At 66.7% G+C, this 57671-nt stretch carries 47 protein-coding genes and 1 pseudogene (2 of these 48 running past the window's edge); 19 read left to right on the plus strand and 29 right to left on the minus strand.

What is annotated here, in order from left to right:
- Together AC5Y46_RS10985 and AC5Y46_RS10990 are read left to right on the plus strand one after the other, a co-directional pair.
- Positions 1 to 625: the 3' portion of an LLM class F420-dependent oxidoreductase gene (locus AC5Y46_RS10985; RefSeq protein ID WP_499940937.1), read on the plus strand. The gene continues 392 nt to the left of window position 1, outside the view; the window shows 625 of its 1017 coding nt (coding positions 393-1017); its start codon lies beyond the left edge, outside the window; its stop codon occupies positions 623 to 625.
- Between the two features lie 14 nt (positions 626 to 639).
- Positions 640 to 1860, plus strand: coding sequence for a cytochrome P450 (locus AC5Y46_RS10990; protein WP_499941383.1), 1221 nt, complete (start codon positions 640 to 642; stop codon positions 1858 to 1860).
- Position 1861: 1 nt separating this feature from the next.
- Here AC5Y46_RS10990 and AC5Y46_RS10995 read toward each other — a convergent pair whose 3' ends face one another.
- The gene (locus AC5Y46_RS10995; protein ID WP_499940935.1) at positions 1862 to 2254 is read right to left on the minus strand and encodes a nuclear transport factor 2 family protein; all 393 of its coding nucleotides are present in this window, start codon (positions 2252 to 2254) and stop codon (positions 1862 to 1864) included.
- A 157-nt stretch (positions 2255 to 2411) separates the two neighbouring features.
- Here AC5Y46_RS10995 and AC5Y46_RS11000 point away from each other — a divergent pair, with 157 nt between their 5' ends.
- Both AC5Y46_RS11000 and AC5Y46_RS11005 read left to right on the plus strand, forming a co-directional pair.
- Positions 2412 to 3242 carry an SDR family NAD(P)-dependent oxidoreductase gene (locus AC5Y46_RS11000; protein WP_499940933.1) on the plus strand — a complete coding sequence of 277 codons (831 nt, stop codon included), beginning with the start codon at positions 2412 to 2414 and terminating at the stop codon, positions 3240 to 3242.
- The gene (locus AC5Y46_RS11005) at positions 3242 to 4030 is read left to right on the plus strand and encodes an SDR family NAD(P)-dependent oxidoreductase (protein ID WP_499941381.1); all 789 of its coding nucleotides are present in this window, start codon (positions 3242 to 3244) and stop codon (positions 4028 to 4030) included. The genes AC5Y46_RS11000 and AC5Y46_RS11005 overlap by 1 nt, the downstream gene beginning before the upstream one ends.
- A 75-nt stretch (positions 4031 to 4105) precedes the next feature.
- Here AC5Y46_RS11005 and AC5Y46_RS11010 read toward each other — a convergent pair whose 3' ends face one another.
- Both AC5Y46_RS11010 and AC5Y46_RS11015 read right to left on the minus strand, forming a co-directional pair.
- Positions 4106 to 5263 (minus strand): Zn-dependent alcohol dehydrogenase, encoded by a 1158-nt coding sequence (locus AC5Y46_RS11010; RefSeq protein ID WP_499940931.1) that lies wholly within the window; start codon positions 5261 to 5263, stop codon positions 4106 to 4108.
- Positions 5260 to 6486: a cytochrome P450 gene (locus AC5Y46_RS11015; protein ID WP_499940930.1), complete on the minus strand. Its 1227-nt coding sequence runs from the start codon at positions 6484 to 6486 to the stop codon at positions 5260 to 5262. The genes AC5Y46_RS11010 and AC5Y46_RS11015 overlap by 4 nt, the downstream gene beginning before the upstream one ends.
- A 123-nt stretch (positions 6487 to 6609) precedes the next feature.
- On the opposite strand from AC5Y46_RS11015, the gene AC5Y46_RS11020 reads away from it, so the two are divergent.
- From AC5Y46_RS11020 to AC5Y46_RS11035, 4 genes are all read left to right on the plus strand, one after another.
- Positions 6610 to 6966, plus strand: a complete 357-nt coding sequence (locus tag AC5Y46_RS11020) for a Rieske (2Fe-2S) protein (RefSeq protein ID WP_499990997.1) — start codon at positions 6610 to 6612, stop codon at positions 6964 to 6966.
- Positions 6963 to 8015, plus strand: a complete 1053-nt coding sequence (locus AC5Y46_RS11025; RefSeq protein ID WP_499990999.1) for an amidohydrolase family protein — start codon at positions 6963 to 6965, stop codon at positions 8013 to 8015. The genes AC5Y46_RS11020 and AC5Y46_RS11025 overlap by 4 nt, the downstream gene beginning before the upstream one ends.
- Entirely contained in the window at positions 8012 to 9178 is a 1167-nt protein-coding gene (locus AC5Y46_RS11030) for an amidohydrolase family protein (RefSeq protein ID WP_499991000.1), read from the plus strand. The genes AC5Y46_RS11025 and AC5Y46_RS11030 overlap by 4 nt, the downstream gene beginning before the upstream one ends.
- Positions 9179 to 9283: 105 nt before the next feature.
- The gene (locus AC5Y46_RS11035) at positions 9284 to 10246 is read left to right on the plus strand and encodes an alpha/beta hydrolase (RefSeq protein ID WP_499991001.1); all 963 of its coding nucleotides are present in this window, start codon (positions 9284 to 9286) and stop codon (positions 10244 to 10246) included.
- A 109-nt stretch (positions 10247 to 10355) separates the two neighbouring features.
- Here the strand turns inward: AC5Y46_RS11035 and AC5Y46_RS11040 are convergent, their stop codons facing one another.
- Both AC5Y46_RS11040 and AC5Y46_RS11045 read right to left on the minus strand, forming a co-directional pair.
- Positions 10356 to 10940: an Rv1363c family protein gene (locus AC5Y46_RS11040; RefSeq protein WP_499991063.1), complete on the minus strand. Its 585-nt coding sequence runs from the start codon at positions 10938 to 10940 to the stop codon at positions 10356 to 10358.
- Between the two features lie 542 nt (positions 10941 to 11482).
- The gene (locus AC5Y46_RS11045; RefSeq protein ID WP_499940922.1) at positions 11483 to 12334 is read right to left on the minus strand and encodes an Rv1363c family protein; all 852 of its coding nucleotides are present in this window, start codon (positions 12332 to 12334) and stop codon (positions 11483 to 11485) included.
- A gap of 184 nt (positions 12335 to 12518) precedes the next feature.
- Between AC5Y46_RS11045 and AC5Y46_RS11050 the strand changes: the two genes are divergently transcribed.
- The gene (locus tag AC5Y46_RS11050) at positions 12519 to 13649 is read left to right on the plus strand and encodes an acyl-CoA dehydrogenase family protein (protein WP_499940920.1); all 1131 of its coding nucleotides are present in this window, start codon (positions 12519 to 12521) and stop codon (positions 13647 to 13649) included.
- Positions 13646 to 14881, plus strand: coding sequence for an acyl-CoA dehydrogenase family protein (locus AC5Y46_RS11055; protein ID WP_499940918.1), 1236 nt, complete (start codon positions 13646 to 13648; stop codon positions 14879 to 14881). Before AC5Y46_RS11050 ends, AC5Y46_RS11055 begins: the two co-directional genes overlap by 4 nt.
- Positions 14882 to 14884: 3 nt before the next feature.
- On the opposite strand, the gene AC5Y46_RS11060 is transcribed toward AC5Y46_RS11055, so the two are convergent.
- The 4 genes from AC5Y46_RS11060 to AC5Y46_RS11075 form a co-directional block, all read right to left on the minus strand.
- Positions 14885 to 16849, minus strand: a complete 1965-nt coding sequence (locus tag AC5Y46_RS11060) for a SpoIIE family protein phosphatase (RefSeq protein ID WP_499940916.1) — start codon at positions 16847 to 16849, stop codon at positions 14885 to 14887.
- A 128-nt stretch (positions 16850 to 16977) separates the two neighbouring features.
- Positions 16978 to 17403: an anti-sigma factor antagonist gene (locus tag AC5Y46_RS11065; protein WP_499940915.1), complete on the minus strand. Its 426-nt coding sequence runs from the start codon at positions 17401 to 17403 to the stop codon at positions 16978 to 16980.
- Positions 17404 to 17582: 179 nt separating this feature from the next.
- Entirely contained in the window at positions 17583 to 18611 is a 1029-nt protein-coding gene (locus AC5Y46_RS11070; protein ID WP_499940914.1) for a hotdog fold thioesterase, read from the minus strand.
- Between the two features lie 225 nt (positions 18612 to 18836).
- Complete coding sequence (locus tag AC5Y46_RS11075) at positions 18837 to 19154, minus strand: WhiB family transcriptional regulator (RefSeq protein WP_499940912.1); 318 nt, start codon at positions 19152 to 19154, stop codon at positions 18837 to 18839.
- Between the two features lie 347 nt (positions 19155 to 19501).
- Here AC5Y46_RS11075 and AC5Y46_RS11080 point away from each other — a divergent pair, with 347 nt between their 5' ends.
- Positions 19502 to 20638, plus strand: a complete 1137-nt coding sequence (locus tag AC5Y46_RS11080; protein ID WP_499940911.1) for an FHA domain-containing protein — start codon at positions 19502 to 19504, stop codon at positions 20636 to 20638.
- 4 nt (positions 20639 to 20642) lie between these two features.
- On the opposite strand, the gene AC5Y46_RS11085 is transcribed toward AC5Y46_RS11080, so the two are convergent.
- Both AC5Y46_RS11085 and eccE read right to left on the minus strand, forming a co-directional pair.
- Positions 20643 to 21404 (minus strand): DUF5336 domain-containing protein, encoded by a 762-nt coding sequence (locus AC5Y46_RS11085; protein ID WP_499940910.1) that lies wholly within the window; start codon positions 21402 to 21404, stop codon positions 20643 to 20645.
- An 89-nt stretch (positions 21405 to 21493) separates the two neighbouring features.
- Positions 21494 to 23203: a type VII secretion protein EccE gene (gene eccE / locus AC5Y46_RS11090; RefSeq protein ID WP_499940908.1), complete on the minus strand. Its 1710-nt coding sequence runs from the start codon at positions 23201 to 23203 to the stop codon at positions 21494 to 21496.
- A gap of 108 nt (positions 23204 to 23311) precedes the next feature.
- On the opposite strand from eccE, the gene eccB reads away from it, so the two are divergent.
- Positions 23312 to 24814 (plus strand): type VII secretion protein EccB, encoded by a 1503-nt coding sequence (eccB, locus tag AC5Y46_RS11095; protein ID WP_499991006.1) that lies wholly within the window; start codon positions 23312 to 23314, stop codon positions 24812 to 24814.
- A gap of 29 nt (positions 24815 to 24843) precedes the next feature.
- On the opposite strand, the gene eccD (AC5Y46_RS11100) is transcribed toward eccB, so the two are convergent.
- Positions 24844 to 26340 carry a type VII secretion integral membrane protein EccD gene (gene eccD / locus AC5Y46_RS11100; protein WP_499940905.1) on the minus strand — a complete coding sequence of 499 codons (1497 nt, stop codon included), beginning with the start codon at positions 26338 to 26340 and terminating at the stop codon, positions 24844 to 24846.
- Between the two features lie 92 nt (positions 26341 to 26432).
- On the opposite strand from eccD (AC5Y46_RS11100), the gene eccCa reads away from it, so the two are divergent.
- From eccCa to AC5Y46_RS11120, 4 genes and pseudogenes are all read left to right on the plus strand, one after another.
- Complete coding sequence (eccCa, locus tag AC5Y46_RS11105; RefSeq protein WP_499940904.1) at positions 26433 to 30476, plus strand: type VII secretion protein EccCa; 4044 nt, start codon at positions 26433 to 26435, stop codon at positions 30474 to 30476.
- Positions 30473 to 31948: a type VII secretion integral membrane protein EccD gene (gene eccD, locus AC5Y46_RS11110; protein WP_499940902.1), complete on the plus strand. Its 1476-nt coding sequence runs from the start codon at positions 30473 to 30475 to the stop codon at positions 31946 to 31948. Before eccCa ends, eccD (AC5Y46_RS11110) begins: the two co-directional genes overlap by 4 nt.
- Complete coding sequence (gene mycP, locus AC5Y46_RS11115; protein ID WP_499940901.1) at positions 31948 to 33354, plus strand: type VII secretion-associated serine protease mycosin; 1407 nt, start codon at positions 31948 to 31950, stop codon at positions 33352 to 33354. Before eccD (AC5Y46_RS11110) ends, mycP begins: the two co-directional genes overlap by 1 nt.
- A gap of 1073 nt (positions 33355 to 34427) precedes the next feature.
- Positions 34428 to 35837, plus strand: a pseudogene (locus tag AC5Y46_RS11120) (MinD/ParA family ATP-binding protein); the annotation flags it as partial.
- Positions 35838 to 35872: 35 nt separating this feature from the next.
- On the opposite strand, the gene AC5Y46_RS11125 reads toward AC5Y46_RS11120, so the two are convergent.
- From AC5Y46_RS11125 to AC5Y46_RS11150, 6 genes are all read right to left on the minus strand, one after another.
- Positions 35873 to 37510, minus strand: a complete 1638-nt coding sequence (locus tag AC5Y46_RS11125) for a hypothetical protein (protein WP_499940900.1) — start codon at positions 37508 to 37510, stop codon at positions 35873 to 35875.
- Between the two features lie 99 nt (positions 37511 to 37609).
- A complete protein-coding gene (locus AC5Y46_RS11130) occupies positions 37610 to 43558 on the minus strand; it encodes a DUF8616 domain-containing protein (protein WP_499991013.1) in 5949 nt (1982 codons plus the stop codon).
- Positions 43559 to 43621: 63 nt separating this feature from the next.
- Complete coding sequence (locus AC5Y46_RS11135) at positions 43622 to 43903, minus strand: hypothetical protein (RefSeq protein ID WP_499940899.1); 282 nt, start codon at positions 43901 to 43903, stop codon at positions 43622 to 43624.
- Between the two features lie 81 nt (positions 43904 to 43984).
- The gene (locus AC5Y46_RS11140) at positions 43985 to 45031 is read right to left on the minus strand and encodes a hypothetical protein (protein ID WP_499940897.1); all 1047 of its coding nucleotides are present in this window, start codon (positions 45029 to 45031) and stop codon (positions 43985 to 43987) included.
- 35 nt (positions 45032 to 45066) lie between these two features.
- Positions 45067 to 46584: a hypothetical protein gene (locus AC5Y46_RS11145; protein WP_499940896.1), complete on the minus strand. Its 1518-nt coding sequence runs from the start codon at positions 46582 to 46584 to the stop codon at positions 45067 to 45069.
- A gap of 8 nt (positions 46585 to 46592) precedes the next feature.
- A complete protein-coding gene (locus AC5Y46_RS11150; RefSeq protein ID WP_499940894.1) occupies positions 46593 to 47126 on the minus strand; it encodes a YbaB/EbfC family nucleoid-associated protein in 534 nt (177 codons plus the stop codon).
- 107 nt (positions 47127 to 47233) lie between these two features.
- Between AC5Y46_RS11150 and AC5Y46_RS11155 the strand changes: the two genes are divergently transcribed.
- The 3 genes from AC5Y46_RS11155 to AC5Y46_RS11165 all read left to right on the plus strand — a co-directional run bounded on the left by AC5Y46_RS11155 (position 47234) and on the right by AC5Y46_RS11165 (position 50076).
- Positions 47234 to 48076, plus strand: coding sequence for a hypothetical protein (locus tag AC5Y46_RS11155; protein ID WP_499940893.1), 843 nt, complete (start codon positions 47234 to 47236; stop codon positions 48074 to 48076).
- Positions 48077 to 48086: 10 nt separating this feature from the next.
- Positions 48087 to 48581: a hypothetical protein gene (locus AC5Y46_RS11160; protein WP_499940891.1), complete on the plus strand. Its 495-nt coding sequence runs from the start codon at positions 48087 to 48089 to the stop codon at positions 48579 to 48581.
- 112 nt (positions 48582 to 48693) lie between these two features.
- A complete protein-coding gene (locus AC5Y46_RS11165; RefSeq protein WP_499940890.1) occupies positions 48694 to 50076 on the plus strand; it encodes a 9-bladed beta-propeller domain-containing protein in 1383 nt (460 codons plus the stop codon).
- A 6-nt stretch (positions 50077 to 50082) separates the two neighbouring features.
- Here AC5Y46_RS11165 and AC5Y46_RS11170 read toward each other — a convergent pair whose 3' ends face one another.
- From AC5Y46_RS11170 to AC5Y46_RS11220, 11 genes are all read right to left on the minus strand, one after another.
- Positions 50083 to 50823: an ESX secretion-associated protein EspG gene (locus tag AC5Y46_RS11170; RefSeq protein ID WP_499940888.1), complete on the minus strand. Its 741-nt coding sequence runs from the start codon at positions 50821 to 50823 to the stop codon at positions 50083 to 50085.
- A gap of 56 nt (positions 50824 to 50879) precedes the next feature.
- Positions 50880 to 51725, minus strand: coding sequence for a hypothetical protein (locus AC5Y46_RS11175; protein WP_499940887.1), 846 nt, complete (start codon positions 51723 to 51725; stop codon positions 50880 to 50882).
- Positions 51726 to 52268: 543 nt separating this feature from the next.
- Complete coding sequence (locus AC5Y46_RS11180; protein WP_499940885.1) at positions 52269 to 52628, minus strand: hypothetical protein; 360 nt, start codon at positions 52626 to 52628, stop codon at positions 52269 to 52271.
- Positions 52629 to 52741: 113 nt separating this feature from the next.
- Complete coding sequence (locus AC5Y46_RS11185; RefSeq protein ID WP_499991017.1) at positions 52742 to 53032, minus strand: hypothetical protein; 291 nt, start codon at positions 53030 to 53032, stop codon at positions 52742 to 52744.
- Positions 53033 to 53061: 29 nt separating this feature from the next.
- The gene (locus AC5Y46_RS11190; RefSeq protein WP_499940882.1) at positions 53062 to 53352 is read right to left on the minus strand and encodes a hypothetical protein; all 291 of its coding nucleotides are present in this window, start codon (positions 53350 to 53352) and stop codon (positions 53062 to 53064) included.
- A 78-nt stretch (positions 53353 to 53430) separates the two neighbouring features.
- On the minus strand, positions 53431 to 53733 hold the full coding sequence (locus AC5Y46_RS11195) for a hypothetical protein (protein ID WP_499940881.1): 303 nt from the start codon (positions 53731 to 53733) through the stop codon (positions 53431 to 53433).
- 17 nt (positions 53734 to 53750) lie between these two features.
- Positions 53751 to 53978, minus strand: a complete 228-nt coding sequence (locus tag AC5Y46_RS11200) for a WXG100 family type VII secretion target (RefSeq protein WP_499940879.1) — start codon at positions 53976 to 53978, stop codon at positions 53751 to 53753.
- Positions 53979 to 54086: 108 nt separating this feature from the next.
- A complete protein-coding gene (locus AC5Y46_RS11205; protein WP_499940878.1) occupies positions 54087 to 54905 on the minus strand; it encodes an ESX secretion-associated protein EspG in 819 nt (272 codons plus the stop codon).
- The gene (locus AC5Y46_RS11210; protein WP_499940877.1) at positions 54902 to 55975 is read right to left on the minus strand and encodes a PPE domain-containing protein; all 1074 of its coding nucleotides are present in this window, start codon (positions 55973 to 55975) and stop codon (positions 54902 to 54904) included. The genes AC5Y46_RS11205 and AC5Y46_RS11210 overlap by 4 nt, the downstream gene beginning before the upstream one ends.
- 67 nt (positions 55976 to 56042) lie before the next feature.
- Entirely contained in the window at positions 56043 to 56327 is a 285-nt protein-coding gene (locus AC5Y46_RS11215; protein ID WP_499991026.1) for a PE domain-containing protein, read from the minus strand.
- 14 nt (positions 56328 to 56341) lie between these two features.
- Positions 56342 to 57671 carry the 3' portion of a hypothetical protein gene (locus AC5Y46_RS11220; protein ID WP_499940873.1) on the minus strand. 53 nt of this gene lie beyond the right edge of the window, so 1330 of the gene's 1383 nt are visible here — the last part of the coding sequence; its start codon lies beyond the right edge, outside the window; its stop codon occupies positions 56342 to 56344.

Here is a 57671-nt window from a genome sequence, read left to right on the forward strand (position 1 = left end):
GGGTGGCGAGCGGCTGCAGTTCGAAGGCGAGTTCTACACGCACAAGCTGATGACGCCGATGTTCACCCCGGAGCCGATGCCGCACCCGCCGCCGAGGATTTTCCTGGCGGCGGTCGGGGAGGCGATGACCGAAATGTGCGGCGAGGTCGCAGACGGTCACGTCGGTCACCCGATGGTGTCGAAGCGGTACCTCGCGGAGGTGACGTTGCCGGTGCTGCAGCGCGGTCTGCAGCGCTCGGGCCGAGACCGCGCCGACATCGAGGTCGCCGCCGAAGTGATGGTGGCGACCGGCACAAACGAAGAGGAGTTGGCCACCGCAATCTCGGCCGCCCGCAAGCAGATTGCGTTCTACGGGTCCACACCGGCGTATCGCCCGGTTCTGGACCTGCACGGCTGGGGCGACCTGCACACCGAGCTACACCGGATGTCCAAGCAGGGCGAATGGGACGCGATGGCCTCGCTGGTCGACGACGAGATCCTCAACACTCTGGCAGTGGTGGGGCCGGTCGACGAGATCGCCGCCGCCCTGCGCAGCCGCTGCGATGGCCTCGCCGATCGGGTGTGGCCGATCTTCTATGCCGCTTCCCAGGACTGTATCAACGCCGCACTGAAGGAATTTCGCTGATGAGCACACCGGTAATGGACGAGGCCGCCAAGCTGCTGGCCGATCCGCAAACCTACACCGACGAGCGCCGTCTGCATGCCGCGCTGACGCACCTGCGTGCCGACGCCCCGGTCTCGTGGGTGGACGTCGAGAACTACCGGCCGTTCTGGGCTATCACCAAACACACCGACATCATGGACATCGAACGCGACAACACGCTGTTCACCAACTGGCCGCGGCCGGTCCTGACCACCGCCGCCGGTGACGACCAGCAGGCCGCCATCGGCGTCAAGACGCTGATCCACCTCGACGACCCGCAGCACCGTGACGTGCGGGCGATCGGCGCGAACTGGTTCCGTCCAAAAGCCATGCGGGCGTTGAAGGTTCGTGTCGATGAGCTGGCCAAGATCTACGTCGACAAGATGGCCGAGGTGGGTCCAGAGTGCGATTTCGTCCAAGAGGTCGCGGTCAACTATCCGCTCTACGTCATCATGTCGTTGTTGGGCATCCCGGAGTCCGACTTCCCGCGCATGCTCAAGCTGACCCAGGAACTGTTCGGCAGCGACGACACCGAGTTCAAGCGCGGCACCACCGTGGAAGACCAACTGCCGGTGCTGCTGGACATGTTCGGCTACTTCAACGACGTGACCGCCGCGCGTCGCGAACAGCCGACCGAGGATCTCGCATCGGCGATCGCCAACGCCCGCATCAACGGTGAGCCGCTGTCGGACATCGAGACGGTGTCCTACTACCTGATCGTGGCGACCGCGGGGCACGACACCACCAGCGCCACCATCTCCGGTGGCCTGCACGCGCTGACCGAGCATCCCGACCAGCTGCAGCGGCTACGCGACGACCTGTCCCTGCTGCCGCAGGCGACCGAGGAGATGATCCGCTGGGTCACCCCGGTCAAACAGTTCATGCGCACCGCCGCACGGGACACCGAAGTGCGGGGTGTCCCGATCGCCGCGGGCGAGTCGGTGCTGCTCTCCTACGTCTCGGGCAACCGCGACGAAGAGGTCTTCGACGACCCGTTCCGCTTCGACGTCGGCCGCGAGCCGAACAAGCACGTGGCGTTCGGCTACGGCGTGCACTTCTGCATGGGCGCTGCGCTGGCACGTATGGAAGTCAGCAGCTTTTTCAACGAACTGTTGCCCAGGCTGAAATCGATTGAGCTGACCGGTGATCCGCAATATGTCGCGACCACCTTCGTCGGCGGCCTGAAACACCTGCCGGTGCGTTACTCGCTTCGGTGAGCTATCCGAACAGCACCGTGCTGATCAGGTGAGTGTCGCAGTACTCCCGCCAATGGGCGACCTTGCCGTCGGCGAATCGGAACAGCCAGGAGTAGACATTGGCGTACTTCTTGCCGCTGTGCGCCGTGGCATTCGACTCGCCGAAGACGACTACGGAGTCGCCTTCGCTGACCGCGTGCTCGAAGGCGAAGTGCAGACCGTCCCTGGTGAAACTCGGGATGCTGCCGACGAAGTTGAGGAATTGTTCCCTGTCGAAATCGCTCGGCATCGGATCGCCAGAGGGCAAGTCGATCGGAGCGCGACGCATCGACCTGAAGGTGAAATCGTCGCTGATCATTGTCTCCACTGCGGCAGTATCACCATGCTCGGCTGCCCGCAGGAGATCTTGTGCCATCCGGCTACGCTGCTCGTTCGTCACGCGCTCCCTTTCGGTGCGAGGTGTGGCCTCGTCATTGTCACGCGCCGCACGCCCCGACGCCAGACTCAATACACCCGAGCGGTAAAAAGGTGTGGCCCAAGTCATAGACTCCCCACGGGAGGACAGCAGCCTAATGACCCCGAGGACGATCATCATCACCGGTGCCAGCGACGGCATCGGCGCCGCTGCTGCGCGCCGGTTGCGCCAACTCGGCGACAACATCGTCGTGGTCGGCCGGTCGCAGAGCAAGACCCAGGCCGTGGCCGCCGAGCTGGACGCAGACCATTTCGTCGTCGACTTCGCCGACCTGGCGCAAGCGCGGGCGCTGGCGGACAAGATCCGCTCCGACTACCCCAGGATCGACGTGCTGATCAACAACGCGGGCTGCATGGGCACCAAGATCCACATCACGCCGGACGGCTACGAACATACCTACCAAGTCAACTATCTGTCCCCGTTCCTGCTGACCACTCAGCTGATGGATGTGCTCGTCGACTCCCGCGCCACCGTCGTCAACACCACCAGCTCGTCGCATCTGCTGATACTGCGCGCCACCGTCGCCGATCTGGAGAACACGGCGCGGCGCCGTCCCAGCACCGCCTACGCACTGTCTAAGCTGGCGATCGTGTTGTTCACCAAGGAATTACACCGCCGGTACCACGGCCGCGGACTATCCGTCGCAACGGTCCACCCCGGCTACGTCAACTCCAACTTCGGTCCGGCCTCGGGATCGAAGACGCTGGCCTTCTCCAAGCGGTACCTGCCGACCGAGCGCTACACCGCCAGCTCGGAAGAAGGCGCCGAACAACTGATCTGGCTGGCCTCGACCCAACCCGGTGTGGCGTGGACGCCGGGGGAATATTATTCGCGGCATAAGGTCGCCAGGACCAACCGGCTGGCGAAGAATCCGCGGCTGGCCGGCGAGCTGTGGGACAGCACGCTGGCCAGGATCGCGACCTCGTGATGCAGGGCGCGAAGACGACCGCCCTGGTGACCGGCGGCGGGTCCGGGATCGGGCGCGAGGCGGCGACACTATTGCGCGAAGCCGGACACGACGTCGTCGTCTGGGACGTGTCCGGTGGTGACATCGCTTGTGACATCAGCGATTACGATGCGGTGCTGGCGGCGATGGAGCAGACCGTGCGCGAGCACGGTGTGCCCACCCGGGTCGTGGCGTCGGCCGGCGTCGGATCGTCGGGTCTGCTGCTGGAGTTGCCGCCCGCGGAATGGCAGAAGGTGCTCTCGGTCAACCTCACCGGCACCTGGTACACGATCCGCGCGGCCGCCCGGGCCATGATCGACGCCGAACTCGAAGGTTCGATCGTCGTGGTCTCCAGCATCAGCGGCACGGTGGCCGACCGGGACATGGGCGCCTACTGCGTGTCGAAGGCCGGCCTGGACATGCTGGTCAAGGTGGCGGCGGTGGAGTGGGGGATCCACGGTATCCGGGTCAACGCCGTCGGGCCCGGTGTCACGCGCACCCCCATGCTGCCCGACGCCGAAAAGTGGCCGGCCTGGGTCGAGGGCATGTCCAAACGAACGGCGTTGCGGCGCTTGGGGGATCCCGGCGACGTGGCCGAGGCTATCGTCGGCACCCTCGAAATGTCCTGGGTGACAGGACAAGTGATCCACGCCGACGGCGGGCTGTCACTGCACAGCCCGATCGACGCCTACGGGCAGGTCGAGAAGCTGATGCGGTTGAAGAAGCTACGCGAGCTGCATGCGGCAAAGCAGCAGGCCCAGGAGTCTTAGCCCCGAGAGTGAATTTCACGACGCACCGCCCGCGTGTCGCGTCGTCAGATTCACGGTCGGCGGTAAGGGTTTGGGTCAGACGATCCCGTAGTCGATGACACCGCGAACGATTTCGCCGTTGAGCAGGTCGGCGTAGGCCTGGTTGATGTCGTCTAAGGCGTACCGGCGGGTGATCATCTCGTCGAGCTGCAGCTGCCCGGTCTGGTAGAGCCGGGCCAACCGTGCGATGTCGGCCTTGGCGTTGCAGGAGCCGAAGATGGTGCCCGCCAACGTTTTGTTCATCAGGATGAAGTCCTGCAGGTTGATCTTGACCGATTGTTGCAGCTGCGAAGTCATGCCGGTCAGCACGCACGTCCCGCCCTTGCGGGTGAGTTGCACCGCGTCGCGGACATCGTCGGCGGTGATCAGTGACGGCGAGACCACTACGGAGTCGGCCATCACCCCGTAGGTGAGATCGCGCACCAGGTCCAGCGCCTCGGCGATCGAGGCGACGCTGTGCGTGGCGCCGAACCGCAACGCCGACTTCTGTTTGAACTCCACCGGATCGACGGCGACGATGTGCGCGGCGCCGTTGATCCCTGCTCCCTGGATTGCGCCGGTGCCGATGCCCCCGGCACCGATCACGACCACCACGTCCCCGCCGCGCACCCCGGCCCGGTTGGCGGCCGACCCGTAGCCGGTCGGAATGGCGCAGGACAGCAGCGCGCTGGGGACCAGCGGCAGCTGCGGCTCCAGCTTGATCAGCGAATTCACCGACACCACAGTGTGTTCGGCGAATGTGCCGACCTTGGCCAGATGGCCGAGCGGCCGGCCGTCGGCGGTGTGGTGACGGAAGGTGCCGTCGGTCGGCATCCCCGGGACCATGGTGCCCATGCCCTGGTCGCAGATGTACTCCATACCCGAGGCGCACCACCGGCATTGTCCGCATACCGCGACGAACGTCGTCACTACATGGTCGCCGACCGCGAAATCGGTTACCCCGGGCCCGATCTCACGCACCACGCCCGAGCCTTCGTGCCCGCCGATCATCGGGAACATGGTGGGCAGGCCCAACGCTTTCAGCACCTCGTTGGGTGCGGACATGTCGCCTTTGAGGATGTGGTCGTCGGAGTGGCACAGCCCGGCGGCCGCCAGCTGGACCAGCACCTCGCCGGCGCGGGGTGCGTCGAGTTCGAACTCCTCGACCGACCACGGCCCGCCGACGTCGTGCAGGATCGCCGCGCGGCTTCTCATGCGACCGGCCGGAATGTGACGGGAAGTTTGTTGGGGGAACGGAAGGTGAGGCCGACGATCTTGGACTCCACCCCGGTGCCGTCGTCTTCGACGAACCTCAGATCCTGGACGCGGTCGAACAGGCTGTTGAGCATGACCCGCGTCTCCAGTCGGGCGAGGTGCATGCCCAGGCACATGTGGATGCCGCCGGCGAAGGCGATGTGTGCCTGCCGGGGGCGCCGGATGTCGAAGGTATTGGGGTCGGTCCAACGCGTTTCGTCGCGGTTGGCCGAGCCCATACACATGTCGATCTGCGCGTCGGCGGGAATTGTCTTGCCGCCCAACTCGACTTCGCGTGTGGTGGTCCGCGTGACCATGGTCAACGGCGTCTCGTAACGCAGGCCCTCTTCCATCGCCATCGGGATCAGCGACCGGTCTTGATAGGCCATCGACAACTGCTCGGGGTGGGTCAGCAGGCAGTACAACAGGTTGCTTGAAGAGCGGTAAGTGGTTTCCAGTCCGGCGGGCAACAGCAGGCGCAGGAACGCGATGACGGCCTCGTCGGTCAGCTTCTCGCCGTCGATCTCGGCGGCGACCAGATCACCGATGATGTCATTGGTGGGCTTGCGGCGCCGCTGTTCGACCTGGTTGAGGAAGTAGCCGTGCAACTCGGCTGCGGCGGTCAGGCCGGCCATGATGTCGGTCGGGATCGAGATCAGATCCAGCGACAGCCGGCGGAACATGTCGAGATCTTCCGGCGGCAACCCGAGCAGCGAGGAGATGATGCGGGTGGGGAACTCGAAGGTCAGCGCCTTGACCAAGTCCGCCTCGCCGTGCTCCTTGATCTCGTCCACCAGCTGGTCGCAGACCGGCCCGATCACCGACGGCTCCCAGCGCTCCAGCGCTGTCGACCGGAACGCCTTGGCCACCAGGTTGCGATGGTCGTGGTGCTCCCGGCCACCCATCGCCAAGATGGTGTGGCCCATCACCAAGCCGATGGTCTCGTCGTACTTGGCTGAGGTGAACGTCTGGTCGTCGCGGAAGGCGTGGAAGACGTCGTCGTAGCCGAACAGGACCCACTCGTCGCTCGGCTTGAGTTCGTCGGGCAGCTGCTCGAGGTCCGAAAGGCCGCCGTGCCAGACGGGGTCGGTGCGCCGCATGTATTCGAAGAACGGGTACGGGCTGGTTTCACCGGTGAGGTCCAAGGCGACGGGCGCGCCGTTTTGGTCGGTGCTGAGCGTCATCAGGCGCTCCTCTCTGAGCAACCGAGTTAGCCCTTGCACATGGGCCGAAAGCGGAATGTCGCTATCATAATATAAATAGCAATCTAATCAACGAGCCGACCGATGACGAGGCGGTGATGCCCGGTGCAACGCCGTTTCGTGTGCTCGCTGGCCGAACTACCGCCCGGCGCGATGAAGCTCGTCGACGCCGGCAAGTTCGGCGTCGGCGTCTACAACGTGGACGGTTCGTTGTATGCGATCGTGAATTACTGCTCGCACGAAGGTGCCCCGCTGTGTCTGGGTCCGGTCGGCGGGACCAACGAACCCGCTCCCGGGGAACCCGGCGGCCTGCGCCGGGTGCGGGAGGGCCAGATTGTCCGATGCCCTTGGCACAATTGGGAATTCGACATCACCACCGGCCGCAACGTCGCCGACCCGAGTCGCCGTGTGCGCACCTATCAGGTCGATGTCACCGACGGGGAAGTGTATTTGACCGCATGACGAACCCGATCATCGATGCGAACGTCCAGCCGCACTTCCGCTACAACGCCGAGATCCGGCGTTATCTCCCGGCCGCCCACAAATTGCGCTCCATCCCCGACGTCGAGCAGCAGTGGTATCAGGCGCCCGGCGGCGACTACCGCGCCGACCTGTACGGCGACGGGTATCCGGGATCGGACCCCGACACCGTCGCGCGGCACCTGTTCGACGAAGCCGGCGCGAGCTACGCGATCCTGAACCCGCTGACCCGGGGCAACATTGCCGATTACCTGCTCAACAGTCGGATCTGCGCCGCAGTCAACGACTGGCTGCTGGATCGGTGGCTGGGGTCCGACACGCGTTTTCGCGGCACCATCCGGGTCAATCCGGAGGACCCCCGCGGCGCGGTCGCCGAGATCGAACGGCTGGCCGATCACCCGAAGCTGGTTCAGGTCGGCGTCCCGATGCAGTCACGCGAGCCGTACGGCAAGCCGATGTTCGAACCGATCTGGGAGGCCGCGACGGCGCATGGGCTGCCGGTGGCGGTGCATGTCAACGGCGGCAACGGCGTCGACCATCCGCCCACCTTCGCCGGGCACGCGCACACCTATCCCGGTTACGCAGCGTTCATGCCGCTGAACTATTTCGTGCACCTGGCCACGCTGATCGTCGAGGGTGTCTTCGGCCGCCATCCCGGGCTGAAGTTCGTCTTCGCCGACGGCGGATACGACATCCTCACCCCGCTGATGTGGCGGCTGGACACGTTCTGGTTGTCCATGCGCGACCAGACGCCGTGGGTGGACCGCTATCCCAGCGAATACCTTCCCGACCATGTCCGGTTCTGCACGTCGGCGTTCGACGGCGCCCCCGACGTCGGCCAGGCGCAGCGCTGGATGGACTTCTCTGGCAAGGCCGACCTGGTGATGTACGGATCGGGTTATCCGCACTGGTCGACGGCGCCGGCGGCTCAGACGGTCGACGGACTGGATCCTGAGCAGCGCGCGAAGTTGTTGTGGCGCAACGCCAGTGAGCTCTACGGGTTGGCAGTGAGTGAAGGAAGCGCATTATGACCGTCGTCGAACCTCTCGATGCCCGCGCGGACCAGCAAGAAATCGCCGTCACCGTCGTCGACACCGACGTGCACCCGTTGCCCGTGTCCGCCGACGTGCTCAAGTCCTATGCGCCGACCGAATGGGTGGACAAGATCTGGCCGACCGGCAACGCCGTCAGCCCGATCCCGCATTTCTACGACACGCCGGACTCCTACAAGACCTTCTCGTTGCGGATGGACGCCGCGCCGCCCACCGGGGGAGTTGCCGGCAGCGATCCGGACTTCGCCGCCCAGCAGCTGCTGGTCGACGCCGGCGTCAGCATCGCCTCGCTGGAGCCGATGTGTGACGCGCAGTTGCCGCAGGCCGAGCACGTGCTGAAGTCGACCTACAACGACTGGCTCGCCGACGTCTGGTTGGACAAGGGCAACGCGCACGGCCGCTGGCGCGGGTCCATCAGCGTCAGCGCGCAGACACCCGAGCAGGCCGCGCGGGAGATCGAACGGTGGGCGGGTAACCCGTTCATGTCCCAGGTGCTGATGACGCCTCAGACCCGCGGAATCCCTTTCGGCACTCCACATTTCGACCCGTTGTACGAGGCGGCGGCGCGCAATGGGCTGCCGGTGGCCACGCATTTGATGGGGCAGACGCCGTTCGAGTTGATCCCGCTGTACCCGGTCGGCAATCCCGCGCACTGGCACGACTTCTTCGCGTCCTGGCCGCTGCTGTACGTGTCGCACCTGATGAGCCTGGTGTTCGACGGCGCGTTCGACCGTCATCCGGACCTGCGGGTGGTGTTCATCGAGGGCGGCTTCACCTGGGCGATGCCGGTGATGTCGCGGATGGACCGAATCTGGGAGGCCCGTCGTGGCGACTTGCCGCAGGTGCGTCGGCGCCCGTCGGAGTATGTGCGCGAACACGTTCGGTTCACCACACAGCCTCTCGAGGACGCCGACACCGTGCAGTTCCGCGAGTACCTGGAAATGATGGACCTCGGCGACAACCTGATGTTCTCGACGGACTACCCGCATTGGAGCTACGACTCCCCGGCGTATGCGATCAACCGGTTTCCGCGTGATCAGCGGGATCGGATCATGCGCGGCAACGCGACCGCCCTCTACGGGTTGCCGTCAACCGTGAAAGCACTGCCGGGCGAGCAGGGGGGCGTTTCGCCGAGCGTGTAACCACTGTCAAATTCGTGCGGATTTTTCGCAGCAGTTACACGCTGGGCGACGATGTTTCGGTGACCGGCGGCGAGTGCTCGACCGGCGCAGGTCTACCTTGAGGGCATGACGCAGACGAATGTCACGCGCCCGCAGGGACTGGGCCGCATCGACCCGGCACTCCGAGACGCCGCCGAGAGGTTGGGCGTTGTCGAGTTCAGCGCCGACAGCCTGCCGGCCGAGCGCGCGCGGTTCGACCGGGAGGCCGCCGAGCGCGCCGCCGCCGTCGACACCACCGGGGTCAACGTCGAAGCCCGATCCATTCCCGGCCCGGACGGCGGCCAGCTCGACATCCGCCTGTATCGGGGCGCCGACACGTCGTCTGCGCTGCCGCTGGTGATCTATGCCCACGGCGGCGCTTTCGTGACCGGCAATCTGGACACCGACCACGCGCATTGCGTCGAGTTGGCCCGCGACTCCGGCACTTTGGTGGTGTCGGTCGACTACCGGCTGGCGCCGGAGCATCCGGCCCCGGCGGGGGTGCAGGACGTGGAAGCCGCGTTGTACTACGCGGTCGGGCAAGCCGAGGAGTTGAACGCCGACGCCACCCGGCTGGCGGTGATGGGCCGCGACGCAGGTGCTGCCCTGGTGGCCAGCGTGGCCCAACGGACGTTCGATGACGAGGGACCCAAGATCCTGGTGCAGATCCTGCACCAGCCGATGCTCGATTCCGATGCGACGCCGTCGCGGCGGGAGTTCCAGCGCACGCCCGGCCTCAACGGTCAGGCGGTGAGCCGGGCGTGGAGTCACTACCTGGGTCACGCTTCGGCCAACGGTCAGCACGTGCCCTCGCACCGGGCGAACTTGGAGGGACTGCCGCCGACGTTCGTCAGTTGCGCCGACGTCGACCCGTGCCGCGACGAAGCGATCGACTACGCGAACCGGCTGCTGCACGCTTATGTCCCCACCGGGCTGCACGTGATCGCAGCGACGTTCAACGGGTTCGACTCGGCAGTGCCCGATTGGGTTGTCTCGCAAGAGAACCGGGCGCTGCACGCGCAGTCGCTGCGGCGTGCGTTCGCTGTGTGAGAGACCTGACGGTGGCGATCCGCTGCGTCGCGCCGGCGCGCGGCCGGCGATCGTCACGGGATCTGATGGTGGCGACCCGCTGCGCCCGGCTGCGCCGCGCCGGCGATCGTCACTCAACCGGAGTGAACTTGGTGATCATCCACTTGCCGTCGAGCAGGTTCAGGGTCACCAGCACACTGCGGGGGGCTACCGACGGTTGTTCCGGATTCTCCTTGCTGGTGGTGCTTTGGTCGGCGAAGACCAGCACGATCGCCGAGGTGGGATGCAACTCCTGCACCGCCGCGCGCTTGACCTGAGTGGTGGTCTTGATCGACTTCTGCTTGGCGGCCGGCGTCACGACCTGCGAGGTGAACTGGTCGTAAAAGGACAGGAAATCCCCGGACAGATGCGACCTGGCATTGGCAAAGTCCTTGTCCAGCGAATCGGACGAATATGACAGCACCGCAACCGTTCCCTCCGAGGCCGCGTTGATCGCCGCTCGGGCCACGCTCTGGCTGGTCTGCTGATCTGGGCGGTAGTACTGGAAATACAGCCACGCCGTCATGGCAGCCGAAGCGAGCAGTAGCAGGACCAAGATCACCGGGATGGGTTTGACGGTGATCTGCCGGCGCCAGATGTCGCGCCACCAGTTCCGCTTGGGCGTGACTTCGCCGTCGGCATCTTCGGCGTCGGTCTCGGATGGTGGCACGACCACCACCTCGGTGGGCTCCTCGAGCCCGCTGTAGACGGTGTCGTCGTCCGCGACCGCGAAGGCGTCGTCGTCCGCGACGAACTCGTCGTCCGCGACGAAGTCGTCGTCCCCGACCGTGCCGTGGTCCCCGACCCTGCCGTCGTCCGCGACCCTGCCGTCGTCCGCGCCAAAGCCGGCGTCCCCGACGAAACCGGCGTCCCCGACGAAGCCGGCGTCCCCGACGAAACCGTCGTCCCCGACCCTGCCGTCGTCCCCGACGAAACCGTCCCCGCCCAAATCCTCGTCCCCGACCGCGTCATCGTCCGCGACGGTGCCGCCGGATTCAGCGTCGCCCGCCGCCTCGTCGACCTCACGCTGCGCTTCGGCGCTCTTGGCGAGGGCGACCGCGAACGTGGCGTAGTTGGAGCGCGCCGCGTCGGTGTCAGCGGCGTCGAGCCGCGCGGGTTCCTCGTCCGTCGCGGTGTCATCCACCACGGCTTCGGGGTCTGCGACGGATTCCTTTGGCGCGTCTTCGTCGGTCAGATCGACGTCGCGCACATCGTCGCTCACGGTACGAACTCAACTTTCGACACTTTGTACTGGCCGTCCTCCTCGGTCACGGTAACCCGCATGCGCCACGCGCGCGGTTCGTTCTTGCCGCCGCTGGAATTGGTGACCCGCGAGCTCACCGAGATCAGTACCTGCGCGGAGTGACCATCCATCGACTCGATGGCCGCCGCGTTCACGGTTCCCTCGGTGACCACCTTGGACTGTTCGACCACTTTCGTGAAATCGGCTGCGCGCTGCTGGAAGTCGTCCCGGAACTCACCAGTCGAATTGTCGATGACACGCTGCACATCCTGCTTGGCGCGGTTGAAGTCCAGCGAGGTCATGTACACCACACCTTGTTTGGCGCCGGCGATGAAAGCCGCTTCCCGCTGCTGCTTTTCGGTGCTCTCGTGGTGCCGCCACGCGAACACCCCGCTGAGCACCCACAACCCGAGGATCAGCAACACCGCCACGGCGGTGGCGATGGTGGACAGCTTCGGCACTCGCAACGACCTTCGCAGCCGCTCGCGCCGGGACGGCGGGGCAGCTGCGACGGGTTCGGATTCGTCGTAATTCTCCGACTCGTCGTACTCGTCGGGTTCGTATTCCTCGGTTTCGTCGTACTCCTCGGACTCGTCGTAGTCCTCGTAGTAGTCGTCGTCTTCGTCGTCGAACTCGTCGTCCTCGTCGAACTCGTCGGTTTCGTCGTCCATGGCGCCCAGCGCCTTGCGGCGCAACCGCGCCGCGCGGGCCTTCGCGCGTGCCGCGGCGGCCAACAGTTCGGCCTCGGCAGCTTCGGCTTCTGCCTCCTCGGCCAGCGCCAGCGCATCGGCTTTCGCGGTCACCGCAGCGTCGTCTGTCTCAGCCATCTCGGCTACCGCTCGTCATTATCGACTGAACTCCGGTATCTCTTACGGTATTGCCCATTGCTAACATCGGAGTCGCCAGCAAACCCCGACGAGGACCGATCAGGCGGATGACCCACCACTCCGACTTTCCCCCCGACTTCCCTCGCAGCAGCGAAGGAATGCCCGGGAAAGTCCGGCCGGCATCATGACCGCTGTCGACTCTCCCGAAAAGATACTCTTCACCACCACCACCCAAGCATTTCTGTCCAAACAGGCGTCCCTGCGTCACGTCCGCGACCTGCACGGCACCGGTGAATCGTTCCACCCGGAGTGGTGGCGGCGGGCCGCTGAACTGGGGTGGACGGGATTGCTGGTACCCGAGGAGCTGGGCGGCGGCAGCGCCTCGGGGGACGGGTTCACCGATCTGGCCTCGGTCGCCGAGATGCTCGGCAAGACGGTGGCGCCCGGGCCGTTGTACCCGGTCAGCACCGTGCTCGCCGGACTGGTCGGGTCGACCGATCGGGATTCCCACGCGGAGTTGATCGACTCGGTGGTCTCCGGTGAGACGGTGGCGTCCTGGGCGGTGGCCGAGCCGGGCCGCGGTTGGGCGCCGCTGGATCCGACCGTCACCTGCACTGCCGTAGCCGACGGGTACCGGATCGACGGCGTCAAGGACCGAGTCGAAGCGGGCGCCCAGAGCGCGGTGCTGCTGGTGGTGGCGCGAGACGGCTCGGACGAGGTGCGACAGTTCCTGGTCCGGACCGACGCCCCCGGCGTGCGGATCGTCCCGCAGCAGTCCATCGACCTGGTCAAGCAGTACGCGCGGGTGGAGTTCGACGGTGTGGTCGTCAACGGTGCCGCCGTCGTCGGCAGCGCCGCCGAGACTCCCGCGCTGATCGAGCGGCAGAGCCAGATCGCGCAAGTGCTGCAATGCGCCGAAGTGGTCGGAATCCTGCAGACGGTCTTCGATTTCACCGTCCAGTGGGCACTGGACCGGCATTCGTTCGGTCGTCCGCTGGCCTCCTACCAGGCACTCAAACACGGGTTCGCCGACATGAAGATGTGGCTCGAAGCGTGCCGCGCGACCACCGCCGCCGCCGTCGCCGACGTCGCCGCGCAGGCACCCGACGCCGGACTTTCGGCCAGCATCGCCAAGTCCTACGTGGGCGAACTCGCCGGGCAGATCGTGCAGCGTTGTGTGCAGATGCACGGCGGCATCGGCGTCACCTGGGAGCACGACCTGCACCTCTATCTGCGACGAGTTACGTTGTACCGCAACATGTTCGGCACCCCGGAGGAGCACAACATCCGGGTGTATCGGATGGCAAGCCGATGACCAACGCCGAGTCCGTCGCCGAATTCGCAGCCCGCGCCCGGGCGTGGCTGGCCGAGAACATGCCCAGCATCGATCCGGAAGTGCCGCCGGCCGCGCCGCGCGACGACGAGCGGTCCTGGCAGCGCGCCCGGGAATTGCAGAAACGGTTGTGGGACGGCGGATTCGCGGGCATCTGCTTTCCGCGTGAATACGGCGGTCTGGGCCTGGACTACGAATACCAGCGGGCGTTCGACGTGGAGTCCTACGCCTACGAAATGCCGTTGATCCTCAACGTGCCGACGTTCACCATCTGTTGCGCCACCCTGCTCGACACCGGCAGCGAGGAACAGAAGAAACAGCACATTGCCGCCGCGTTGCGCGGCGAGGAGATCCTGGTGCAGCTGTTGTCCGAACCCAGCGGTGGATCGGATCTGGCCGGGGTCATCACCCGCGCCGAACGACACGGCGACCGGTGGGTGATCAACGGCGCCAAGACCTGGAGCACCAGCGCGTTCGCCGCGGACTACGGGCTGTGTCTGGCCCGCACCGATTGGGATGTGCCCAAGCATGACGGTCTGACCATGTTCCTGGTGCCGATCAACCACCCGGGGATCACCCTGCGCCGCATCGTCCAGGTCAACGGTGGTGCGGAATTCTGCGAGGAGTTCCTCGATGGGGTGGACGTCGGCGACGACGCGGTGGTTGGCGAGGTGAACGACGGGTGGGCGGTCGCGTCACGGCAGCTCTACCACGAACGCCGCGCAGTCGGACAGGGCTCGGAGTTCGCCAGCGGCTCCGGGCACGAAGGCGGGCACACCACGCCGGTGGACTACGTCGACCTCGCGGCCCGGACCGGTCAGGCCGACGACGAACGCATCCAGGAGATGGCCGGCCGGGCACTGGTGCACCGCGCCGTGGCCGAGCAACTCATCGAGCACGTGTCCCGCAATGTCCGCGACGGCGGACTACCGCCCGCCGCCGGCAGCCTCATCCGGCTCTTCCACGCCGAGCACGTGATGTTGGAGATGGACATCGCGCTGGCGATCGCCGGCTCGGCCGGTGTGGTGGGGGAGTTCGGCGAAGGGCTGCAGACCGGCATCCGCTACCTGTCGCGGCAGTCGGTCGCCATCGGCGGCGGCACCACCGAGATGGCGCGCAACGTCATCGGCGAGCGGGTGCTCAACTTCCCGCGGGAGTACGCCGCCGACCGTGGGGTGCCCTTCAATCAGGTCCGGCACGGCAGCGCCCGGTAGGGCTCAGTCTTCGACCAGCACGCCTTCGGCGTCGCCCCCGCTGACCGGGATCTGAACCAGCGACAAGACGTGGTGTGCCGGGCTTCCCGGCGGAGCCACCAGCACGCAGTCACCGCCCTGTTTGCGAGCCCGTTCCCGAGCGGCCGCCAGCGCGCTGACCCCCGCCGAGCCGAGGTGGGTGACGGCGCTCAAATCGATGGTCAAAGACGCTATGCCGGAACGGCTTTCGACGGCGATCTGGCGGTCCAGGGTGGAAGCGGTATGCGCATCGACTTCGCCCCGTACGACGATGCGACCACCGTCGGACACCAGCGAGACGAATTCGCTGTCCACCGCACGCTGGTAGGAGACCCGGCTGACCACTGAGTCGCTCACGAAGTTGGCCGGACGGAAAAGGTGGTGGCTGAGCGTGGCGGTGGTGCCGCCGGGCCCATGGGTGACATGTGAATCGGTCACCAGCGCCTCGGCCATCGCCAAGCCGCGCCCGCGGCCGCGTTCGCCTTCGCGGTGATCCTTCCAGATGCCGCGGTCCATCACGACGGCCCGGAGCTGGCCGTCGCCGCCCAGTTCGGCGGTGACGACGATGCCGTCGGGAACCTCGGTGCGGTAACCGTGTTCGACCGCGTTCTCCACGAATTCGGAGATCGCATGCACCACGTCGGAGATGTCGTCGGCTACAGCGCCGATCTCCTTGAGCCACTCCCGCAGTCGGGCTCGGATCCCGCGCGCGGCATGGATGTTGGCATCGGCTGTGATGTGCAGCGGCGGGGTCGCGGCTCGGCGCTGCGCGGCGAGCAACGTGACGTCGTCTTTGTAACCGGTGGAGCGAAGGAGCAATTCGAGTGTCTCCGAACAAAGCCGGTCGATGGGCCGCGCGGGCGCATCGATCACGAAGCCGCCGGTGCCCGCCGCGATGCTGGCCGTCAGGTCGGCGAATTCCGTGGTGCTGGCTCCCAGTGGCCGCCCCGGACGTTCGATCAGGCCGTCGCTGTACAGCAGCACCGCGTGGCCGACGTCCAACGACTCGATGCGCGTCGGGAATCCGGTGCCGCTGCCCAACGGGGCACCCCCGGAAGGTTCCAGATACCGCGAGCCCCCCTCGGCCGTCACCACCAGCGGGGGCGGATGGCCGGCGGTGCAGTACTGGAATTCACCGGTACCGAGATCCAGCGAACCGATGCAGACGGTGGCCGACTTCGAACCCGGGACCTGCTCGTGGAACCGGTCCACCGCCTCGAGTGACTCGGTGATCGGTAGCCCCGCGGTGAGTTGCATCCGCAGTGCGGTGCGCAGTTGGGACATCACCGCCGCGGCCTCGACGCCATGGCCGACCACGTCGCCGACCACCAGTACCAGGCGATCGCCGAGCGCCAACGCGTCGAACCAGTCGCCGCCGGCGGCGGTGTCCTCGGCGGCCACCAGATATTCGGCGGCGACGTCGGCGCCGGGGATTATCGGCACCGACCGCGCCAACAGTGCCTGCTGCATGACGGTCGCCGAGTCGCGGACGTTGCGGTAGCGCTCCGACAGTTCCTCGACCTTCGCCTCGGCCGCCTGGCGCGCCTCGACCCGGGCGGTGACATCGTCGAAGAGCAGCTGGACGCCTTCGATCTGACCGGACAGGTCCCGGCGCGGTGTGACGACGAAGTCGAAGAAGCGCTCCTCGACCCCGGAGCCCTGCAGGTCGACCTGCAATCGCCACTCGGCGCCGGACTGCGGCACGCCCGAGTGGTACACCCGGTCGAACATGCCGAAGATCTGCTGGCCCTCCAGCTCCGGATAGACCTCTCGCGCAGGCTTGCCCACGAAGCTCATTGCCGGATTGAAGGCGCGAAAGGCCGCATTGGCTGCGATGAAACGGTGGTCAGGACCCTCCAAGCCGACCACCATCGCGGGAATGTTCTCGAAGATGCGTCGCACGTCCGCAGCCGTGCCCACCGTGTTGTCCCAGTCCTTATCGGCCGACATATTGGCCGTACCTCCCGCGGACCGATGTAGCAGATCCTGACGATGGCGTCAGGCAACAACAATCAGATTAGCAATCACGGGCTTTGTTCCAGGCACCAAATTTCTCGCCGCACCAACGGCCTGGCGTGTCACGCCACCGTCATCGCGGCTTCCGTCGTGGGGTGGACCGGCAACACACTGCCGAACGAGCACGCGTCGACGATGCGGGCGACGCCGGGGTTGCTGCTGACCATGCGCAGCGTGATGCCGCGGTGACGCAGACGTTCGGCTTCGTCGGCCAAGACGGTGAACGCGCAACAGCCCATGAACTCGAGGCTGGTGACGTCGACGACCAGCAACCCGGCGTGGCTGGCGACGGCGGATGCCTCGGTGACCAGACCGCGCCAGGTGTGTTCGTTGGAGGCGTCGACTTCGCCCCCGGCGCGGATCAGCACCGCCGAACCCGTGCGCACGGTCGTCGCCTTCAGCGCACTGTTGGGCTCGCCGAGTTCAGAAGCCAACCGGTTGCTGAGTGGCACCGGGATGGAAGACGATTCGGACGGACCCACGTTCATAGCACACCCCCAAGAGTGGTGGACCGCGCCGGTGAAACCCCCCGAATGGAATGTCCGCTGCGCGCCGGAAAAATAGCGATGCCTTTTGTATAGCAAAAGGCTCCGCCGGGGGAGGCGAAATGCCCAAATCCGGTTGAGGTCTTCGGGATTACCCTGGCTCGGCTGAATTCAAACCTGACTCAGGCCGTGGTCTCCTCGGCGTCGGTGGGACGGCCGATGATGGCGAAGTTCACGGTTGCGGTTGCGGCGAGGTCGCTGTCGCTGTCACCGAAGATGTCGATCTGCATCACCATCGAGCGACGGCCGGCGCGCAGCACCGTGGGCACGGCGCGTGCCGAGCCGTGCCGGATCGGGCGCAGATAGCGGATGACCAGGTCAGAGGTCGTCATCGCGGTGCCGGGCTGCAGGTACTCCATCCCCAGCTGTCCGCCGGCCACGTCGGCCAGCGTGGCGATCAAGCCGCCCTGCAGCGCGCCGTTGGTGTTGACCACCTGCGGACTCACCGGCATCGACATGGCGAACTCGCCGCCGGGGCCGGCCGTCGGGCGCAGGCCGATTCGGGCGAACAGTTCGCCGAGCGTGGGCGCGACCGCGTCGCCAGCGGTGTCCCGGATCCCCAGCGCTCGGCTGCAGAAGTCGTAGAGCTGTCCGGCGTCGATGGGAGTGCCGTTGAGTTCGGTACCGAGCCAGCGCAATCGCAGGGCGCCGATGATCGTCTGCATGACGATCGCCGACGCCGCACCGACGTCGATTGCGGCGTCGAACAGCCCTTCGGTGATGCCTTGGCCGACGATGTCGCGGATCAGCCGGTGCAGCGGGGACAGTACCCGGGCATATTCGCGCGGCCGGGTCTCGGCCAAGTGCTGGTTGTAGAGACTCAGCGCCCTATTGAGACTGTCCTGGGTGCTGGATTCCGGCTGCGCGGTGACCCGGTCGATGACCAGCTTGAGTGCCGCGGTGCTGTCGAGTCCGGCGGTCTCGGCGCGCCACATTTGCGCGGCCTGAGCCATGGTTCGGTCGAACAGCGCCAGCAGCAGTTCGTCCTTGCTGGCGAAGTGTTGATAGAACGCGCGCAGTGAGGTCTTCGACCGGGCAACGACTTCCTGGACGGTGAAGTCGGTGCGTCCGGTTTCCCCCAGGATCTCGACCGCGGTCTTGATGAAGCGGTCGGCGCGGGTGACGTCAGCTTGCTCGCCGGGGCCGGCCATCGGCGGTCTCCTCTTCGAAGGCGTTGCAACAACGTTCTGGCAATTCCGAGAATGACATTACCGCGTGTTGCTCCGCGAGCCGCCATCAGAGCTGCCCCGCGTCATCGCCGCGGTGTGCGCAGCACCGCCGCTGAAGCACAGCGGTGGGCGTGTCTTATTTTCGTTCCGAAGACCGTTGTCGCACAACAAATTACGCCGAAGCAGTGCTGTGCGGCCCAAATCACCTCAGTTGCGGGAGCCGCGCGGCCGACCGCGTCGACGTGGGCGAACGTGGTAGCCGCCTTGTTCGGCCAACGCACGCAGCCGGCGCAGGGCGAAGTCCCGCGGACGTCCAGACTCCGGGATCGCCACGCCCGCCCATAGCCCTTCGACGTTCGGGTCCTGGCAGGCTTCGCGCGCGCACAGAAACCGGCGTGGGCAGGCCAGGCAGAGCGCTTTTGCCTCCTCGTCCGGTTCGCAGGTCGTCCACCGATCCGGATCGACGCTGCACACCGGCACGTATTCATCCAACGGCGTGGACGACGGCATCACTGCTGCGGTCATCGCTTTCCTCCCGACTTCTGTCGCAAACCCACCGATGCGACGACTTTAACCACAAGTCGCGCGGGACTGCAACAAATAAAACGTAGCAGCTACATTTTTTGCTGAAATCGGCCTAGTATTTTACGTGTGTACTACAAGACATCTGTGGCAGTCGCTCGTGCGGAAGCGTAACCGGAAGCCGGAGATCGCGCGCGCAAACCGCATAGGAAGAGTGAAATGCCGCCTTTCTGAGGGTCGGACACGGGTGTGTAGCAGGAAAGATGTAGCATCTAGCCACGCAGTGCTGGAGGAAGGCTGTAGCGACGATGCCCGTTGATGCGGGAGGTCCGAGCCGGGGGAGTGGCGCAGTGATACCTGACCGGACCGCGCCCGCATCGGCGCTGGTGGTCCGCCTCGGCGACGACGAGCACGTGTTGGACCCGGCGGACGGCGTGGCCGTCATCGGCCGGGACCCTTCGGCCACCATCCGACTCCCCGACGACCGGGTATCCCGCTGGCACGTGCGGCTGGAGCCGCACCAGGACGGCTGGCAGGCCATCGACACCAGCACCAACGGCATGTACGTCGACGGCGTGCGCCGCAGTTCCGTGCTGGTCACCGATGCCGTCACCGTTCACCTGGCCAACCCCGAGGGCTTTCCGGTGACGCTGAGGCCAGGCCCGGCGCCGGACCTCTCCGCGGCTGTCACCGGGGTGATCGACCTGCCCGAGGCCGACGAGGACGAGTGGTGGGGAACCGATGCCGATCCAGGGGTTGCGCGGGCGGGGCAGGCGGTCGCCGCGCGCCGCAACGAACTGGAGATCACCCAGCGCGGTCTGGCCAAAGACAAGGTCATCAACGCCGGGACGCTGATCGCCTTCGAGAAAGGCCGCAGTTGGCCGCGGCGCGCGACCCTGGCCAAGTTGGAAAAAGCTCTGCAGTGGAGTCCGGGCACCATCGCCCGTATCCGCAGCGGGTCTGCCGTGCTGCCGATCCCGGCTGCCGTCACCGCCCCCGACAGGATTCCATCGGTCGGCGAGCAGACCACCGAGGCGCTCAGCGACACCGTCCGGGCGCCGCTGATGGCCGAAGCCGTCGAACTGGCCATGCACGCCATCAGCACCGCCACATCCGAGCTGCCTGACCCCGGCGACCCCGCGTTCACCCCCAAGGTCACCAAGATCCTCGCCGACCTGCGCAAACTCGAGAAAGTCGCCGCCAACGCGGCGCGCAACGCCAAAGGCACCCCGTCGGTGGTGCTGGCACTGAGCACCGTGCGCCGGGCCTACAACGACGTGATGGCCCGCGCCGCCCGCTCGCCGAACGCCACGCTGGGTCAGCGGTTGTACGGCGCCCGGCACGGCGCGGAACTCAGTCTGGATGAAGCGGCCGCCGCTGCCGGGCTACCGGCATCGGTCCTGGCCGACGCCGAGGCGGAACGGCCCGTCCCCGAGGACGTCGCCGCGGCGTTGAACACGCTGATCGGCCAGCTTTCGATCAGCTGACCGGTTACTGCTGGGTGCCTCGGTATCCGGTCTCGAAGGCGACGGTCTGCTGTTGAGCGGGAGTCGGGGAGTGCCCGACGTTCGGCATGCCCGACGGCGGCGCGCTGGAACCCCGAGACGACGCATCGGCCGGCGCGGATGACGGTTCGCCGACGAACTCCGCATAGCTGGCGCTTTGCGCGGCGCGTCGCGGTTCCCTCGCGGAGACCTGCGCTGCCGCCTGGGCGTGCGCGGTCCCCTGCTCGTACTGGGTCTCGCTCGGCTCGTCCTGCGCGTACTGGTTGTAATACTGGGCTGCGGCCTGCGCGTACTGCTCGGCGTAAGCCGCATACCAAGCATGTTGCGCGTCCGTTTGCGTGGGCGCGTGCCGCAACGCGGCCACCGCGACGGCGGTCTGCGCGGCGTTGAGCACCACCAGAATCCACAGCGCCCAACCCGGCTCGACCCCGTCGGGGAGGACGATCCCGCGCGACAGGGCGTCCAAGAACCCGACCGCGGCCAGCGCGGCGACGAGCTTGGCGGCCGGAGTCTGCCGCGGGAAAAGGCCGAATGCCGCCAGCAGACCCGCCAGCACCGGGAACCGGACATCCCAGTCGATCCCCGCGACACCGAGCATCGGCCCGAAACTGACCAGGTAGGAGCACAGACCCAGCAGCGCGACCGCCAGCATCAGATGGCGGTGCGAGACCTTTTCGCCGGAGTCCGGCTCGGCAACCCACTGCGAATAGTCGCCGTAGGCGCTCGATTGCTCCGATGGGTAACCCATGATCACTCCTTTGCACCGCCCCGGTCGGGGTGACCGGGATTCACGCTAGCGCACCGCCGGACCGCAAATCGGAACCGTCGTGCGCGGTTTCAGTCCGAAACGGCGAAAGATCCCTTCAGATAACGCATCTCCTCGTCGGTGGCGACCATGGTGACCACCGACGAGCCCGCCCGGGTGCTCACCTTGACTGTGTCGGTGTCGAGGTCGAGCAGTTGCAACGCCACGTCGGCGTTGGCCGTGACCGCGGATTCGGGCGGGGACACCACGATCGCGGTCACCCCGACCCGCACCGGCTGCTCGGCCACGCCGTCGAACATCTCGACCGAGTAGTTGCGGTCGGCTCCGGCCTGCAGCGAACCCCGATTGAAGTCGGTGACCCACAGCAGGTCGTGGTCTTCGACCTCGTCGACCATCGTGCGCCATTTCGCCGGCCGCCGGCTGTGCACCAGCACATGCGCGCCCAACGCCAGCGACCGCAACACCACCTGCTGGGCCAGGTGCAGCGTGCCGGCGATCTCCACTCGGCGGATCTCCGGACCGAACAGCGCCAGCGCCACCGCGCGACCGTGCTCGTCGGCACCGATCACCTGTCCGCATCCGGACGCCGGTACACACAGCGAGGCAAAGTCCACGTCGGGATCGCCGGTCGAGTAGGCCCAGTTGCGGACCGGCCGCGCCGGTGGCGGCACCGGCAGACTCGCCGCCAGTGCCGAATACTGCTTTCCCCGCAGCGGAGTCAGGCCACGCAGCTGGATCCGGGCGCGGCCGTGGGTGTCGAACCGCGCCAGTCCGCGGATCGCGACGGGGCCGCGCGGATGGTCGCGGCGCAGCGACAGGCTCATGGTGGTGGAGTAGCTGGGGATGGTCCACAGCAGCCCGAGTCCCGCCGTCGTCAGCATGCTCGGCTTGATCGCGAAGCTGCGCAGCCGGAACCGGCCTTCCCGGCAGGTGCGCCAGGTCTCTTCGACGGTGACCAGATCCACCCCGTCGGTCAATTGATTGGTGGCCTGCCCGATCTCGGCGGCGGTCAGCACCCGGGTCCGCAAACCGCCCTCCGTCAGGCGGTTGGCCACCCGCCGCGTCGCGGTGGTGGCGGCCCGCAAGATCCCGTCCCGCCCGCCGCCGCGCCGGCGCACCGCGTCCGCGCACCGGGACGGGTCGAACCGGATCACGATCCACACGTAGCGGTGGGCGATCGCGGGCAGCGGTCCCAGCACGGCGTCGTACACGGCGGCCACCTGGCTACGTCCCTGCGAGCGCGAACCCTGGCTGAGCACGTCGATGGAATCCAGGGTGATGTCGAACTGTTGCAGGCTTTCGACCAGCGCCAGCACCGGCACGGTTTCGCCGGACAGCGTGCTGCCCGGCTCCATGATGGTCATGGCTTGCGGATTCTCTTCGATTTTCAGCAACGACATCAAAGTGCTTCCGTCCCAACGGAAGCCGATCAGGGACCCGTCGGGTATAGGCACATCGAAGGGTTCGGCCGGCGTCATCTTTCGGGATCTGACCCTTCGTTGCCGCCAGAATCCGGAGCGTGCCGCGATCAACCGCGGCAGGGTCGTGCCGCGGAATCGCAGTACCAGGATCAGCGCCACTGCGAAGCCGGCCAGGCTGCCCTGCCAGCCGGCGAATCCGAGCATCGGCGCCGTCACCGTCCCGGCGGCGACCAGCAGTTGCAGCACCAACAGGTCGGGCAGCGGCAACAGACGCTGGGCGCCGATGTCGATCGTCGACCGCAGTCCGTTCGGTTCCGATGACGCATCCGTGCTCGGACGCGTCGCTGCAGGGCGCGGCACAGTCGGATCCTATCCAGTGCGCTGCGCGAAAATTCGCGCGCATTTGGCTGGTGACGGCGTTATAGGCTACCGAGGCTCGGTGCTTGCCCGACTCTGATGGGGGTGGTTATGCCCGCGCAAGTGACGACACGCGCGCAGGTCAACGGCTATCGGTTCCTGATTCGCCGACTCGAGCATGCGTTGATTCGTGCCGACTCGCGGATGATCCACGACCCGATGCGGGGACAGATCCGATCGCTGTTGGTCGGGCTGGTGATCGCGGTGCTCATCACCGGTGCCGCCGGTGTGCTCGCCTTCTTCAAGCCGTCACCCAACATCGGGAACGCGCAGATCCTGCTCAGCAACAACGGCGGCTTGTATGTCCGCATCGGTGATCGCCTGCATCCGGTGCTCAATCTGGCCTCGGCGCGGCTGATCACCGGCAAGCCCGATGCCGCCAAGACGGTCAGTGACAAATGGCTCAATCAGCTGCCCCGGGGTCCGATGGTCGGAATCATCGGCGCTCCCAACAACATTCACGGCGGCGCCGATATGCGCATGTCGCTGTGGACGGTGTGCGACGCTGTCACGACCCCGGATGTGTCCAAGAACATCGGGCTGGCCAGCGTGCAGACCACGGTCATCGCCGGTGACCTCACCCTCGACGACGACATCCGCCGGGCATCGCCCGCACAGATGTTGCTGGTCCGTTCGGGTGACGCGGTCTATCTGATCTTCGACGGGGTGCGCGCGGTCATCGATCCCACGGACGCGGTCGTCGTCAACGCGCTGCATCTGCAGAATGCGCAAGTGCGGCCCATCTCGGTCGCGTTGCTCAACACCTTCCCGCTGGTCCCGCCGATCCGGTCGGTGACGATTGCGGGGGCGGGCCGTGTCCTGGCCGGCTTGGCGGCCTATCCGGTGGGTTCGATCGTGAAGACCGTCGACTCGCGCGGCGAGCAGCTCTACGTGGTGCTGCCCGACGGGTTGCAGCCGGTGTCGCCGGCGGCCGCCGACATCATCCGGTACAGCAATCCCAATGACGCTGCGGCACAGGGCAATCGCGAGGTGTCACCGGCGGTCGTCAGCCAGGTTCCGATCGTGCACACGCTGCCGGTGGACCACTACCCGAGCGTGTCGCCGCAGATCGTCGACGACGAGCCCGACCGGGTCGTGTGCATGGCGTGGGAACGCGGGAACTCCGCCGCGCAAGCCACCGTGCGCGTGCTGGTCGGGCACCGGCTTCCGATTCCGGACGGGGCCCAGCCGGTCGCGCTGGCCAGCGGCGACGGCAACGGTCCCGGCGTCGACGGCGTCTACGTCAAACCGGGCACCGGTGAGTACGTCCAGGCCACCGGCGGTGACGCGGACAGCCGGGCGATGGGTCAGCTGTTCTACATCTCTGATGCCGGCGTGCGCTACCACATCAAGGATCTGCCGACCGCGGCGGCGCTCGGTGTCACCGGCGTGCACGATCCCCGCCTCGACGCCGACGTGCCTCAGTTCGCGCCGTGGCCGGTCGTGGCGTTGCTGCCCGCCGGACCGGAGCTGTCCCAAGAGGCGGCGCTGGTGGCGCATGACGGGATGGGCGCCGACCCGCGCGGATCCAAGGTCGAACAGCCGAAGTCCTGAAACAAGCGGAGGGCTGGGCCGTGCGCCGCTCAGAGCCGCAGTTCGCGAAATACCGCGTACAACCGCACGATCCAGCAGCACAGCGGAAACACCATCACGATGGCGAGGAACTCCAGAAGCTCGACCTGGCGACGCATCACCGGGGAGAACTCCAACCTGGGCGCGACGATGCCGCAGGCGACAGCCAACACCATCAGCAGTATCAGCGCCAGCGTCGCGTCGAGCTCCCAATTGTCCAGGCCGACGGCCGTCTTGACGATGGTGAGCAACCCGATGGTCAGCCCGGCCCCGATCAGCGTGGCGGATTGCACCAGATCGTGGTGGCTGCGTCCGCGCAGGCACAGCACGGTTGCCACGGTGGCTGCGAATAACGTGCCCTGCCAATAGAATCCGCCGCTGACGTCGACCGCCAGGTAGCAGCCGACGGTGGCGGTGATCGCCGCGGCGGTCAGGATGCCGGTCAGGTACTGGCTGGCCCGGCGGACCCGCACGATCATGCCCTCCTCGGTCGGGATGACCTGTTTGCCGACGGCGTTGACGCCCTCCACCGTGGTCCCGCCCTGGGTTTCGATGTCGTCGAGCGGTTCCCCGGCCGTCGGCACCCGCGGCACCGGCAGCTTGGCCAGCAGGATCGTCACCCGGGGGGAGAGGTAGACGACGATCACCGACACCGTTGCCAACACCGCACCGATCGCGCGAGGCGGCGGGTTCCACAGCAGGGCAACCGCACTGGCCGTACCGCCGATCACCGCCAGCGCGATCACCGCCGTGTGCAGCGCGCGCCCGCGGCCGGTCACCAGCAACACCAGCAGCGACGCCAGCCCGGTCAGCGCGAACGCCATCGGCAGCGACTTCGTGCCGAAGCCGTCCGGCACCACGTACAGCGCGCCGCCGAACAACAACGGAGTCGCTACCGCCGCAACCCATTCCGACCGTCGTGCCCCGGCCGAGCGGTGCGCGATCACGCACGCCGCGAGCACTGCCAGCGTCCCGATGCCGAGCGCGGTGGCAGGCACGTAGATCTCGGCCGCATGCCGCGGCAGCAGAAAGGCGACGGCGACCGCAGCGGCCAGGCCCACGCCGAAACACGCGATCTGCCGCGCGTCACGGTGCAGCCAGCCCAGGACCGGGGACCGCGACCGGTCATGGTCGTCCTGCACGTCGTCGAAAAGCATCGGCCGGGCCGGGTGGTCGATCTCCCGGATGCTCAGCAGCTCCCCGTCGTAGACGTTGGCGTCGCTCAACGATCTGGCGGGGTCGATCGGGTCGTCACCGAGGCGGGCCAACGTCCACTTTCCCTCGGAGGTGTCGAAGACGACCTGCTCGAGTCCGGCGCCCGCAGCGGGGTGCGTCGCGATTTGCTCGTTGGCGATGTCGATGACGTCGTCGATGAAGGCGGAGATGCTGGTATTGGCCGGCAATCCGAAGTCCAACCGCAGGTTACCGACCACCAGCGTGACCCGGCTGAGCGTGGGTTCGGACTCTGATTCGGCGTCTAATTCCGAGAGCGACGGCGGTAGAGTCATCGCTGTCGGCCTCCTGCGTGTTGTGGCATTTCGCTGGTGACAATACCCAGGGGCGCCTTGAGAATTTGTCACGAGTTTCGGGGAATGACTATTTGAGTACGCAGGGTTTCGTGCGCCGAACGCGGCTGTCGCCGCCGCGCATGCCGGGCGGTGAAGTGAATCTGCAGGCGCCGCCCGAGGTGCCGCGGGTGATCCCCGGCAACCTCCTGATGAAGTTGCTGCCGTTCGTGATGATCGTCGCGGTCGTCGGGATGATCGCGCTGATGGTGACCGTCGGAGGCCGGGATCTGGCCCGCAATCCGATGTTCCTGATCTTCCCGATGATGATGATCATGTCGATGGCCGGCATGTTCATGGGCGGCGGCGGTCGTAGCGGCAAAGCGGCCGCCGAACTCAACGAGGAGCGCAAGGACTACTTCAGCTACCTGGCCAACCTGCGCGACGACGCCGAGGAGACCGGCGAGGGGCAACGCACCGCGCTGGAGTGGAGCCATCCGGACCCGCGGGCGCTGGCCGATGTGGTGGGCAGCCGTCGGATGTGGGAGCGCCGAACCACCGACAACGACTGGTGCCATGTGCGGGTGGGCATCGGCACCCACCGGTTGGCCACCCGGTTGCTGGCGCCCGAGACCGGCCCGCCGGAGGACCTGGAGCCGGTGTCGACGGTGGCGTTGCGGCGGTTCGTCAAAACCCATTCCGTGGTGCACGCCCTGCCCACCGCGGTGTCGCTGCGGGCGTTTCCCGCCATCACCTTCGAGGGCGACCGGAAGTTGGCCCGCCAACTGGTGCGGTCGATGGTGCTGGAGTTGTGTGCGTTCCACGGTCCCGACCAGGTCCAGGTCGCGGTGGTGACCGCCAACCCCGACAGCGAGAACTGGAGCTGGGCCAAATGGTTGCCGCACGCCCAGCATGCCACCGCCCGCGACGGCATGGGACCGCTGCGCATGCTGTTTCCGAGTCTGGAGCTGCTGGAACGTTCGCTGGCCACCGACCTGGGCGAGCGGGGACGGTTCACCCGCAACGCCGAGCCGACCAAGGGTCTCAAACAACTGGTGGTCGTCATCGACGACGGCTACATCACCGGAACCGAGCGGCTGGTCACCGACGCCGGTCTGGACAGCGTGGTGTTGTTGGATCTCAACGCTTCTGCGGCGCCCGCCAACCGACGAGGGTTGGCGCTGGTGGTGGAGAGCGACTCCGACGGTGAGCACGTGGGTGCCCGCACCGCTGTCGGTGTCGAGCGCTTCGCCACACCCGACACCATCACCGTCGCCGAGGCTGAGGCGACCGCGCGCCGCATCGGCCGCTACCGGCTGGCCAGCGCCGCGCACATCGTCAACCTGGAAGCCGACGCGCGGGCCACCGATCCGGGACTGATGTCGCTGCTGAAAATCTCCGACGCCGCCGAGATCGTGCCCGAGCAGGTGTGGCGCCGACGCTCGCCGCGGGAACGGTTACGGGTCCCGATCGGCTACACACCCAACGGTCAGCCGCTCGAACTCGACATCAAAGAGTCCGCCGAATCGGGCATGGGCCCGCACGGATTGTGCATCGGGGCCACCGGCTCGGGGAAGTCGGAATTCCTGCGCACGCTGGTGTTGTCGATGATCACCTCGCACTCACCCGAGGTGCTGAACATGGTGTTGGTCGACTTCAAAGGTGGCGCAACGTTTCTCGGACTGGAGGGGGTGCCGCACATCGCGGCGATCATCACCAACCTCGAGGACGAGCTGGTCCTGGTCGACCGGATGCGCGACGCATTGGCCGGTGAGCTGAACCGCCGGCAGGAGCTGCTGCGCGCGGCCGGCAACTTCCCCAACGTCAACGAATACGAACGCGCCCGGGCCAACGGCGCCGAACTCGACCCACTGCCTGCGCTGTTCATCATCGTCGATGAGTTCTCCGAATTACTTTCGCAGAAACCCGATTTCGCTGAACTGTTCGTGATGATCGGCCGATTGGGCCGGTCGCTGCATGTGCACCTGCTGCTGGCGTCGCAGCGTCTCGAGGAAGGCAAGATCCGCGGGCTGGAGTCCCACCTGTCCTACCGCATCGGCTTGAAGACTTTCTCGGCCGGTGAGTCGCGCAGCGTGCTCGGTGTTCCAGACGCTTACCACCTGCCCAGCGTTCCCGGCTCGGCCTTCCTGAAATGCGATGCCTCCGAGCCGATCCGGTTCAACACCTGCTATGTGTCCGGAGAGTACGTGCGTCCCCGACGGACCGCGCAGAGCGGCAGAGGGCGCCAACTGGGGGCGCTGGCGCCCAAATTGTTCACCGCCACGCCGGTCAAGAAGGACGCCGTGTCGGTCGGTCCGGTGCCCGGACCGGACGCGGAGCCCGGTGCTTCGTCCGCTCCGATCTCCTCCCCGACCAAGACCACATTGCTCGATGTCGTGGTGTCGCGCCTTCGGGGACACGGCCGACCGGCCCACGAGGTGTGGTTGCCCCCGCTCGACGAGAGCCCGGCGGTGAATCTGCTACTGCCGAACGCGAATTGGCCGGCGCCGGAGAATCTCGACGGCAGGCTGTGGCTGCCGATGGGGGTGGTGGACCGGCCCTACGACCAGCGCCGCGACGTGCTGATGGTCGATTTGTCCGGAGCGCAGGGCAACGTGGCCGTGGTCGGTGGTCCCCAGTCGGGCAAGTCGACCACGCTGCGCACGCTGATCATGTCGGCGGCCGCGACCCACACCCCCGAGCAGGTGCAGTTCTTCTGCCTGGACTTCGGCGGCGGGACGTTGACCAGCCTGGTCAATCTGCCGCACGTGGGCGGGGTGGCGGGCCGGATGGACGCCGACGGTATCCGGCGCACCGTGGCCGAGGTCGCCGGGGTGCTGCGGGCCCGCGAAGTCCGGTTCCGGGATCTGGGCATCGAGTCGATGCGTGACTTCCGCGCCCGCAAGGCGCATCTGGCGACGCTGCCACCCGAGGTCGCCGCGCAGGATCCGTTGAGTCAGGACAAGTTCGGTGACCTGTTCTTGGTGATCGATGGCTGGGCGTCCATCCGCAGCGACTTCGAGATGCTCGAGCCGACTTTGAATTCCCTTGCCATTCAGGGGCTTTCGTATGGTGTGCATCTGGTCATCTCGGCGTCGCGCTGGATGGAGGTGCGTGCTGCGGTCAAGGACATGCTGGGTACCAGGGTCGAGCTGAAGCTGGGCGATTCATTGGACAGCGACGTGGGACGCAAATTCAACGAGCTGATCCCGGTCGGCCGGCCGGGCCGGGGCATCAGTCACGAGCGGCTGCAGATCCTGATCGCGCTACCTCGGCTGGATTCCAGTTCGGGGGTCGAGGATCTGCCCGAAGGTGTCGCGGCCTCGGTCAACGCGATGCGCGCGCACTACGGCAGGCGACAGGCGCCCCGGGTGCGCATGCTGCCGCACAACGTGGATCGTGACGCGGTGGTACGAGCGGCGGGATCGGCCCGGATGCTGAGTCGGGCACGCGTGGCCATCGGCATCAACGAATCCGAATTGCGGCCCGTGGTACTGGATTTCGATACCCAGCCGCATCTGGTCGTGTTCGGCGAGGCGGAATGCGGCAAGACCGGTCTGCTGCGCAACATCGCCACCGGGCTGATGGAGAACGCGACGGCCGATCAGTGCAAGATCATCCTGATCGACTACCGCCGCTCGATGTTGGGCGTGGTGGACAATGACTATCTGGGGGGATATGCCACGGCGTCACAGTCGTGCACCGAGTTGCTGACCGCGCTCGCCGCCAGTTTGCGAGATCGGTTGCCGCCCACCGACATCACCCAGCAGCAGCTCAAGGAACGATCGTGGTGGTCGGGACCGGACATCTTCGTGATGATCGACGACTACGACCTCGTGGCGACCGGATCGATGAGCAGCCCGCTGAGCCCGCTGGTCGAATTCCTGCCGCAGGCACGCGATATCGGCCTTCGAGTCGTCGTAGCGCGCCGCATCGGTGGCGCCGGGCGCGCCATGATGGACCAGTTCATCGGTCGGCTCAAAGACCTGTCGTGCAACGCGTTGGTGATGAGCGGCACCAAAGACGAAGGTTCACTGTTCGGCTACAAGCCCACCGAACTGCCACCGGGACGCGGGATGCTGGTCTCGCGGACCGTCGAAAGCGGCATCATCCAACTGGCCAGAATGCCCGAGCTGTGACCGGCGTCAGCGAACTCAGACAGTTCCGCGTGATATCGGCTGCACCCGAACACGTCCGGGTCTCGGTGTTCGGAGGACACACGCAACTGGATATCGCACTTCCGCTGGATGTCCCGCTGTCGGGCTTCGTCCCGGAACTGGCGCGCCTGGTCGATTCCCGGGACACCGAGCAGGACGGTGCAGGCACGGCCAAGGATGAGCGCCGGAACTTCTGGGTCCTCAGCCGACTCGACGGCGAATCGGTCCTGGCGCCGGACCGCACGCTGCGCGAGGCCGGCGTGACGAACGGCGAACTGCTGCGACTCAGCTCGCAGCGGGCCTTGTCGCCGCCCGTCCGCTACGACGACGTGGTGGACGCGGTCGGACGGCTGAACAAGTCGGCCCACGCGGCCTGGAGCGCGGCATCGGCGCGCTGGATGGCGTTCGCCGGAGTCCACCTCGCCGCCCTTGCCGTCACCTATTGCGTGGTCGGACGACCCGACGCGGCCAACCACTATGTGCTCGTGGCCCTGGCCGGGACGGTGGCGTTGACGCTGGTCGGCGGTGCGGCCCTGGCGCACCGCTCCTACGGACTCGACGATGTGGCCGCCGCACTCGGGTGGGCGGCGATCCCGATCACGGCCGGCATCGCGTTTGCGGTGTTGGGGCGGTTCGGCTCGTACGGGTTGGCCGGCGCCTGCGGCGCGGTGCTGGTGCTGTCCGTCGTCTATTACCGGGTGGTCGGAACGGGACGCTGGGCGTATCTGGCCAGTGCCCTGTTGTTCGGGCTGGTCGGTGCCGGCCTGATGGCCCGGGGCCTGCATGCGCGCGCCGAGGTCGTCTTTGTGACGGCGACGGTGGCGGCGGTGCTGGCCTGCCTGGTCGTGCAGCGGTTGACGGCGCGGTTGAGCAGATTTCCGACACCGCGGGTTGCCGTCGAAACCAGCCGGGAGGACTGGGATTTCAAGAATCCGTTCGAACCGTCGACACCGGTCGACGGTGGCGATTCGGAAACGACGATGCCGACGGCCGAAGCGGTGTGGACCAAGGCGAAGTCGGCGGCCATCACGCGCGCGGGGTTGCTGACCGGATTGGCCGGCGCCGCCGCCGTGTATGTGACGTTGTTGCTGCACGCTGCGCCGGTGGACTGGCCGGCGGTCGCGTTCGGGTTAGCCGCTGCGTTGGTGCTGGCCTTGCACGGCAGGACCTTCCGCACCTGGGTCGAACGCGCCGCGCTGGCGGTGCCGGCCGTCACGATCCTGGTGGTCACCGGCGAAACCGCGCAGCACGGGCCGCCGCCGATGCCGGTGGTCGCCCTCGGCGTGCTGCTGGCGGTGGCGATCGGTGCCGCGTTGGCCGGGTTGCGGGTGTCTGGTGACGGGTCGCCGTCTCGAACGACGACATTGCTCGCTTATCTGCAGTACCTGGCGGTTGCATCGCTGATCCCGCTGGCGCTGTGGGTGGTGGGCCTCTACCAGCGGCTGGGCTTCTGATGAAGCGCGTCGGCGCGGTGCTGGGCGCTTTGCTGGTGCTCTCGGCAATGAATCCCGCGGTTGCCCAGGCGATACAGCCGCCCGTGGTGCAACCGGGGCCGCCGCCTGACGGGCCGCTCGGGCCGCCCGAGACGACGGAACTCAAAGCGATCTGCGGTGTGCCGACCGGGGTCTTGCCGCAATCGGATTTCAGCCTCCAGCCCGGCGCCGAGGCGATGCTCGACTTCACCGCCGCGTGGCGGTTCTCACGTGGTGCGGGACAGACGGTCGCCGTGATCGACACCGGCGTCAACCGGCACCCGCGATTGCCGCTGCTGCAGGGGGGCGGCGACTACGTCTCGAACACCGACGGCCTGCAGGATTGCGACGCCCACGGAACGCTGGTGGCCGGGATCATCGCCGCCCAGCCCAGCCCCGCCGACGGCTTCGCGGGGGTGGCACCCGAGGCGACCATCCTCTCGATCCGGCAGAACAGCACCGTGTACGGCCCGAAAGAGGGCGGCTCAGCGCAGACCAACGATCCCAACGCCACGTCGCCGGGATACGGCAACACCCTGACTCTGGCGTACGCCGTCACCCGCGCGGTCAACCTGGGCGCCACCGTGATCAATCTATCCGAGGTGGCCTGCACCCCGGTCGGCGGCGGTCTCGACGACGCGGCGCTGGGGCGCGCGGTTCGGTATGCCTTCGAGCGCAACGTGGTGGTGGTGGCCGCGGCCGGCAACTTCAGCAATCAGGGACTCTGCAAGACCCAGAACGCGATGCCTGACCCGAACATGCCGCTGCGCAGCGGTTGGGATTCGGTGCGGACCATCGCCAGCCCGGCATGGTTCAGCGACTACGTGTTGACCGTCGGGGCGTTGACGACGTCGGGTGAACCCGCCGATTTCAGCCTGCGCGGGCCGTGGGTGGGCGTCGCGGCGCCGGGCGAAAGGATCGAGTCGCTGGACTCCAACGGGCCCGGACTGATCAACGCGGTCTTGGGCCAGCAGGGTCTGTCGCCGATCAACGGCACGAGTTTCGCCGCGCCGTTCGTCTCCGGGGTGGCGGCCCTGATCCGGTCCCGCTACCCCGAACTGAGCGCCGCTCAGGTGATCGATCTGATCAAACGCACCGCGCATACGCCCGGCGCGGGTCCCAACGAAGCCACCGGCTACGGGGTGATCGACCCGGTCGCGGCGCTGACCTACCGTCTTCCCGCGTCCGGCCAACTGCCCAATCCCGAACGGGCGACACCCATCGCCGGTCGGCCACCGCGCGACCCGGGCAGTCACCGCGCCCAGATCATCGTGCTGTCGGTCACCGCAGGCGCGGTGGCGTTGGCCGGGGTGGCGTGCGCGCTGGCAGTGGCCCGCCGACGTCGCGAAGCACGGACGGATCCCGAACCGGTCGACGCGGTGCATTAGGCATGTCATCGGCCGGCATCGCGGTTCGTGCGTCGCGCGGATGTCTGGCAGCGTCCAACTGAGAATTAACCGTTTGACGCTACGTACGATTGACTACGGCGTGTCGCGTATTCACCAAATGGAAAGGGGGGACGACAGTGGCTGACCGAACGCCGAAGCAGAAGCCGGCGGCCGAAGAGCGTGGGTCACTGGCGCAGCCTCCCTGGCTGACCGGTGAAACGACGCAGCAGCGGCGTGTTCCCCCCGGCCGTGGCAAACAGGACGACGACGGCGAGCAGTCCACCAGGTCCCGCACGCGGCGCAAACCCAAGGAACCTGTTCGCGAACAGGAACCGGACCCGGTTTCACGTACCGAACCGCATGCCGCGCCGCCGCCAGACCCCGAAGACGTTGTACCGCCGCGGCCCGCGCGGGTCTCGGTCCGACGGAACCGTTTCGGCGCCGAGGAGGATTCCGGCTTACCCACGCCGCCGGTCGCGGACGACGCCGACGTGGCGGCGCCCCAGTCAGGTGCGTCGGGTCGGCATTCTGTGGAAGCGCGGATAGCCGATCCACCCGACTCCCCGGCCTTCCAAGCGTCCAATCTCCCGGCCGCGTCCGAGCTTTCGAGGCACGCGGCGCCCGGCCCCGCGTCGCCGAGACCCGAGTCTGAGCCGGAAAATCCGGCGGAAGCTGAACCTTCCGTTGATGTTTCGACTCAGACAGTTTTTGCGCGCGAGGCAGCCCCCGAATCGCTGGTTGAACCCGAGCCACCTGGTTCGAGTCCGGAGTCTTCGGCGCCCGACCGGCCGACAGCTGACGAGGCCACAGCGGGCGAACTCGACGAGATCGAATCGAGGGCGGCGGCGCTCCTCGAACAGATGCAGGCCAAGCGGGCACAGGTAGCGCAGACGGCGCGAGACCCCGAGATCGAAGAGGCAGTCGACCCGCAGCCGGACGTCGTTGTCGAAGATTGGCTGTCGACCGACGTCGAGGTAACCGAAGTTGCGGCGCCTCAAGATGATTGGCTCACCGAAGTCCATGAGCCGTCCGCAGTGGACCACGTGCAGGCCGCCGGCCACGGCGCGACCGTCGCGGAGCCCAAGGAGTGGCGATGGAACGACCTGCTGGATGATGTGGCCACGTCGGCGGAGCCGGTCGGTCAGCATCAACTTGCCGAGCCGACCGCTCAGACCGGACCGGAGTCGGACCACGCACAAGAATCGTCGCCGGAGCTTCGTGGCCCGACGGTGCCACCGCGACAGGTGGCGGGTCCGGGCACGCTGCCGGGGACCGAAGACACCCATGGGGCTCCCCAGCAACCGCCGCCCGCCTCCCCGACCCAGCTCGGACCGGCCGGTCCGCGGGTGCGGCGCGGTGGCGCACCGCCGTTCCCCCCGCCGCCACCACCCCCGCCGGGGCCGTTCCCGCCTCCGCCGTGGTGGCCCGGACCGCCGCCCGGGCGGCGCGTACCCCGCACGCAGCAGTCACCGGCCAACCGACCGCCGCGTCCCGGAGCGCCGCCGGCCCCACTGGGCCCGCCTCCGAACTATCAGCCGTTCCAGGTGCCGCCGCCCATCGACGAGGCCGAGGTGGCCAACCTGGACCGGTTCGCGCCGCCGTCGGGCTGGCGGCGTGCGGTGCACAAGGCGACCGCGGGACATCTCAACCCCGGAGCGTCCCGCAAGGAGCGTCGGCACGAGCATCTGCTGGCCGAGATCCGGCAGCCGATCGTCGGTGACTTCCGCATTGCGGTGTTGTCGATCAAGGGCGGAGTGGGTAAGACCACCACCACATTTGGGTTGGGTTCGGCCTTGGCGACGGTGCGACATGACCGGGTTATCGCCGTGGACGCCAATCCCGACCGCGGCACGCTGGGCGAACGAGTCGGCGACGTCTCGACCCGCTCGACCGTGCGCGACCTGCTCGCGGATCCTGACATCAACCGCTACGCCGACGTCCGAAACCACACCTTGATGGCCACCAGTCGACTGGAAGTGCTTGCCAGCGAACAGGATCCGGCTGTTTCGGAGATCTTCGGCGCGGACGACTATCGGCGTACCGTCGACATCCTTCGGCATTTCTACAACATCATCCTGACCGACTGCGGAACCGGCATCATGCATTCGGCGATGTCGGCGGTGTTGGACTTGGCGCACACTATCGTGCTGGTCAGCTCACCGGCCATCGACGCCGCGCGCAGCGCCTCGGCCACGTTGGATTGGCTGATGCAGCACGGACATTCGGGCCTGGTTCGGGAAGCCCACGTGGTGCTCAGTGCTTCTCGGCCCGGATCGGCGGCACTCAAGCTGGACAAGGTGTACGAGCATTTTCAAACGCGCTGCCGCTCAATTCATTTGATACCGTTCGACCCGCACCTGGCCGAGGGTGCCGACGTCGACTTCGACCGGCTGCGCCCTGCGACCAGGCAGGCGTACCTGGAACTGGCCGGGTCGGTGTCGGAGAACTTCGGACGGTTGCGCGGCGCCCGCGAAAAGGTTTAAGCACCAGCCCCTTTGAGGACACTCATCCGGCAGGCCTAGTCGAAGATGTCGGTCCCGGTGTCGTGTGCGGGTGGTGGGTCGACGGCGGGGTGGCGTTGGCGGAATTGTGCGGAAAGCTGACTGCTGACTTGTGCGGTGGGTGCGGTGGCGGGTGCGGTGAGGATGTGGTTGTCGTCGGCGACGTAGTAGTGGGTGTCGACGGGTTGGGTTGTGGTCATTTGCCAGCCGTCGCGCAACCGCGTGGGGCGAAGATCTGCGGCGGGGTAGGACGGGTCGTGGACGCTCAGATAGTCACCGACGATGGTTAGTGCCTGTGCGGGGGGCAGATAGGGGCTCTCAGCCGGGGACGGGAAGTAGAAGATCTCGTCGGCGGTGGGGACGGCGTAGCCGGCGCCGGTGAGGTCGCGCACCGGCTTCAGCGAGCCGTCCACCAGGTGGTAGGGCACGACGGCCATGGTCAGCCGGGCGGCTTCGAGGATGTCGATGGTCGCCCAGATATCGCCGGGGCCGAGTATTTCAACGTTGGGGAAATGCCCCAGCTCGTCGCGTGTCGGAGCGGGCGGTTCGGGCGCCTCGGCATTTTGCCGGCGACCGCCGTCGAGGCTCAGTCGTAGCGTTGGTCCGTCGATCCGCCGGATTGAGTACGGGTTGCCTTTGTAAGAGCACGCGGTGATTACCTTGTAGAACGCATCCACTTCCGATTCCGGTATCGCCTTGTAGGCAGTGGACTGTACGAAGGAGCGGCTCGAATCCTTGGGCTCGAATCCGGGTGGGATCGATTGTCCCGGGGAGACGATCAATTTGACCCGCGAGGCATTGATATCGCAGCGGAATATTCGCCCCTGGTAGTTGCAGTACAGATCGCGGGGCAGCAACTGTGTGCCGTCCAGACGTAGCGGGTGCTGTGGTGTGGGGGCAGCAGGGCTGCCGAATACTTCGTCGGTGACGGCGCTGACTTGCGCGGCCGTGACCTGGCGAGGTGCGAAGTCCTGTTCCCGCAGATAGTCGAGGAACTGTGTTCCCGGACTGAGGTGGTAGTGGCGCACGAAGTAGGTGACGGCGTCGTCCCAGCGCCAAATCCCGTCGGTGCGTTGGGTCAGGGGCACCTGTGCTGCGGTGTTGTCCGACCACGGATCAGGAATCCGGGCGGTGGTGCGGGCCACCACCGCTCCGGCGTCGAGGTAGTCGGCGACGCGCAGCGCGTCCTGTGCGGACAGCCGGGGTCGCGACTCGTCGGGGGCGATGCCGGAGGGGCTGCCCGGTTCGGGCCGCCATACCGACAGTGCGCGGGTTCCTTCACGAGGGCGTAGTCCCGCTGCCTTCCTGCCGGCCGGAGTGAGGTTCAACCACGTCTGATATTCCCAGGCGTCCGGGTCCGCCCATTGGCCGACGATCCGGTCGGCCAGCTGCTGCATCACCGAGTCCAGCCCGCCCGGCCATACCAGGAACCCAGAGTCGTCTGGTCCCGGGATATCACCGAGTTCTACCAGGCCGTCTTCAAGTAACGAGCGGATAGTGGTCAGCATCAGTTGCTGCCGCTCGGCCGGTGCGGCCGGGAGCCCGCGGCGGTCGAGTTGGCCACGCACGTCCGCCATCGATACCCAGTCCGCCTGGCCGAGTGCCAGGATGTCGCCGCGTAGCAGGGCTTGTGGCGTCGCCGCCGGTTCGGTCATTGCTTCGTGCTCCCATCGTGCTCGCCTGCCACCATTTCAGTGCTCGCAGACTTCGCGCCGGTTTCCCCGACGATCCTCAGCGACCTGCTGCGACGCAAGTCAACCGCCACGGCCCTCGATCTCCTGCCACTGTGTTTGCCGCCCCGCAGGTCCGGTTGCGGTCGACGGCGCACAATCGGCGGGCTCGGCGTCGCCCCGTGCCGTTTTCGGCCCAGGAACGTTCGGCTCGGCGCCCAACTCGCGATTGATATGCACCTTCCAATGTTCGGTGCCGGTGGGGCCGTGCAGATCAATGTCGAGCGCCGGCTTGCCCGTCGAGCCCGCCGCGCGGCGTTCGCCGACTTTGCTGCCGTCGGGGAGTTCAGTCCACGTGCCCTTGGCTGGGTCTCCATAACGGTTGCGGCCCTCGGTACCGCCCTGAGTCATCCACGTCACGAGTTGCTCCAGGCCATCGAGGGAGCGCACCAGGCGGATACCCTCTCGCGATCCCTCGGGCAGTTGGTCGAGTACGCCCCGGATGTCGGTGGCGCTCGGTCCGGACATCGCTGGAGCTGGTGGGACGGGAGGGGTTTCCGGGGACTCCTCGGGCTGATGATCTCCGTCGACGGTCTGTGCCGCCTGATTGCTCTTGTCGGACTGGGTGTCCCGAGGATGGTGAGGGGGTGAACCTTCGCTCTCCCCTTGGCGGCTGGATTCGTGATGGCGTGTGAGACCGTGTTCGACGCCGACATCTCCACGCAGTCGGCGGGGTAGGTCCGCGTTGCGGTCGCCCAGCGGATGGTCGGTGACCGACCCGTCGGGTACAAATCGGTTCCACTGACCGTCGGGCGGAATGCGCGGTGTCAGTTCGCCATTCGGGCCGCGTTCGAAACCGGTCAGCACCGGTTCCCGCCCATCGGGGAACGTCCACACCGGGCGGTCGGGAGCCGTTACGGGCACACCAAGTTCACGGGCCAGGTCAGCGGCGAAGGGGTGCGTGCCAGCACCGGTGTCGCACGACAGCAGCCGGATCGGTGTCTGCCCGTCCCAGCCGGTTTCGGTCCGCACTACGTCGGCGAATTGGCGCGCCGACATCCGATGCTCGACACCAGCGCCGTCCCGGACCGCTACTGCGTGTGCATCCCCGTGCACGTCGATGGTGAATTCGCCGGCAATAGCGGGCACGTCCCCGGCGGCCGAGCGCATGGTGGCATCTGTTGGGTCGAAGAAGGCCACGCCGGCCTCGGTACGTAACACCGAATCTTCGAACATCCGGGCTGCGACCGCAGGATCCCTGCCGGGCTCGATCGGCGGGCCGGTAGCAGGCGGATCACCGTCGGACTCGCCGCCACGGTGCACCGGCCCAACAGATCCGTCCGGCGGGTCCGGATGCGTGCCATGTTGCGGGGAATCCGGGAACACCCACTCGCCGCCCCTATGCGGAGGCCAGCCGTCCACACCATGGTCACCGAGTTCTTTGGCCGACACCCAAGTCGGTTCGCCCCCGAATTCCTGGAGCCGCGCAACTGTGTGCTTTGACCCGTCCGGGTCGATCCGGATCAATTCCGCTCCGGGCTGCCATTTCCCGTCGATCAGTTGGTATTCGGGGTTGAGACCATGTCCGAAACCTGTATAGCCAGTGCCGGTGTGCGGGGGATCGCCGCCACGAAGATCCTTAGTGTGCGGATCAACGATGCCGAGGTGCGTCGTGATCCGTCCGTTCGGCACAAAAAACTCACCATCCTTGTTGACGCGCCCCTCGATCACGTAAGCGTGATCGGTAGTGGTGAACACCTCGTACGGCGACCACTCTCCGTAGTCCAGCCGCAGCCCGCGCAACAGATCCGACGGCGTGCGCAACCCGGCGGTATCCGACGCCACCGACACACAACCACCGGCATCATCGGCCTTGTACGGCCCGCCGCCGCCATACTCCGAACCCGGATTCGCGACCTGGTCCAGAATCGATTTCACCGCCGATTCGCCGATCACCTTCTGGATCACGTCCGAGGGCCCCGGATGGGGATGGGCCATCCGCGCCTCGTACATCATTTGCAGATGTTCGGTGCTGAACGTGGCGACCAGTTCGTCGCGGCCCACCACCGCCGCACGTTCCTGCATCGCCATGAAGTCATCGAGGCTGACTCCGTAACGCTCCAGCACCGGCATGACCGCATCGACCGGGTCCGGTCGCGCGGGGAGTACATCGGGGGGTGCGGCCTCCCCATCAAGGCGCGGATCGAGGTCCGGGAAGACACCGTCGTGGTCGGGAAGTCGTTGCCCGATCGCGTCAGCAGACTCGATGCGGAAGTTCGGCTCCGCGTGCGGTGTGCGCTCGAAGGGGTGCGTCGGCGTTCCGTCCGGATTGAACGTGACGATCTTGCGTCCGGCCACGCTTGCGTCCTCGGGCAGGTGCGGCACGACGGTCACGGCACCGTTGTCGAATACCCGCACCCCGTCGGGATGGGGCTCGACGATGGTCAGGTGCGCACCGGGGTGCCCGGGGGGCAGGGCGGCAAGGTCGTAATAGTCGACGACCCACACCGACTTTCTCTGCCGCAGAGCGTCATTGATGTCTGCGGTGGTCGCGTCGCGGAGCAAGCCGCCGAGCGCTCTTTCCAATTCCGCCGACGGCACACCCCGTCCGTTGTGGTCGCCGATCTCGCCGATCCGGGCGTCCGGGTGGTGTTGGGAGAACCACTCGGCACCCTGGCGCACGCATTCGCCGGGACCCGGGTACCCGGTCGCCGGTTCAGCAGGCCGTGACGCCGCCGGATCGCCGGTGAACCGGTGCTGCGGGTCGTGGGGCGCTTCCAGGGTGAGCTTGTCGGCGTTGTTGGTGACGATCTTGCCGAGGTTGTCCAGTGACTCGCTGACCCGGACGTGGGGATCTTCGCGCAAGGACACGGGTCTGCCGTCCGGGCCGATTACCTCGGAGGCGAACATGTTGGTGTGCGAGCTGATGGCGCCCGGCAGCTCGGGTGCCTGGAATTCCGCCCGTACCCGCACCCCTCCCCAGAGCGGGTCGGCAGGATCGATGCCCAACCCGAACCGGCCGAGGATCTGTCCCGCCGCCGGATTCGCGAAACTGTTGAGCGCCAAGCTGATCCGGTCCAATGCCCGGCCGGCCCCCTCGAACACCGGGCCGAGCACCGGAATCCGGCCGAACTGGTGCAGCGGGCCGCCGTGGATCGGTAGGTCCGCGATCCTGCCGTATATCGGATAGCCGCGCTGCGGTGAGCTGCCGAATTTCGTGACGATGTCGCGGCTGGAGGATGCGACATAGACCCGCTCTCCGATGCCGAAGTCACGCGCATGCGCCAGTGGCCCGGCGCCCGGCGATCCGGCCAGGGTCACCGAGTGGACGTAATCGCCCAGCCGACCGCCCGTGCCGGCGAACGCTGTGGTCGTCGATCCGTAGGAGTGCCCGATCAGATGGATAGTGGGATTGCTGCCGAAGGAAGCGTGCAACGCGGCGACATCGTGAGCGAGCCGGTGCCCACCGGCTTCGGCGAAGGACGGAGTGATGGTCTGCCCGAGGATGCGCATCCCGGAGGGGGCGTCGTAACCCAGATAGGCCACCGTCAGCCGGGGCGCGTCCGGTTTGAGCTCCGTCGCCCGGATGTGCAGGTTCTCGGCGTCTTTCACGATGCCGTCGAAGGTCAGGGCTGTGCTCCGGATCCCGGGTGTGTAGACCGCGATGTCGCTGGGCGCGCGCAAGTCGCCGATGGCCATGACGACCTCGCCGTCGCCGCCGAACTCGCGCGGGTTGAACCGCAACAGGTGCCTCGGCCCGGCGCCCGGTTCCGGGTCGTACCGTTCGTGCCAGATGCGGTCCACCGCCCGCGTTTCGGCGTCCACCCGAAGGGCGCGCACAGCCTCAGCTGGCATTGCGCGCCGGCTGGTATCCGGCAGGTTCTCGAAGTCCTGCAATCTCGGCCGCGGGTGGTTCTCGGGATCGCGCAGATGCGCATCCATCTTCTGGGCCCAGTCGCGAATCGTCTCCGGACGGCATTCCGGATGTTGCTGCGCAAAGCGCTCCAGCAGGTTGTGCTCGACCAACTTCGCATGCACGTCCGGCGGCAGGCCGCCCTTGAGGTCACCGAGTTCGCTGTGACGGCCCGGCTGCATCTCGTGAGCGACGATCGCCTCGCGCATCGCCGGGTCGAGGTCATTCCAGCGTTGCAGCCGTTGAGCATTCTGTTCATGGATGGCCTGCGTCCAAGCTTTGCTGTTCTTCTCCAGCGGGGCCAACGCGTCGGCGGAGTCGCCTTTGAGGTACTCGATCGTGCGCGCGACGTCCTCGGGGCGCGACGAGTTCCAGGACGAAACCTCTTGTGGGACAGGATGATCGGCGTCAAGCCAGCTACCGGACTCGGGCGCGCCGGCCTTGTCCAGCCGCTCGGGCCCGGGCCGGGACGGATCCGCCGGTGCACCGATGCGGGGGTCGTCGACCGGTCGCGCGCCCGGGCGTTCACCACCGACCCCGTCTCCGGCCGACGACTGCTGGGGTGCGCGGGTCTCGGGTGGAGCGGCCGAATCGTGGTGGGCCGGCCGCAGCGAGTCGCCGGCTCCGCGGGTCACCGCTGGGTCTGCCGACCGCGGGGCGCCGGCCTCGCCGGGGGAGCGAGCCGTACTCGGGTCCGCGGTGGGCACGGTGGCGCGGGACTCGGCGACGTGGGCCACGGGAAGGCCGTTGTGCCCACTCGCCGAGGCGCCTACCGAGGTTGGGTTCGAAGACAAGGAGGCGCCGCGCGGTGACGCCGGCTCAGACCGGGGACCGGCTGCGGAAGGCTCTGCCGCGCGAGTGTCGGGTGCCGGCGGTCGCGTCCCTGTCGCGTCGGTGCCGCCGTGCGGCTGCACTGCGGGTGCGGGATCAGCTGGCACCGCGGGATGGCTGGTCGGGTCCGATCGCGGCGGCGCGCCGTCAAAGTTCGTACGGACACCCGGGTCGATACCGCGGTCGGCGACCGGATCCGCGCGCACCGACATCTGTGCGGGTGCGGGCTGCGAGTCGTGCCCCGGAAGTGACTGCAGGCCTTGCCGGTCGAGGGCCGGCGCGGCGATATCGTGCAGCGGCGCCGCGCCGATGCGGTCGCGGACGAACGAGTCGATCCTTGCTCCCGCTGAACGCATGGCCGGGTCCAGCGCGCTGAAGGCGGCACTGGACTGCAAAACGTGGGAGAGGTCGACTTTCCCCTGTTCGAAATATTGCGCGGCCGCCATCCCACTCGCGTTTGCGGCAAATCCTTCCACGGCATACCCCGCGCCGGTGAGCACGCGCGAGCCGACCGGCCCGACGGCGGCACCCATCGGAGCCGCGATGCGCCCCAGCGCGCCATGCGTCATCCGAGCGACCGGCGCCCCGACGCCACCCATAATTGCTCCCGACAAAGTCGACCTGCCCAGCTGATTCAGATCGAATCCCTGCCGATTACCGGCCGCGATCTCCAACCCCTGTGCCGTGGCGTCGTAGGTGGCCATACTCCCGGCGCCGACCACGGCGCCCTCTCCGACCACCAGGCCCGTCCTGACCGTTGCGTTGACAACGGCCTGCGTCAGCGGTTTCGTGGCCAGTTTGGTCAATACCGTGGCTGCTGCTCTCGCCACGATTTTGCCGACGGCCGTTCGGATCGCGAGCCAGATCGCTGCCCGGGCGACCCCGGCCGCGGCGGCGCTGACGGCCGGAGTCAGGAAGAACGAGATCACCACCGAGGCGGCCAACGCGGTCAGCGCGATGACAAAAGCCTCTTTGGCCGTCTTGATTTCGTCCGCGACGTGACGCAACCGACCTTCCATGTCTTTGAAGTTGGCGATCAGCGCGTCCATCCCACCCGGGATATGGTTGAGGTGCGCAGTCAGGTAGTCGTGGAATTCACCCGAACCGAAGCCTTCGAGCGCCTTGTTGCGGGCACCGTCGATGTCCGGACTGAGCTGCCGCAGTCTCTGGGCCAGCTGGCTCCACTGCTCGGCTTGGGCGCGGCAGGCGTCTTCGTCACCGCCGGGCCACTCCACGCCGACAATTTGTTCCAGCAGCCAGCGCAGTGCCGAAGGACATTCCATCCCCATGGTTCAGACGCCCCGCGCCGGCCACGCATGAAAGCGCGTCACAACGTTCGACCTAGACCCTCATCAGGTCAGGTTGCGGCTTTGCTCGCTGATGACGTTGGCCGCTTGGGTCAAGACCGGTTCGACGGACCCCACTGTCGTCTGGTAATCACTCGCCTGCTGTTGGACTTCTCGGCGGTCGGGCTCGAAATGTTGGTTGAATGCGTCACCGATTTCGCCGCCACCCCACGGCCTGTCGGTGATCTGCGCCGCCGCATCGGCCACCGACCTCAATGTTTCGGCCGCCTCCTGCCAGCCTCTGGCCGCTGCACGCGCCGCCGGCTCGTGGAAATCGAATGTGCTCACCACAGCCCCCTCGACAGTTCACATTCCTGAATCGTCATCGTAAGGCACCGTCCCGGCAATAAATCGCACGGAATTCGGCCGTCAGACGCGTGGGTAATAGCCGCTGTAGATGCGCAGTTCGAAATTGCCGACGCTTCCGGGATCGGTGATCGTGGCCATCAAGCCATCCCGGACATGGACGTCGACGCGAGCCCGTCCTGGCTGCTCGCCCTTGGTCACCGTGACCAAGCCGACGTAAGGCCGGGCGCGTTGCCAGAGCTGCTCCTCGCCAGCGTCCAACGTCACCGGCGCTGTCATTTCGTAACCCTCGTAGCCGGCGTCGCCAGACCGGCCTTCGCCCGGCTGCCAGTCGCCGTCGGTCGCCGGACCGACCGTGAAACCGAGAAACGCGCCCCAGTTCTGTACCTCGGCGAGCGTTCGCCGCGCGGCTGCGGGAACCGCGTCACGCGGTATGCGGCGCCGGCCGGGCTCCTCGTCGTACACGATCGGCCCGCGCTCGTCGGCCGGATCCAGCGGCCAGTGCCGGGACCCGACGGTGCCGGGCCAGTCGTGGCCGGCCTCGAGGTAGCGCCGGAAATAAGTGGCGCTGGTGACCACGATTTTGGCCGTGTTCGACGCGTGCGGCCGTTCCGGCACCTGCAGCGAAATCCGTGAGCCGTACGGCCCGGCCAGATAACGGGGCCGCCAGGCCGGATGCAACTCCGGAACCGGATACGGGGCGTTCACCTTCGGCAGGATCCGTTCGGCAAGCAGCCAGGAATCCACCGCGTCGCGCGGAACCGCCACCGCACTGCTCAGATACACGCCGTTGGAGTCGGTCGCGCTGATGAACAGGCGTTTGCGCCCGCCCCACGGCATCACTCCCGGCTCCTGGGCAAGCCAGGAATGGACCGGTCGGATGCCCTCGTCGGCCAGCGCCGCAACGATCTCCCGGATGAACAACACCCCGAACGCGCTGACCGCGTTGGCCTGCTGCCAGGTCAACCACCGCCGGCTGGACACCGAGCCGTCGGCGCAGCCGGGCAGATCGACCACCGGCACCGGCTCTTCGTGGGCATGCCCGAAACCCGACCGCAACTGCGCCCACGACCATTCGGCGAACCCGTATTCATTCCAGGGCTTCGGCACCCGCTGAGCTTACGGCGGACGGGCCAACGGATATTTCAGCGCTGGCCGCGGACCCGGCTCGCGAAACGGGACGCGAAGTCGAAGAACATCTTCTCCGGGTCGTGCATCGTCGTCGGCTCGACCACCGCGTCGTCCGCGACCAGGAAGATCGTCGCATCGATCTGGATCTCACCGGGCGCCACCGGCACATACAGGTCCCAACCGCCGTCGATGCGGACAGCGCGCAGCTGGTCGACCGGGTAGCCGCGCGTGGTGAAGCCGTGGTCACGGCAGTAGTCGCGCACCAGCGCGGTGGCGGTGGCCTGATCGATCGGCGGGAACGACGGAAGCAGCACATCGGCCGCGTCGAGCTGGGCCAGCGCCTCAGCCATGTCGAAACCCGGCGGCACTTGGTGGGCGAACAGTTCGCCGAGATGCCGCTCCGTGCAGATCCCGGCCTCGCCGGCACGCACCAACCGCGCGGGCGCCTGCGCGGTTGCCTCAGTGAACTGCACGCCGATGCGTCCCAACACCCGAGTGATCAGACTCGCGGTGCTGTTCACCGACCAGACTCCGGGGACTCCGCGCACGATCTCTTCGGTCGCTGTCCACGGCGGTTCAACCCCGGCCAGCGCGGCGGCCTCGGGAAGCTCGGCCCGATGCCAGTGCCCCGCGTGCCACCAATAGCAGAACGACAGCATCCCCGATGCCGCTCGCGGATCCAGATAGAGGTTGTGCAGCCAGGTCGGGGCACCTCGGTACAGGTCCGGCCAGGTGATCGCGCCCTGATAGGCCGCCGAGAGCAGCCGGGAGTCGTTGCGCCCGCCGGACAGCACCGCCCGATCGCCCGGCAGACGAGCCAGGATGCAGCCGCCGGCGTCGCCGGTGTGGGCTTGGAACGAGGGGTCGGTGCGCGGGCCGACCGTCGCTCCCGAACCGCGACAGATCGCGGCCAGGACCGCGATCCGCGCCCACAACAACGGCAGCGGCGGGATCTCGTCGTCGGCCAGAGCGACGTCGCCGAAGCCGACAGTCGCGCTGTTGCGAGCCTCGGCGGCGCTGCGCATCTGCTGACCCTCGTTACCGATATGCGCCAGCAACCACAGCGGCAGGTCGGCTCGCGGATATTGCTGAAGATCCCGCGAATACGCGTCGCTGGAAAGTAGCTGATCGGGTGGTAATTGGTTGTCCCCGTAGTCGAAACCGATCCGCAGCGTGCCGGTGTTGTCACATTCGAACAACAACCGCAGCCAGGGACCTGCCGACCCGGCGGTGACCGCGCGGTGCACCCGGATCGGTTCCAGCGCACTGGCGGCGACCGGGATCCTGACATTGCCGTCTGGTGTTTCGGCCAGCACCTGTGCGATCTCTTCGCCGCCGGCCATGCTGAACGCGCCGTGCAACATCGTCCAGCCCGCCGGCGCCAATCCCGCCAGCGCTTGTACGGTCCGCTCCACCAACACTTTTGGGTCTTGGTCGGTAGCGGGCTGCTCGTCGACGACCACGGGGATGCCGGAGTCGGCAAGTGCGTCCGCGGCGTACCTCAACGGGTCGGTGTCCCTAGGATCGGTCATTTGGCCAGTCAACCCCGGTCTGAAACTCTCACGTGCCATTCCCCGTCGTCGCGGTCGTCTTCCTGCGATCCCGCAGCCAACTTCGCGACGGCGGCGCGGCGTTCGGGCGAATCGGGCGCCGACAGCGGCACCGTCGGATTGAGTTGTTGGTACTGCGGAAGCTCGTCGAGCGGCCGTAGCTCCGAGGATCCGAAAGCCCCCAAAGCCGAGGCCTGTTGAAACAGACCCGCCTGCAGTGCCTCGGTCTTCTCCTGCACCTTCGCCGCCGCAGCCTGGGCGGCTCGCACCACCGCGTCGGCCACTTCAGCCGGCGTGGCCTCAGCGAAGCGCCGTTCGTCGAATTCAGCCTGGATCACCACGTTGCGCGCGTTCACCCAAATCCGAGCCAGACCGTTGGGAGACGTGGCGTCGGCGGTCTCGACCGCAACCCGCTGCGCGGATTCGGCTGCCGCGGACTGCAACTTCTGCAAACCGGCCAACATCTCGTCGATCTCGGGATCGCCGGTGGCCTCCCCGTCGAAAATTCCGTCAAACAGTCCCATCCGGTTCCCTCCTGCCCGCCGACGGCAACCTCGAACCATTCTGGCATCACCTGGCGCGGGTAATTCACGCAGGAATTTGCCGGATGCGGCCGGATTAGGCTTGCCCGGTGAGCATGGACGCCGACGTAGCGGGGGCGGGGGACGAGCGCGGGTTGGTCGAGGATGCGGTGCGGCTGTTGTTGGCGCAGCTACCGACGGGATGGCGCTGCCTGCACGCCGAGGTCGAACCCGCCGCGCTCCCGGTCATCGCGCTGGCCACCGCCACGGGCGGTGCCGGCGAATCACATCCGGTGGAGGTCCCGCCGCGGGTGATCGACTTGCTGGCCGAGCATCAGCGCAGGGCCGCCTCGACGGGAGAGTCCTGGCGGCGGATGATCATCGACTGCGACAGCGACCGGACGCTGTCGGTACGCACTGAACCCGTTGTGTCCGTTACGGGTTCGCGCCGACCGCGACGGTGGCCGGTGCCGGTGTTGGCTGCCGTCACGTTGGGTTGTTTCGGCGCAGCGGCCGTCGTATACGTGACGGGGCGGGCGGAAGATCCGCCACCGCGCGCGGGGCTCATTCCACTGCCGCCGCGCCCGGCCCGCCAACAGGAAGCCGCCGACGTGATTGCCCGCTGGGTCGACGCCGAAAATCACGCCGATGTCGCGACGATGCGCGAATTGGCTTGTGCTGAACCGGCGCCGTCGGTGCAGAGGTGGTTCGCCTCTCTCCAAGAATTCGGCCAGCGTCAGGGCCTGGTGTTCCCCGATGCCGTCACCGAGTTCCGCGACGAAGGATCGCGCGTCTGGGTGACGGTCGCGGTCCGGGTCCGCCCGCTGAACGAAACACAGCAGCAGGAAGTGCAGGCGGTCCAGGAGGAAGGCGGGTTCTTCGACGACAACTTCACGCTCGGCGATGAGGGCGGTGCGCTGAAGGTATGCGACGTGTCCATGGCGCGGAGCTGAGTCGCGACTCATGGATCACGACGACGTCGACCAGCGCTCACGGGCGGCCGGGCGCCGGCACCGGTTGGCGGTGTGGCTGTGGGGGGCGGCTGCCCTGGTGGCCGCAGCGGTATTGGTGGTCGCGATCGTCGAACGAAAACCCAAGAGCGACATCACCTTACGGCCGATGGCGGCCGACGAGTCCATGACGGACGAGCAGGCGCGGGTGGTCGCGATCAACACGGTGCGGGTGTGGGTGCGGGAACGCAACGAACGGCACCTGGCCAACCTGAAGGAATTGTCGTGCCCTGACCCACCGGGCATGGTGGGCCGCGAGATCGAAGCCATCAAGGCGGGCAAGCCTGATGGGCGGGAAATGCGAGTGGTCGCCACGGGTGCGTTGAATCGGCGCGGGCCGGTGTGGGGCCTCAATACCCATCTGGCGAATCAGAGCATGGTGTTTGTGTTGAAAGTTGCCGACGGCGAGTTGCGGGTCTGCGCGATCGGTTCGGCGCCGGTGCCGTGAGGGGGATTTGGTGACGGAACCGGGTGCGCCGGACGGGTTTCGGTGGGTGCAACCAAGCAGAGGCGAGTCCTCGGGTTCGGCGACCGGCGGCGGCGACCGGCGGTGGTGGTGGGTGGCGGCGGTCGTCGCCGTGGTCATCGTCACCGGCGTCGGCGCCGTGGTGTGGTGGCAGACGGGTGGTCACGACACGGCTTCCGCTAAGGGCAGCGATGCTCCCGCGGAGGCGCCGATCGGCACCCCGAAGGATCGGCTGATCGGATTTCCGCTGAACCGCCAGCCGGTGCCGGCCTGGCAGCTCAGCGCTGCGCAGATCGGATTGCCCCCCGAGGCCAAGATCGGCGATCTCTTCGCCGCGGTCGGCGACAAAGCCTTCCTCGTGGCTTCCTATTGCGAGAAACCGCGGTGTTTGAATCCGATGGGGTGGGTCTACGGAGTCGACACCCGCAAAGGGGAGCTGGCGTTCCCGCCCATCGCGCTGAACGGGTTCTACGGCAAGACTGACGACTGCGCCCTCAATGGCCCGTCCACCGCGGTGTGCATCAACCCCGACTGCGAACAGGCCCGCTACTGTCTGGGCCGGGAGCGGGTGTGGGTCATCGACGTCGATCGCGGCGCGGTGAAGTTCACCGGCCCCCCGCAGGTGCACAGCTACAACAGTCCCGGCGAGCCTCGGCTGAGGGCGATCGGCAGCCGGCACGGAGAGACGCGGTTGGTTGCTGCCGCCAAAGGCAAAGGTGTCTACGGGGTTGGGGATCATGCCGAACCGACCTGGTTCCTGCCGGGCAGCGGCGAGATAAATGAATTCAACAATTATCAGACCACGGATTCGGCACCTCTGACTATCGGCATGCAGGCCGCCGATTCTTTGCTGGGGCAGGGCATACGAATGTTTTCCCTGGATGGCGTCGATCTGACCCCGACTCCGCCGCAGGGTCTCAGCCTGGGTTACGCCGAGGCGTACATCGGTGGATTCGCTTACGAGTTCAGAACTTCCCGCGATGGCAACGCCGGTGTAGCGCTGTATGACACTGCCGGTCACCAGATCGCTGTGATACCAGATGCGATCCGACCGCAGCCGAACCTGGTCATGCCGAGTGTTCTCGGTGGCGGCGGTCTGCGGATCTACACTGCCGCAGGCAAACTCGTCACCCAACTGCCCACGTCGGGCAACGGCTACCAGACGATCGACACAAAACTCTATGTCGGCGGCATCAATCGGTGGCAGGGATGGGACCTGCTTACCGGACAAAGCGGCCCGGTCTGCGACATGGAACTCGGCGAACCCTACGTCGGATCTGATGGCGCCACCATCATTACCAGGATCGTTGACATTGACGAGGCGTCGTCGCGCCGCAAATTTGTCGCGGTTGATCCGTCGACCTGTCAGACCCTTTGGGAGATCTCCGGCGATCCGTCCCCTTCCCTCGCCAAGGCCGGGACCGCGCTCATTGAAATGACCGAAGACGCTGTCATCGGACTGCGGGCCCCTGGCTGACCGGGACTAGTGAGACAGATCCCGAGCCTGCCGTATCGCGGCCACATCTTCGGCGATCAGTTCATCTATCCGTCTAATGAGCGTGCGGGGGCTCATCGGCGTCAAGTGCGTGAATCCCGGTCCATAGATGTAGTCGCCGTCGTCGTTGATCTGCACCCACACCACAGCTTTTTTGCTGCGATCGAATCCGTGCTCACGGGGCGGCTGCCAGCGGCTTTGTATCCGAGCGAACATCGCCACGTCGGCACGTGACAGCGACACCTCAGCGGGCAAGCCGACCTGCTGCTGAACCACTATGTCGGCCCCGGCGTCGTCGGTGCGCCTACCCCCGAGGTCGGGGATGGTGACCTTCGGATGCTTCCCTGGCCTGGTCAGGGGAGAGCACGCGGTGATCGCCGCGCCAAGTTCGTATGGCGGCAAGGTGTAGACGTCGACCACATCCTCATCGGATTGCTGCGCCGCCAGGAAACCGTACTGGTCCAAGCGGTGCGCGACGATCCGCTCCCGGCGCGCAGTCGGCGTATCGACCGTGCATTCCACTCGCAGGTCAGCATTGACGTAGGTGGTGAACCACTGTCTGAATCCGACCAGATCCCCGTGCATGACGCGGTCGACGACGTCGGTGGCGTAGGCGGTGTATTCATCGAGATCGGCGAACGGCGACGAACGGGTGTGCGCAAGGGGATGTGGCATGAATTCGCGGCCATGGGCTTCGCTGAGTGCATCCACGCCGACAACTTGGATCATCCCTAATTGATTGAGCGACGCCCGGTCCACGCCTTCGGAGAATACGGTGGTGCGACTCAGTTCTTTTTGTCCGGAACGGGTTCCGTGGCGTCTTCGCCGACGACCTGCACGACGGCATCGCCCTCGCTGATCATCCCGTGCTTGTTGTGGTGAAGCGCCTTGCTTACCTTGTGCACTTTGTCGGCTCCGCCGCCTCGAGGGCCCGCGACCGGGGCGCCGGCACCGGGTGCCCCGGAGGTACCGCTGCTGACACCTGCGCGGGATGCAGGGGCTGCGGTCTTGCTTCCCGCGGCCAGATCGGCGGCCGGTTTGGCGGTCATGAGCCCCGGCCTTCCCGCTCCTCCCGACCCACCTGACTTGGCGCCGCCGGAGCCTCCGGACTTGCCTGCGCCGGTGAGGCCGTTGGGTCCTAGGCTCAGCGCACCTTCGGGCAGCTTGGCGTTCTTCTGTTTGAGTGCTTCGCTCAGCGCTTGCTGCGCGGCGGCGGCGCCCTGCTGCCCAGCGTTGGCCCCCTGTTGCGCAGCCTGCTGCACTCCCTGTCCCGCCTGTTGTGCCGCATTCCCGGCGGCGTCACCGATCCCGTTGAGTCCGCCGTTTGCCGGACTCGCCGAGCCCGGATAAGCCGCCGACGGAAGAGTCGATTCGCCCGGCAGCGTGGGTATACCCAGGCCGCCGCCAGGTAGCCCGGTTCCGGGCACCCCCGGCGCACCTCCCGCCGGCATGGGGGTCGGCGTCCCCGACGGCATGGTCGGAACGGTCGGTGCCGGCGGCAGATCGGGATGGTTGTAGCCGATCATGTCGATCGGCGGGTTATACGAATCTCGGATCGTCACTTGGGTGGCCCAATTCAACGAGTCGACCGTCTGTTGGTCGTGGGTGTCGAAACGACCATCCCGACTCACGAACCACTCTTGGGTCCGGCTCATATCCTGGGAGAACATATCGACGAGAAAACCCATCCGCTGCGCGCCGCTGGCTGAATGCTGAAGACTGCGCAGAAGGTCCTTCACCCTGTTACGGATGGCATTGGCAGTGGCTCCCTGCATCTGGTCGTTCCCATCGATGATGGGCGCCAACTCACTTGCCGCTCTCTGCACAGCGGTGCCGGCGTCGCTCCATTTACCATGCTGGTTTGGCGCTACGTCGCTATTGGCTCCTATTATTCCGTCTCTGCCCTCTACGAACGTCGTAATATACGCCAGAGCTACGCGCCGGTACTGTTTACGGGCGTCTGTTCCACCTCTGGCATTTAGCTCGTTTATGTTTCCGGCGATATCGAAGATCTGGGAAGTAGGCTTCAGTAAGGGAAGGGGCTGCAATAATCCAGTCGGAGTGAGTACCGCCGGATTGCTGTCGAAATCTGGTCCGTACGGGTCGTTTCCGTTGCCGACTGTCCACGACATGCGTTAACTCTCTTATTTTTGTGCTTATTTTATGCGCAGCCGTCAGCGGCCAGATTGAACCCTGATCCGGTCGAACGCTGACTGAATTATTTCTTGGATTGCTACCGCTACCTCCAAGCCGCTTTGGATATTGTCTTTAACCCTTTTGCCCGAGTCGTTGAGATTGCTTGCCGTTTGTAGTGCAGAGGCATATGCGGCACTCACGTTGCCGACATCGACGTGATTGGCGGCTACCAACCCGTGCGCTTGCCGGAGATCTTCGACGACCCTGTCGATAGCCCTCTTCCAGTCGGCCAAACCAACTTCACCCACCTCGACGAGCAGTTGGTCGGGTGACTGCTGCCGGACTTGGTCGGCATAGCCGCGCAATTGCTCGATCGACGGCGGATTGTCACCACTCATGGCGATCCCTTCTGCTCAGGCGAAAACGGTTGATGCCGACAGGCCCTATCCCACGCCTTCGTTGACGCCGGCCGTCGCGGAACGAGTGCGGCTCGGCGGCCGACGCCCCCCGGCTAGATGTTGCTCAACCGCTGGTCCAGGCTGAACATGTCGTGGAGTTCACCCGGCGCGGTCTCGGCAAGCAACTTGATGAGCTGCTGATGCACGTCCTCGAACTTTTCGTTGATGATCCGATGGTGCTCGGAGATGGAGGCTGAGGCACCCGCCACGAATACCTGCGGTATCTGGGTCTGGAACACATGGTTGATTTCTTGTGCCAAACTGCCGGCTTGCTGGATCACGCCGTGCGCTTCCTCGTATTGCGTCAAGGCCGCCGGGTCGTAATGAACGTCAGCGTCAGACATGTTGGATCCTTTCGTCGTTGATTGTGCTGCTAGGCGGGCATCGGCATCGGAGCATGCCCGGCCTGTTGCAGGAGAGCGTTTCCCTTCTGGTAAACCTCGTCCCTCGTCTGCGTCATTTGGTTGACGATCTCTCTGAGATCGCTTTCGAGGTGGTTCGCGTCATTCATGATCGCGGTGGCGTTATCGCTGACATGCAACCGCTTCACGTTTTCGAGCACCTCGACCATCTGGTCGATGTGATGCCGCGTATTGGTCAGGCAGTCTTGCACGCTGCTCATCGCGCTGCTGACTGCCGGAACATTAATGCTTACTGTTCCCATTGGGACTCCTTATTGTCGTTTCTGGATATGCGCGACGGGCCACTTCGCGGGGATTTCACGAAAGGCGGCCGGCCGAAATCAGCCGAGGATATTTGCTGCTTGCCGCTGGTCGAGTTGCTGCACGTAGTCGTGCTGATTGACCGCGTGCGCATGCGTCTGGTGCAGATCCTGGATGATCCCGTCCATCCTGGTGGAGATGTCCTGCCGCCTGGTCTGCATTGCCTCGGCGCCCTGACCGTGATAGGCCTCCTCGACGAGGACCTGGAACAGTTTGTCGACCTGTGTGCGCATGTCTTCGGCGTCCCGCGTGGCGTTCTGAATCACGTCCAGAATCTCGCGGTTCGTGTCGAACTCGTATTTGATTTCGTCGTTGTAACCCATCGTTGAAACCTTTCTTGTCAGGCGTCGGCGCCGACGTGCTCTTGGATGTTCTGCTTGCCCATCTCGGCGAGTTCGGTGGTTTCGTCGAAGATTCTGGTGAGATCGGCGACGTGCTCGTGCATGGCCGCTTGGAACTTGGCTCCTTGATTGCCGAGCCAGGTGCCCCCCAACACCTCGACCTCGCTTCTGACCTTGTTGATCAGTGCATGGGTGTCCTGCAGGGTGTTGTCGATCTTGTGTTTCACTGCGTCAGCTTGGGATTGTGAGACGAAGAACGTCATATCTCGCTCCAAATTTTGTGTGCTCGGCGTCGCCGGACACGGTTCGACAAATTACTCGTCTGAAAAAAATCGCTAAACCAATGACGCCTCCCATTGGTCCGTCGATAGTTCGACAAGCTGACCGATCGCCTGCGCAATCGCGTGATCCGATCCCGGCTTCAACGTGGTCCACAATTGCCCGCTGGGTGAGGCGCTCGGCGCCCCGACGATCCGGCCACGTTTGGTGTAGAACACCCCGACCGCGGCCGGCCGACGAGAGATGCGGTCCTGGTCGCTGCACAGCGCGTAGTAGACGATCTCGGCGAACGCCATGCGCGACGACAGCGCCGAGCCCAACTGCATCGCCGCACGTGGCTCGGCGCCCAGAGCCCGGACGCGGTCCGCCAACTGGGCCGCATCGTGGGTCCCGATCAACTTCTGGGTAACCGCCTCCGAAGGCGCGCCCACCGGCGAAACCGAGGCGGCCTCCGAGCGCGGCAGCCCACCCAGCAACGACTGGGTCGCCCAGGACAGGTCGGGGGAGCCTTCGGCCACCCGCAACCGAATCTCGTCGCCGACACGTCGTGCCACCACGCCGGCGGCGCCGCACCGCACCACCGACACCCGGGCCATGCCGTCCGGGGTCATCAGACGCATGGCCAGTTCCCGCTCAGGTCGTCGCAACGCCCGCAGCACCGGCAGCAGGTCCGGATCCAGCGCCCCGTCCACGATCAGACCCCGCGAGATCAGGCTGCGGGTTGCCGCGTCGAATGCTGTCTGGAGCGCGTCCACCGTGCCGTACCGGGGCCGCACACCCAACACCGTCGGGAAGCTCTGCACGCCGATCCGCTGCCCGACCACCTGGAGTTCGTCGTCGGTCAGGGTGAATGCGGACAGCGTCGCGGCGGTCACAGGCTCACCTCCTCGGCGCCGATGACCGCCGGTGAGACCCAACTGTCAGACAATTGCTGCAGTGTCCGTTCGGGCTCGGCCGCAAAACCCTCCACCTGCTGCGGCTCGGGTGCCGCGAGATCGTCGAAGATCGCGGTGTTGGGACCCCAACTGACGTGGGAAACCGTGAACGGCGCATCGCTCTGCTGCGCGGCGGGCAACCAGGACTGGCCGCCATCAGACAAGCCGGCCCCGGCTTCGCCGGCGCCCTCGAGGGTCTCGGCCTCGCGGAAGGACTCGTAGGCCTGAGCGCCGCCGTCGCGGCGGGTGCCCGCCATCGGGGCATAACCTCCGCCGCCACGTCCGAGGCCGTTGCCGCCGGAGGAATCACTGGTGAAGCGGGTCTGACGCACCTGGTCCGGCTGCTTGCTAGGCGCCGCCGGGTTGGCCAGCATCGGCGAGAGCTGCCTCGGTGCCGCACCGCCACCACCGCCGCCGCCGCGGGAACCGCCGCCCTTGCCTTCCTTCTCGGCCTTGAGCGCACCGCCGTTGACGACCTGCGGAGGAACGGGCTGTTCCCACGGCGCGGCCAGCTCGGCGCACGCCTCTTCGTAGCGGTTCATCACCGCTGCGGCATCAGCCTGCTGAGCCGACGCGGCGTCGTCGAACTCGGCGAAACTGCCGTGCAGAATCGCGCCGTTGTAGGCCGCCAGCGAGGCCATCATGTCCTGGGCCGCCTTGGCCTCGACGGCCTCGGAGACGGTGGGCATCGACAGGATCGCGACCGTGTTCGCGACGGCGGCCTCCTCGGCCCGTCGTCCGTTGGCCGCGGCGCTCAGGCTCGCCGCTTGCAGCCATTTGCCGAACGCTTCCAGCTTGCGGACGACGGCATCCGAGGTGTTGCTCTCCCACGCCGCGCGGAAGGATTCGATGAGCCGGTCGTAGTCGCCGGAGACCTTGGCGAATTCGTTGGCGACCCGGATCCACGCGGCGCCGGCCTCGCCGACCGAGGACGGGCCGGGGCCCTCGGTCAAGTCACGCGCCAGCTGCTCGGTGCTGCGCGATTCCCACACCACATTGGTGAATCCCATGACTGTCTGAACCCCCTTTCACTGCAACGCTTTTCACATGTGCCGATCGCTGGCAGCGATCGACGACTCAGTCCGCCAAGTCGGCGGCGGCGATCCGGCCCGAATGCGCCCGCAACGCGGCGGACGCTTCGTGAAGCTCGTTGGTGCCCCGCTCGGACGCCGTGGTGAACGACGTGAGTACCTCGTTGAGGGTGTGAGCCACCCGCTGGGAGACCTCGTCCTGGCCCGACGAGATGGTGGTCAGGTTGGGTCGCTCGGTCTCCATCACGCGTTGCAGGCGATCGGCGAGTTCGTCGAGCTGGCGGGTGGCCTCGGTGAGTTCGCCGGGCCGGATGGACAGGTTGTCGCTCATGTGTCTTCCCCTTGTTAGATGCGGAGTTTGACGTCAGGGTCGTCTTCGAGATTGACCGAGTTGTCGCCGATCACGGCCGGACTGGCAGTGCCGAGATCGCCCACGATCGCGCCGCCCTGGTCGGTCGTGTGCAGGAAGGACGCCGACGTGTGGCTGCCGCTGGCCCCGGCCTTGCCGCCCGGCGCTCCGTACCCGGCTCCGCCCGCGCCCATCATGCCCGCGGCGCCGCCCATCCCGGCGACTCCGCCGGTCGGCCGCGCAGCCACGGATCGCGACATCGCGGCGGCGCTGGAATTCTCGCTCTGCACCATCGGCGACGACGGGGTCGCCCGGGCCGGGCTGGTGGCTCCGACCCCGCCACCGCCGCCGTGTCCGGCGCCCCCGGCCGGGTGAGCCGCGCCGACCATCCGCGCCGGCTGGGCCAGCGCCGATGAGGCACCCGCGCCGCCCTGACCTGCCTGCCCCACAGCCGACATCAGCCCGGTGCCGGCCTGCATGCCGGCCTGCAGCACCTGGGTTCCGGCCTGCATGCCCATCGCCAGCGGCATCATGCCCATCTGCATCGCGGGACCCATCATGCTCATCCCCACCGACAGCAGCGGACCCATCATCTGCATGGCCATCTGGGGGCCCTGTGCCACCGCGATCGGAGCACCCGTCGCGGCGGTCGAAGCGGCCTGGCCGGTAAGCGTGCTCTCCAGCTCCGTGATGCACTCGGTGGCCATCGCGCTGGCTCGCGCAGCGGTCTCGACCATCTTCGGCGCCGTCCACGGCAGCCCACCCGACAGCGCCGCGAGTTCGTCCTGGCACTCCTCGATGATCTGGATCAACCTCGCCTGGCCCTGCGCGACATTTGCGGCCGCGGCGCTGTACTCGCCGCCCAAGGCGGTGCCCTGCGCGGCGACGGCAGCGCCGTCGGCCACCGTTTCTCCGGTCTTCGCCGCGGCGGCGGTTGCTCCGGCACCCGACCAGCCCTGGCCGCCCGCGCCACCCATCATCTGACCCAGCGCCTGCTGCAAACCACCGGCTGCCTGCTGAAACGCCTGGCTGATCCCACCAAACATCTGCGTCGGGTTCATGCCCTGAAATACGCCGTTGCCCAGGGTGCCGAGCATGTCGGTCATCGGCTTCATCAGCCCGCCGGCGAAGTTGCTGCCCATCCCGCCCGGAGCGCTGGTCAGGTCGGCGGGGACGGCATCGCCCACGCCGGAGAACTCCGGACCGCCGGTAGGCAATTGTCCGAGGTGGAACTGGTTCAAGATGTCTTGCACCGGGCGATTCAGCCAGGCCTGCAGATCGTTCTCCATCTGGTTGACGACCGGCTGATGGTCGTAGTCCGCCAGT

This window comes from Mycobacterium sp. NGS59, from assembly GCF_059812345.1.

Bases quoted from the DNA above. Each gene is read 5' to 3' on its own strand.
- AC5Y46_RS11015 (WP_499940930.1), bottom strand. From the start codon at position 6,486: ATGACGCTCAGCACCGACCAAAACGGCGCGCCCGTCGCCTTGGACCTC.
- AC5Y46_RS11085 (WP_499940910.1), bottom strand. From the start codon at position 21,404: ATGGGTTACCCATCGGAGCAATCGAGCGCCTACGGCGACTATTCGCAG.
- AC5Y46_RS11160 (WP_499940891.1), top strand. From the start codon at position 48,087: ATGGATCACGACGACGTCGACCAGCGCTCACGGGCGGCCGGGCGCCGG.
- AC5Y46_RS10995 (WP_499940935.1), bottom strand. From the start codon at position 2,254: ATGGCACAAGATCTCCTGCGGGCAGCCGAGCATGGTGATACTGCCGCA.
- AC5Y46_RS11215 (WP_499991026.1), bottom strand. From the start codon at position 56,327: ATGAGCGACAACCTGTCCATCCGGCCCGGCGAACTCACCGAGGCCACC.
- AC5Y46_RS11150 (WP_499940894.1), bottom strand. From the start codon at position 47,126: ATGGGACTGTTTGACGGAATTTTCGACGGGGAGGCCACCGGCGATCCC.
- AC5Y46_RS11210 (WP_499940877.1), bottom strand. From the start codon at position 55,975: ATGGGATTCACCAATGTGGTGTGGGAATCGCGCAGCACCGAGCAGCTG.
- AC5Y46_RS11125 (WP_499940900.1), bottom strand. From the start codon at position 37,510: ATGACCGAACCGGCGGCGACGCCACAAGCCCTGCTACGCGGCGACATC.
- AC5Y46_RS11070 (WP_499940914.1), bottom strand. From the start codon at position 18,611: ATGGCCGGCCCCGGCGAGCAAGCTGACGTCACCCGCGCCGACCGCTTC.
- AC5Y46_RS11060 (WP_499940916.1), bottom strand. From the start codon at position 16,849: ATGTCGGCCGATAAGGACTGGGACAACACGGTGGGCACGGCTGCGGAC.
- AC5Y46_RS11180 (WP_499940885.1), bottom strand. From the start codon at position 52,628: ATGAGTGGTGACAATCCGCCGTCGATCGAGCAATTGCGCGGCTATGCC.
- AC5Y46_RS11195 (WP_499940881.1), bottom strand. From the start codon at position 53,733: ATGGGTTACAACGACGAAATCAAATACGAGTTCGACACGAACCGCGAG.
- AC5Y46_RS11130 (WP_499991013.1), bottom strand. From the start codon at position 43,558: ATGGGGATGGAATGTCCTTCGGCACTGCGCTGGCTGCTGGAACAAATT.
- AC5Y46_RS11065 (WP_499940915.1), bottom strand. From the start codon at position 17,403: ATGAACGTGGGTCCGTCCGAATCGTCTTCCATCCCGGTGCCACTCAGC.
- AC5Y46_RS11035 (WP_499991001.1), top strand. From the start codon at position 9,284: ATGACGCAGACGAATGTCACGCGCCCGCAGGGACTGGGCCGCATCGAC.
- AC5Y46_RS11050 (WP_499940920.1), top strand. From the start codon at position 12,519: ATGACCGCTGTCGACTCTCCCGAAAAGATACTCTTCACCACCACCACC.
- AC5Y46_RS11030 (WP_499991000.1), top strand. From the start codon at position 8,012: ATGACCGTCGTCGAACCTCTCGATGCCCGCGCGGACCAGCAAGAAATC.
- AC5Y46_RS11185 (WP_499991017.1), bottom strand. From the start codon at position 53,032: ATGTCTGACGCTGACGTTCATTACGACCCGGCGGCCTTGACGCAATAC.
- AC5Y46_RS11190 (WP_499940882.1), bottom strand. From the start codon at position 53,352: ATGGGAACAGTAAGCATTAATGTTCCGGCAGTCAGCAGCGCGATGAGC.
- AC5Y46_RS11000 (WP_499940933.1), top strand. From the start codon at position 2,412: ATGACCCCGAGGACGATCATCATCACCGGTGCCAGCGACGGCATCGGC.
- AC5Y46_RS10990 (WP_499941383.1), top strand. From the start codon at position 640: ATGGACGAGGCCGCCAAGCTGCTGGCCGATCCGCAAACCTACACCGAC.
- AC5Y46_RS11075 (WP_499940912.1), bottom strand. From the start codon at position 19,154: ATGACCGCAGCAGTGATGCCGTCGTCCACGCCGTTGGATGAATACGTG.
- AC5Y46_RS11005 (WP_499941381.1), top strand. From the start codon at position 3,242: ATGCAGGGCGCGAAGACGACCGCCCTGGTGACCGGCGGCGGGTCCGGG.
- mycP (WP_499940901.1), top strand. From the start codon at position 31,948: ATGAAGCGCGTCGGCGCGGTGCTGGGCGCTTTGCTGGTGCTCTCGGCA.
- AC5Y46_RS11055 (WP_499940918.1), top strand. From the start codon at position 13,646: ATGACCAACGCCGAGTCCGTCGCCGAATTCGCAGCCCGCGCCCGGGCG.
- AC5Y46_RS11145 (WP_499940896.1), bottom strand. From the start codon at position 46,584: ATGACCGATCCTAGGGACACCGACCCGTTGAGGTACGCCGCGGACGCA.
- AC5Y46_RS11045 (WP_499940922.1), bottom strand. From the start codon at position 12,334: ATGGCTGAGACAGACGACGCTGCGGTGACCGCGAAAGCCGATGCGCTG.
- AC5Y46_RS11025 (WP_499990999.1), top strand. From the start codon at position 6,963: ATGACGAACCCGATCATCGATGCGAACGTCCAGCCGCACTTCCGCTAC.
- eccB (WP_499991006.1), top strand. From the start codon at position 23,312: ATGCCCGCGCAAGTGACGACACGCGCGCAGGTCAACGGCTATCGGTTC.
- AC5Y46_RS11010 (WP_499940931.1), bottom strand. From the start codon at position 5,263: ATGAGAAGCCGCGCGGCGATCCTGCACGACGTCGGCGGGCCGTGGTCG.
- eccD (WP_499940905.1), bottom strand. From the start codon at position 26,340: ATGACTCTACCGCCGTCGCTCTCGGAATTAGACGCCGAATCAGAGTCC.
- AC5Y46_RS11170 (WP_499940888.1), bottom strand. From the start codon at position 50,823: ATGATCCAAGTTGTCGGCGTGGATGCACTCAGCGAAGCCCATGGCCGC.